30 protein-coding genes, 1 rRNA gene and 10 pseudogenes (1 of these 41 running past the window's edge) are annotated in these 57671 nt (G+C 42.1%); 32 read left to right on the top strand and 9 right to left on the bottom strand.

The window, feature by feature from the left end; genetic code table 11:
- The 3 genes and pseudogenes from DXA05_RS09185 to DXA05_RS09175 all read left to right on the top strand — a co-directional run.
- Positions 1 to 1214 carry the end of a TonB-dependent receptor gene (locus DXA05_RS09185; RefSeq protein WP_128859093.1) on the top strand. The gene continues 2032 nt to the left of window position 1, outside the view, so the window shows 1214 of its 3246 coding nt (coding positions 2033-3246); its start codon lies beyond the left edge, outside the window; the stop codon is at positions 1212 to 1214.
- Positions 1215 to 1227: 13 nt separating this feature from the next.
- Positions 1228 to 3156, top strand: a complete 1929-nt coding sequence (locus DXA05_RS09180) for a RagB/SusD family nutrient uptake outer membrane protein (RefSeq protein WP_128859092.1) — start codon at positions 1228 to 1230, stop codon at positions 3154 to 3156.
- A 36-nt stretch (positions 3157 to 3192) separates the two neighbouring features.
- Positions 3193 to 4763: pseudogene (locus DXA05_RS09175) on the top strand (LamG domain-containing protein).
- A gap of 119 nt (positions 4764 to 4882) precedes the next feature.
- On the opposite strand, the gene DXA05_RS09170 reads toward DXA05_RS09175, so the two are convergent.
- From DXA05_RS09170 to DXA05_RS09160, 3 genes are all read right to left on the bottom strand, one after another.
- Positions 4883 to 5149, bottom strand: coding sequence for a hypothetical protein (locus tag DXA05_RS09170; protein ID WP_004299920.1), 267 nt, complete (start codon positions 5147 to 5149; stop codon positions 4883 to 4885).
- A 274-nt stretch (positions 5150 to 5423) separates the two neighbouring features.
- Entirely contained in the window at positions 5424 to 6980 is a 1557-nt protein-coding gene (locus DXA05_RS09165) for a sulfatase (RefSeq protein WP_118419219.1), read from the bottom strand.
- Between the two features lie 215 nt (positions 6981 to 7195).
- Positions 7196 to 8569, bottom strand: coding sequence for a sigma-54 dependent transcriptional regulator (locus DXA05_RS09160; protein WP_004304936.1), 1374 nt, complete (start codon positions 8567 to 8569; stop codon positions 7196 to 7198).
- Positions 8570 to 8656: 87 nt separating this feature from the next.
- Here DXA05_RS09160 and DXA05_RS09155 point away from each other — a divergent pair.
- From DXA05_RS09155 to rodA, 26 genes and pseudogenes are all read left to right on the top strand, one after another.
- Positions 8657 to 9494, top strand: a pseudogene (locus tag DXA05_RS09155) (peptidylprolyl isomerase).
- A gap of 5 nt (positions 9495 to 9499) precedes the next feature.
- The gene (locus tag DXA05_RS09150; RefSeq protein ID WP_117684364.1) at positions 9500 to 10738 is read left to right on the top strand and encodes a pitrilysin family protein; all 1239 of its coding nucleotides are present in this window, start codon (positions 9500 to 9502) and stop codon (positions 10736 to 10738) included.
- 84 nt (positions 10739 to 10822) lie between these two features.
- Positions 10823 to 12181 carry an MATE family efflux transporter gene (locus DXA05_RS09145; RefSeq protein WP_022199757.1) on the top strand — a complete coding sequence of 453 codons (1359 nt, stop codon included), beginning with the start codon at positions 10823 to 10825 and terminating at the stop codon, positions 12179 to 12181.
- A gap of 40 nt (positions 12182 to 12221) precedes the next feature.
- Positions 12222 to 14551 (top strand): annotated as a pseudogene (locus tag DXA05_RS09140) (ATP-binding protein).
- A gap of 65 nt (positions 14552 to 14616) precedes the next feature.
- Entirely contained in the window at positions 14617 to 15192 is a 576-nt protein-coding gene (locus DXA05_RS09135; RefSeq protein WP_004304929.1) for an RNA polymerase sigma-70 factor, read from the top strand.
- 33 nt (positions 15193 to 15225) lie between these two features.
- Entirely contained in the window at positions 15226 to 16398 is a 1173-nt protein-coding gene (locus tag DXA05_RS09130; protein WP_049701795.1) for a FecR domain-containing protein, read from the top strand.
- Between the two features lie 16 nt (positions 16399 to 16414).
- Positions 16415 to 17005 carry a SusC/RagA family TonB-linked outer membrane protein gene (locus DXA05_RS27325; protein WP_284515488.1) on the top strand — a complete coding sequence of 197 codons (591 nt, stop codon included), beginning with the start codon at positions 16415 to 16417 and terminating at the stop codon, positions 17003 to 17005.
- 35 nt (positions 17006 to 17040) lie between these two features.
- Positions 17041 to 19704, top strand: coding sequence for a SusC/RagA family TonB-linked outer membrane protein (locus DXA05_RS09125; protein ID WP_284515487.1), 2664 nt, complete (start codon positions 17041 to 17043; stop codon positions 19702 to 19704).
- Between the two features lie 73 nt (positions 19705 to 19777).
- A complete protein-coding gene (locus DXA05_RS09120) occupies positions 19778 to 21193 on the top strand; it encodes a RagB/SusD family nutrient uptake outer membrane protein (protein ID WP_004324639.1) in 1416 nt (471 codons plus the stop codon).
- 13 nt (positions 21194 to 21206) lie between these two features.
- Positions 21207 to 21662, top strand: a complete 456-nt coding sequence (locus tag DXA05_RS09115; RefSeq protein WP_004304925.1) for a hypothetical protein — start codon at positions 21207 to 21209, stop codon at positions 21660 to 21662.
- A gap of 12 nt (positions 21663 to 21674) precedes the next feature.
- Positions 21675 to 22004, top strand: coding sequence for an insulinase family protein (locus DXA05_RS27320; protein ID WP_284515486.1), 330 nt, complete (start codon positions 21675 to 21677; stop codon positions 22002 to 22004).
- 26 nt (positions 22005 to 22030) lie between these two features.
- A pseudogene (locus DXA05_RS27315) lies at positions 22031 to 22171 on the top strand (hypothetical protein); the annotation flags it as partial.
- A gap of 78 nt (positions 22172 to 22249) precedes the next feature.
- Positions 22250 to 24475 (top strand): insulinase family protein, encoded by a 2226-nt coding sequence (locus DXA05_RS09110; RefSeq protein ID WP_284515496.1) that lies wholly within the window; start codon positions 22250 to 22252, stop codon positions 24473 to 24475.
- Positions 24476 to 24523: 48 nt separating this feature from the next.
- Positions 24524 to 26026 carry a hypothetical protein gene (locus DXA05_RS09105; protein ID WP_225450265.1) on the top strand — a complete coding sequence of 501 codons (1503 nt, stop codon included), beginning with the start codon at positions 24524 to 24526 and terminating at the stop codon, positions 26024 to 26026.
- Positions 26027 to 26126: 100 nt separating this feature from the next.
- On the top strand, positions 26127 to 27650 hold the full coding sequence (locus tag DXA05_RS09100) for a calcineurin-like phosphoesterase C-terminal domain-containing protein (protein ID WP_004304922.1): 1524 nt from the start codon (positions 26127 to 26129) through the stop codon (positions 27648 to 27650).
- Between the two features lie 269 nt (positions 27651 to 27919).
- Positions 27920 to 32430 (top strand): annotated as a pseudogene (locus DXA05_RS09095) (translocation/assembly module TamB domain-containing protein).
- Between the two features lie 2 nt (positions 32431 to 32432).
- Positions 32433 to 34773, top strand: a pseudogene (locus tag DXA05_RS09090) (BamA/TamA family outer membrane protein).
- Positions 34774 to 35296: 523 nt separating this feature from the next.
- Positions 35297 to 36207, top strand: a pseudogene (locus DXA05_RS09075) (nucleotidyltransferase).
- A 142-nt stretch (positions 36208 to 36349) separates the two neighbouring features.
- A complete protein-coding gene (gene abc-f, locus DXA05_RS09070) occupies positions 36350 to 38305 on the top strand; it encodes a ribosomal protection-like ABC-F family protein (RefSeq protein ID WP_074910620.1) in 1956 nt (651 codons plus the stop codon).
- 209 nt (positions 38306 to 38514) lie between these two features.
- A pseudogene (locus DXA05_RS09065) lies at positions 38515 to 40550 on the top strand (M13 family metallopeptidase).
- Between the two features lie 151 nt (positions 40551 to 40701).
- Positions 40702 to 42224: pseudogene (purH, locus tag DXA05_RS09060) on the top strand (bifunctional phosphoribosylaminoimidazolecarboxamide formyltransferase/IMP cyclohydrolase).
- 95 nt (positions 42225 to 42319) lie between these two features.
- The gene (locus DXA05_RS09055; protein ID WP_004299941.1) at positions 42320 to 43342 is read left to right on the top strand and encodes a rod shape-determining protein; all 1023 of its coding nucleotides are present in this window, start codon (positions 42320 to 42322) and stop codon (positions 43340 to 43342) included.
- 7 nt (positions 43343 to 43349) lie between these two features.
- The gene (gene mreC / locus DXA05_RS09050) at positions 43350 to 44195 is read left to right on the top strand and encodes a rod shape-determining protein MreC (RefSeq protein ID WP_004299942.1); all 846 of its coding nucleotides are present in this window, start codon (positions 43350 to 43352) and stop codon (positions 44193 to 44195) included.
- Positions 44192 to 44689, top strand: a complete 498-nt coding sequence (gene mreD / locus DXA05_RS09045) for a rod shape-determining protein MreD (protein ID WP_004314401.1) — start codon at positions 44192 to 44194, stop codon at positions 44687 to 44689. The genes mreC and mreD overlap by 4 nt, the downstream gene beginning before the upstream one ends.
- A 2-nt stretch (positions 44690 to 44691) precedes the next feature.
- Positions 44692 to 46554 carry a penicillin-binding protein 2 gene (mrdA, locus tag DXA05_RS09040; RefSeq protein ID WP_004324644.1) on the top strand — a complete coding sequence of 621 codons (1863 nt, stop codon included), beginning with the start codon at positions 44692 to 44694 and terminating at the stop codon, positions 46552 to 46554.
- Positions 46535 to 47992, top strand: a complete 1458-nt coding sequence (gene rodA / locus DXA05_RS09035) for a rod shape-determining protein RodA (protein WP_061448210.1) — start codon at positions 46535 to 46537, stop codon at positions 47990 to 47992. Before mrdA ends, rodA begins: the two co-directional genes overlap by 20 nt.
- A gap of 2 nt (positions 47993 to 47994) precedes the next feature.
- Here the strand turns inward: rodA and gldH are convergent, their stop codons facing one another.
- The 6 genes from gldH to DXA05_RS09005 all read right to left on the bottom strand — a co-directional run bounded on the left by gldH (position 47995) and on the right by DXA05_RS09005 (position 55099).
- Positions 47995 to 48468, bottom strand: a complete 474-nt coding sequence (gene gldH / locus DXA05_RS09030; protein ID WP_009040285.1) for a gliding motility lipoprotein GldH — start codon at positions 48466 to 48468, stop codon at positions 47995 to 47997.
- The gene (gene ricT, locus DXA05_RS09025; RefSeq protein ID WP_074708166.1) at positions 48446 to 49960 is read right to left on the bottom strand and encodes a regulatory iron-sulfur-containing complex subunit RicT; all 1515 of its coding nucleotides are present in this window, start codon (positions 49958 to 49960) and stop codon (positions 48446 to 48448) included. The genes gldH and ricT overlap by 23 nt, the downstream gene beginning before the upstream one ends.
- A gap of 15 nt (positions 49961 to 49975) precedes the next feature.
- On the bottom strand, positions 49976 to 51100 hold the full coding sequence (locus DXA05_RS09020) for a DNA polymerase III subunit (protein WP_004304908.1): 1125 nt from the start codon (positions 51098 to 51100) through the stop codon (positions 49976 to 49978).
- 1 nt (position 51101) lies between these two features.
- On the bottom strand, positions 51102 to 52055 hold the full coding sequence (gene metF / locus DXA05_RS09015) for a methylenetetrahydrofolate reductase [NAD(P)H] (protein WP_074708169.1): 954 nt from the start codon (positions 52053 to 52055) through the stop codon (positions 51102 to 51104).
- Between the two features lie 189 nt (positions 52056 to 52244).
- Complete coding sequence (locus DXA05_RS09010) at positions 52245 to 52757, bottom strand: ferritin-like domain-containing protein (RefSeq protein ID WP_004304906.1); 513 nt, start codon at positions 52755 to 52757, stop codon at positions 52245 to 52247.
- A 245-nt stretch (positions 52758 to 53002) separates the two neighbouring features.
- On the bottom strand, positions 53003 to 55099 hold the full coding sequence (locus DXA05_RS09005; RefSeq protein WP_128859090.1) for a BT4734/BF3469 family protein: 2097 nt from the start codon (positions 55097 to 55099) through the stop codon (positions 53003 to 53005).
- A gap of 137 nt (positions 55100 to 55236) precedes the next feature.
- Between DXA05_RS09005 and DXA05_RS09000 the strand changes: the two genes are divergently transcribed.
- The 3 genes and pseudogenes from DXA05_RS09000 to DXA05_RS08980 form a co-directional block, all read left to right on the top strand.
- Complete coding sequence (locus tag DXA05_RS09000; protein WP_004304904.1) at positions 55237 to 55674, top strand: DUF6078 family protein; 438 nt, start codon at positions 55237 to 55239, stop codon at positions 55672 to 55674.
- Positions 55675 to 56170: 496 nt separating this feature from the next.
- Positions 56171 to 56950, top strand: a pseudogene (locus DXA05_RS08990) (AAA family ATPase); the annotation flags it as partial.
- Positions 56951 to 57575: 625 nt separating this feature from the next.
- Positions 57576 to 57671: ribosomal RNA gene (locus tag DXA05_RS08980) — 16S ribosomal RNA — on the top strand; the annotation flags it as partial.

Raw genomic sequence — 57671 nt, 5'->3', positions numbered from 1 at the left:
CTTCCTGGATTGACTTCCTGAAAGTAAGAGCCTCCTATGGTTTGGTAGGTAGTGACAACGTCAGCAGCCGTTTCCCATATCTGGCTTTCTACGGTGGTGGTAGCGGTTATGATTTCGGTAATAACTTTGGTACGAATGTAGGCGGAACTTCCGAAGGTAATTTGGCTAATGCGAATCTGACTTGGGAAAAAGCACGTAAACTGAATGTCGGTATCGACTTTACTACCCTGAATCAACGCTTGGCATTGACGATAGATGCATTTTACGAATATCGTTTTGACATTATTACAGATATGAACAGTGACGGTATCATGGGATATCCGGACATTGTAGGTAAAGATGCAGCTTTACAGAATCTGGGTGAAGTAAGCAACCGTGGTGTGGATATCGAATTGAGCTGGAATGATAAGATTGGAAAGGATTTCCGTTACTATATTCGTCCGAACCTGACTTTCTCCCGTAACCGTCTGGAATATAAAGCGGAAGTTGCCCGCAAGAACTCCTGGCGTAAAGAAACCGGTAAACGTTTATACGAAAACTTCGTCTATGTGTTCGATCATTTTGTAGCCGATCAGGAAGAGGCTGACCGTTTGAACAAGATCGGTTATCAGCCGTGGGGACAATTAATTCCGGGAGATGTTGTTTATAAGGATTTGGATCGTAACGGAGTGATTGATGATGAAGACCGTACGGTAATGGGAAATCCGCGTAGTCCGGAACTGATGTTCGGTATTCCTTTCGGTTTCCAGTATAAGAACTTTGATTTTAGTGTATTATTGCAAGGTGCGACAAAATCATCTATTCTGTTGAATGGGGCTGCTGTATTTGACTTCCCGCAATTTGAACAGGATAAGATCGGACGTGTGAAGAAAATGCATTTGGACCGTTGGACACCGGAAACGGCTGCTACTGCCAAATATCCGGCATTGCATTATGGAACACATGATAACAACAAGAATGGAAACAGTAGTTTGTTTTTGTATGATGCTTCCTACCTGCGTCTTAAGAATGTGGAAATTGGTTACAATGTATCGCCCAAATTATTACGTAAATTCCATGTGCAACAGGCACGTATTTATGTGCAAGGTCTGAATCTGTTGACTTTTGATAAACTGGGTGATGTGGATATAGATCCGGAAACGAAATCCGGAGACGGAGCTTCTTGGTATCCTATTCAAAAGGTATTCAATTTTGGTATTGATATAACATTCTAAATAAGATAGAAATATGAAAAAGTTATATAGATTTTCAGCAATTGCTTTATTGGTCCTGCCGTTGGTCTTTACTTCATGTAGCGATTACTTGAATCGGGACGATGATGATAATATTACGGAAGCGGACGTTTTTGCCCGTTACGAAAAAGTGAACGGACTGGTTTCCGACGTATACGCGGCTGCAAAGAAAGCAGACCGTCCGCTGGTGTTTTTCGAGCACTTCAGCAACAGTGCCATTACGGACGAATGTGAAGGAACCAACGTCGAGGGAAACATTACGAATAACTTCAATAACGGTGCCTGGAACCCGAATTCTTTGCCCGGTAGTGTAGGGCAATATTGGGAAGTTCTTTATGAAGGGATCCGTAAAGCGAACCTGATTATAGAAAATGTACAGAAGTATAACACGCCCGACAACCCTCAACAGGATGGTGATCTTCGTAACCGTATCGGTGAGATGTATTTCATGCGTGGTTATTTCCACATGCTGTTACTGCGTATGTATGGCGAAGCTCCTTATATTGACCGTGTGATTAATGCCGGAGATAATATGGACTTCAAGAAAGAATCTGTTCATTCGATGGTTGAAAAGATTGTGACCGATGCGCAAACTGCTTATGGCATGGTTCCTAATAAGTATGTGAAAACTTCCGAGAACTTTGGTCGTGTGGATAAGGGAGCCTGTTTGGGATTGATTTCTTTTGTTCGCTGGGTAGCGGCTACTCCGTTGTGGAATGGTGCTTCTCAATATGGATACAACTTGCGTCGTGTGTTTGAAAATGAGTATGCTTATGATGCTACTCGTTGGAGAAAAGCCAAAGAAGCGGCTAAAGCCGTTCTGGATTTCGAAGTCGGCGGCACCAAGCGTTATTCTCTCTATACGAAACATGATGCAAATGATTTCAAGGATCCGGCTGACGGTAATCTGAATGACAGCCGTGTATATGCTCGTTTGTGGGATATGTTTTATGATATGGATGCCTTTGCCAATGAGTATGTGTTCTTTATGACGAAGAGCAAGGATCAGGCATGGCAGGGTGATATTTATCCGCCCAGCCGTGAGGGAAGTTCGCGCCAGCAACCGGTGCAGGAACAAGTGGATGAATACGAATATATTGTAGGTGATTATGGCTATCCGGTATATTCGGCAGAAGCCCGCAAAGGTGGCTATGATGATACTAATCCGTATGTGAAAGGTACTCGTGACCCGCGTTTCTATCGCGATGTAATTTATCACGGAGCTCCTTACCGTAATAATAAGAACGAGTCGAAAACGATCAATACGGCGAGTGGTTCCGATAAGATTGGTGCTACCAATGCAACTACTACCGGTTATTATTTACGTAAATTCCAACAGGAGTCATGGAACAAATCCGGTAACTTCAGTATCAATGCGCCAGCCATCTGGCGTCTTCCGGAGTTTATTTATATTTATGCAGAGGCTTGTAATGAATTGGGCGAGGATATCGATGAAGCTTATAAATTGGTGAATACGGTTCGTGAACGTTCTTTTATGAAACCGATGCCGCCGGAAGTAAAGACTAATCAACAGTTGATGCGTGAATACATTCAGCGCGAACGTCGCGTGGAACTCTTTTATGAGGGAAAACGTCCGTGGACTTGCCGCTTGTATCTGGAACCCACCAGTAAGGAAGAGCTAGCAAAGGAAAGCCTTTGGAAATCCAGCGGAAGCGATAACTCAAAACGTACGCAGAAATACTGGGCTGCCAATAACGGCGCATTGCCCCGTTGTCAGCGAATGATTAACGGAATGCGTCCGGTGCAGGATGAGAATGGGGCTATTACGGTTGACGGAGTGAAATATAGAATGGAACGTTTCTGCGTGGAAGAACGTACGTTCTCTATTCAGCATTATCTGTTCCCGATTCGCCAGAGTGAGTTGCAGAAGACACCGACCATTGAACAAAATCCCGGATGGTAAACCGGTAGGAATGTATAACTTTAAAAAGAAAATCAGATGAAACGAATCTATACATATATGTGTCTGTTGCTCTTGTCGGTATTATCGTTTGCCGTTACAGGTTGTGATGACGATGATGACGACGATGTGGCTAAAGACTTGATAGAGTTGATTGTGAATAAACCGGTAATACGTATCGGGCAGAATGAGGAAGCCAAAGTGAATGTAGTGGTTGGAAACGGAAACTATACCGTGAGAAGTTTCAACACTGCCATTGCAACGGCTACCGTTTCCGGCGAATTAATAACTGTAAAAAGTGGCTCACAGAATGGGGCCACTACCGTTGAAGTAATGGATGGAGAAGGAGTAGTTGCCAATATCTCTGTGAATGTAGGTGTATTTGAATTGGAAGTGAATGAACCGGAGGTGGTCTTGGAAGTTGCCGGTGAAAAGCAACTGATTGTCAGCATGGGAAACTTTTCCAGTAATGATGAATTGTCTTATGAGGTGGAGGATGAAACGGTTGTCAGCATGGTTAATACAGATCAATTCCGTCCTTTCTATACTTTGACAGGTTTGAAGAACGGACATACAACAGTGACTTTTACGGACCATAAAGGAAAACAGGCAGTGGTTCAGGTGACGGTAAAACCGATTTCTATTGATGTCTCCAATCTGACACCGAGAGTGGGAGTCAACAATAAGATCATGATTACGGTAGAAAAAGGGAACGGAGGTTATAGTCTGACAGCAGAGAATGAAGAGATTGTAGCTATTCAGCAGGTGGATGACACTCGTTTCAATTTAATAGGTAAAAAAGCGGGTATCACTACCGTGTTTGTCAGAGACGAAGCGGAACAGGAATTAAGTCTGACCGTTACGGTGGTACAGGCAGATAAAGTAGCGAACCTGGGCAGCGGTAATTACTTTAAAGTACCGTTTGAATATAATGGTACGGCAGATGAATCGCTAAAGATTTTGAGTACGATCACATTTGAGGCTCGTTTCAATATTGAGTCGTTGAATGGCAATGACAATGGAAATGCCCGGATTAATACGGTGATGGGTATAGAGAAGAAATTCTTGCTGCGTGTCGACGTGCATAAGGGAGGAAGCAATGATGAAGAACGTTTCCTTCAGCTTGCTGCAGATGATAAAGGTAGTATTCGCTATGAGGGCTCTACTAAGATAGAACCAATAAGTGGTATGATGTGGCTGTGGTATTGGATAATAGTAAGAGCGGAAGCGAACGGATTGCATTGTATGTAAATGGTGTCAGAGAAACGCTTCAATTATCAAACGGTACGCCGGATGATTTGAAAGAGATCAATCTTACTTCTGATTTCTACATCGGCCAGTCTGATGGTAAACGCCGGTTGAACGGAGCTATCAGTTATGCCCGTATTTGGACAAAAGCCTTGTCGGATCAACAGATCTCCGAGCAGAGCGGCAAGTTGTTGAGTGAGGATAAGGATGGAATGGTAGCTAATTGGTTATTCAATAATGGAAATGGTAATACCAAGACATTTGTGTCCTTGGCAGGAAAGAGCTTCGAAGCAGAGGCGGCAAATATTGTTTCAAGTTGGAAAACAGATCCGATATTGGAAACAAGTACTCCTACAGAATGATTGTAAGAAGATAGGATAATAAAAAAGCCATCCCCGGAATAGACGAAAGTAGGGATGGCTTTTTTTGTAGTGTGCTTACTATTCTTCGGCAGACTATGTTTTGCATGTTGTTGGCAAGGTTATTCCTTGACAGGCTCAGCCGGTTTGTCTTTTGATGTAGTGTCTGTGACAACTGTATCATTGACATTGGCGGCGAGTGCAACCAGTGATGCCTTTGCAGGCGCGTCTTCTTTAGTTACAGTATCTTTTACTACTGTATCATTGACAACTGTTGCATTGATTTCTGTCGGGGCTGTCACAGCTTCTGCAGAACTCTGAGCCTTTACAAGGAATGAACCACCACAAACAAACATAAACATTGCTACTACTAATACTAATTTTTTCATAATCGTTTGCTTTAATGATTATTAGACATATGTTTTCAATTCTCTACCTTTGTGTTAAGGAATCGGTTATTGCTTTTCGCTAACGTCTAATTAAAGATCAAAGCGCGTGCCAAAATTAGATAATGTATGATAAGTGATTGATAAATAAGGGAATGAGGAAGATGATGCCAATTAGGATAGTGGGGAAGTATGTGTGGAGTGTGTGGAAACTGTGGCGGGGAGTGTGGAATTATTCCACACTCCCCGCCACAGTTCTTTTATTTAGGTAATCTATTTACTTAATTTCATCCGGCCAGGGACAAGGTTTACCTGTCGCTTTGAAAGTCGGTCGTTGTGCATCTACTTTTCTTAGAAAGTTGCCCAGCTCTTTAGAAAGTTTCTTCACGATGTCCGGATGCTGTGCACTAAGGTCGTTGCTTTCTCCTATATCATCAGGTATGTTGAATAACTCTTTCTTTCCTGTTCCATAGTAATAAATCAATTTCCAGTCACCGTTTCGAACGGCACAATTAAAGTTGATTCCGGGACCGTCATTTCCCCAGTTGTTAGGCATATTCCAGAAAAGACTCCGACCCTTAGCTGGGTTGCCTGTCTGTTTCAGCAGAGGGATGAAACTGATACCGTCTATCGGTTGAACTGTCTGGTAGTTCTTGACACCTGCCATTTCAAGAATAGTAGGGTAGAAGTCTTCTATCAACAAGTAGTTGTTGCATTTGCTTCCCGGAGCTACTACTCCCGGCCAGCTGATAATCATCGGTTCGCGGATACCGCCTTCATAAGTAGAACCTTTACCACTGTTCAATGGATAATTCTGTGTATGCAGCTTGCCGTCACGCCATCCGGATTCGGATGCAAGTCCTCCGTTATCACTCATAAAAATGATAATAGTGTTGTTGGCTTCTCCATTCTTTTCCAGCCAGTTCATTAAATCACCTAAACTTTTATCCATTCCTTCAATCAGTGTGGCATAAGCAGCTTCATGGTCTGTCATTCCTTTTTTCTTGTACTTCTCATAGAAGCGCATATCTTTGTTCAAAGGAATGTGGATGGCATATTGCGACATATACAAATAGAAAGGCTGATTATACTTTTTCGCTTTATCCAGTGCTTTAATGGCTTCCAACGTCAATGCTTCAGTTACAAAGGTTTCCGTTCCCCAATATTTCTCTAATCCGGGAACAGACATCAGTGATACCGCTTTCCCATCTTTGGTATGTCCGTAGTTCTCTTCTCCCAGGTAACTGGCAAGTCCACCGGCCGCATGTCCGGCAATATTTACCTCGAATCCCCAATGATGCGGATCTTCCCCTGGAGTATCTATCGCTCCGAAATGGGCTTTTCCACAATGTATAGTATGATAACCGCTGTTCTTTAGCAGTTGCACGAAGGAGGTTCCTACGAAAGTATGATTAGTGCCGGACACTTGACTTACTCCATTGTAATTCCAGTCAGGGACTGCCAGAATGCTATCTTTACGGTCTGTCATTGTATTCTTTTGCAGCGTCCAGTTAGTTACTCGGTGACGTGCGGCGTTGGTTCCGGTGATGAGGCTGCACCGGGTAGGAGAACTGATACTGTTGGCATACGCTTGAGTAAACATCATTCCCTGTTTGGCTAACCGCTCCATATTTGGAGTCTCGTACAATTCGTTATAGTGTGTCTTCTGTGTCCAGAATGGGAGTGAAGTATCCTGCCATCCCATATCGTCTACCATAAAGAGAATGATATTCGGACGTTTGTCCGCGTGTTCTATTTGCATATTGCTTTGTGCTTGCAGATTGGTTGCTGCGAGTGGCACAAATGCAAGGGGTAATAATGTTTTTTTATTCATGGGGGGCATTTTATTCTATGGAATATGCATTAAAATTAATAATATCTGGTAATGCGATAGATTCGGTTAAAGATAAGTTCGAGCACTACAAAAAGGAATCATTTCTCACCGTGATGAGAATAAATACTCATAATAGTGAGAATTTTTTCTCATTGCATTGAGAAAATTTTCTCATAGGCATGAGAACACTTGAGAAAATGCAAGAATGTAACTTGTTACAAATCAATATTGTATAATTTCAATTTATTATATAAAGTCTTTCGATCAATATTCAGTAATTGCGCTGCTTTACTCTTATTGTTTCCTGTTTGGCGTAGCGCCTCCAAAATATGCTCTTTTTCAGTCTCTTCATTGCGTAATGCAATGCTCGTATTGCTGGATGCAGGAGTTTCTAAAAGCTCGGTCCCCAATTCCAATAAAGTAATGAAACTGCTTTGTGCCAATAAAGTTGCTCTTTTGACGATGTTCTTCATTTGGCGCAAATTTCCCGGCCAATGATAATTCATTAAAGCTTGCGATGCTTTTGCATCGAAACCAATCAGGTGTTTATCCAGTTCCTTGTTTGCCTGATCGAGGAAGAAATTGGCAAAGAGCAGAATATCTTCTTTCCGTTCTTTCAGATCGGGCATACGGAGGGTAAATTCATTGATACGATGATAAAGGTCTTCACGGAAAGTACCTTTTTCAATGGCTTGTTCCAGATTCTCATTGGTGGCAGATACCAGACGAATATCTACCGATATCTCCTGTGTAGAACCTACCGGACGTATTTTTCTCTCTTGCAAGGCACGAAGCAGTTGTATCTGCACTTCATAACTAAGGTTTCCGATCTCATCCAGAAAGATAGTACCACCGTTGGCTGCAACGAAAGCACCCGTTTTATCTGTCAGAGCACCTGTAAACGAACCTTTCACATGACCGAAAAATTCGGAAGCAGCCAGTTCTTTGGGGATAGAACCACAATCTACGGCAATAAACGGTTTATCGTTTCGTTTGCTAAGTTGATGAATACGGTGCGCCACATACTCTTTTCCTGTTCCGCTGGAACCGTTGATAAGTACGGACATATTGGTCGGAGCTACCAGACCTACATAATTGTAGAGTTGTTTGGCTGCATCACTTTCTCCTTCCAGATAAGCACGATGATTTTCTGTTGAATCTTTAGATGAAGTAGAAGCACCTTTTTTAGAAGAAGATTTAGCAACGTTATGAGTAGCAGGACTCTTTTCAGACTGTAGACATTCAGAAATTTTCTTCAGTAATTCTTCCGGATTTACCGGTTTGGCTATATAATCACGTGCTCCCAGTTTCATTGCCTGTACGGCGGATTGTATATCCGCATAGCCAGTCATGATGATTAAAGGAATGTCCATGCCTTGTTCATTCATCCATTTCAGCAGATCGATACCTTCGTGGTCGGGTAGTCGCAGGTCTGATAAAATCAGATCGACGTTTTGGCTTTCGATATGTTTTCGGGCGCGGGCAATATTACTCACTGATGATACTTCAAAGCCCTTTTTGCCTAGCCAGGTTTTTAGCATCATTCCAAAAGTGATATCATCTTCAACGATCAATATGGAGCTCATCATGTCAGGTTTTGATTCTTTTAAGTCACAAAGGTAAGAGGTTTTGGGTGAAAGTGGTATATTTGCAAACTTAAATTAAATAAAAGTGTTATGAAAAAGATTCTATTGATCATATTAACCATATCGTTTTGCGGACTTACCGCCTGCAAAACCGGAACAAAAAAAGGAGGAGACATGGATAAAGAAACGTTGGTAAAGATGAAACAACTTTAGGAGGCATCGAGTGAAACTGTACAATGAGACACCGAAACATCGTGATAATTTTATCAAACTGGTGAAGGACGGAGTTTATGAAGGTACACTGTTTCACCGTGTTATCAAAGATTTTATGATTCAGGCCGGTGATCCGGACTCAAAAAATGCGCCGAAAGGAAAAATGCTGGGTACAGGAGACGTAGGTTATACTGTTCCCGCTGAATTTGTATATCCTAAATATTTCCATAAGAAAGGTGCCCTGTCCGCTGCCCGCCAGGGGGATAACGTGAACCCGAAGAAAGAATCTTCCGGTTGCCAGTTCTATATCGTGACAGGTAAAGTGTTTAACGACTCTACTTTGCTGGGAATGGAAAGCCAGATGAATGAGAATAAGATAAATGTGATTTTCAATACACTGGCACAGAAACACATGAAGGAAATTTATAAGATGCGAAAAGCAAATGACGAAAACGGTCTTTATGATTTGCAGGAAAAGTTGTTTGCAGAGGCACAGGAAATGGCAGCTAAACAACCGGAATTTCATTTCACTCCGGAACAGATTGAAGCCTATACAACGGTGGGAGGAACTCCGCATCTGGATGGCGAATATACTGTGTTCGGTGAAGTAGTGAAAGGTCTGGATATTGTGGATAAAATCCAGCAGGTGAAAACCGACCGTAGCGATCGTCCCGAAGAAGATGTAAAAATAACAAAGGTGACAATACTTGACTGAAATATATGAAAATCAACAGGCATATTCTTGATAATGGGTTACGTCTGGTACATTCGCAGGACGAAAGTACGCAGATGGTTGCCCTTAATATATTATATAATGTGGGAGCTCGCGACGAAGATCCCGAACATACCGGTTTTGCCCATTTGTTCGAACACCTGATGTTCGGAGGGTCGGTGAATATTCCCGATTATGATATGCCGCTTCAATTGGCGGGTGGAGAGAATAATGCCTGGACGAATAATGATATAACCAATTACTACCTCACTGTACCTCGTCAGAATGTAGAAACCGGCTTTTGGTTGGAATCCGACCGGATGTTGAGTCTTGATTTTAGCGAACGGAGTCTGGAGGTACAGCGGGGAGTAGTAATAGAAGAATTCAAACAGCGTTGTTTGAATCAGCCTTATGGGGATATCGGACATCTTTTGCGTCCTCTGGCTTATCAGACGCATCCTTATCAATGGCCTACTATCGGAAAAGAGTTGTCGCATATTGCCAATGCTACGCTGGAAGAAGTGAAGGCATTCTTTTTCCGTTTTTATGCTCCTAATAATGCCATATTAGCTGTGACCGGTAATATCTCTTTCGAAGAGGCGGTTGCTTTGACAGAAAAATGGTTCGGCTCTATTCCTCGTCGGGAAGTTCCTCAACGGAACCTGCCACAAGAACAGGAACAGACGGAAGAACGGCGGCTGACGGTAGAGAGAAATGTTCCTCTCGATTCTTTATTTATGGCATACCACATGCCTGCCCATTGCCATCCGGATTATTATGCATTTGATATTTTGTCGGATGTGTTGAGCAACGGACGTTCCAGCCGGTTGAACCAGCGTTTGGTACAACAGAAACAATTATTTTCGAGTATAGATGCTTATATTTCCGGCAGTGTAGATGCGGGGTTATTCCATATTAGTGGTAAACCTTCGGCAGGTGTCACCCTGGAACAGGCGGAAGCGGCAGTGCGGGAAGAACTGGAACTGTTGCAGCAAGAATTGGTTGACGAACAGGAACTGGAAAAAGTGAAGAACAAATTTGAGTCCACCCAGATATTCGGCAACATCAATTATTTGAATGTGGCAACCAACCTGGCTTGGTACGAATTGCTTGGCCGGGCGGAGGACATGGAAAAAGAGGTCGATCGTTATCGGTCTGTCACGGCTGAACAATTGCGGGCGGTAGCTCAATCTGCTTTCCGTAAGGAGAACGGAGTAATACTATATTATAAGAAACAACAAAATTAAATTCTCCCTTTTTATAATCTATCAGTGAAAGGGGAAAGTCCCTTTGCCTGAAAATGGAGATACGTTTAGGTAACGGAAAAGTAAATGAGACATATTTATAGTACATATAAAGAGCATTATAAAGCACTAATTTTTCTCGGACTGCCGATTGTGATCGGTCAAATAGGAGTAATCGTTCTTGGATTTGCGGATACGTTAATGATCGGGCATCATAGTACGATTGAGCTGGGAGCAGCTTCCTTCGTCAATAATGTGTTCAATCTGGCGATTATTTTCAGTACGGGTTTTTCGTATGGGCTGACTCCCATTGTGGGAGGTTTGTATGGAACCCGCCAGTATGCCCCTGCGGGACAGGCTTTACGCAACAGTTTGCTGGCAAACCTGATGGTTGCATTGCTGCTGACTGTCTGTATGACTGTTCTTTATCTAAATATAGAACGTCTCGGACAGCCGGAAGAATTGATTCCCCTGATTAAACCGTATTACCTTGTTTTGCTCGCTTCACTAGTGTTTGTCATGCTTTTCAATGGATTCAAGCAGTTTACAGACGGAATTACGGATACAAAAACCGCTATGTGGATATTGCTTGGTGGAAATGTCTTGAATATCATAGGAAACTATATCCTGATTTATGGAAAGCTCGGATTGCCCGAGTTAGGTCTGTTGGGAGCAGGTGTCAGCACGCTGTTCTCGCGTATCGTGATGGTGATTATATTTATCATCATCTTTATGCGTAGTCCGCGTTTTGTCCGCTATAAGATTGGCTTTTTCCGTTTGGGATGGTCACGAGCTGTATTTGGGCATTTGAATGGTCTCGGATGGCCGGTTGCTTTTCAAATGGGAATGGAGACAGCCTCCTTTAGTCTAAGTGCGATCATGATCGGTTGGCTGGGTACTATCGCTCTGGCTTCTCATCAGGTTATGCTGGCTATTTCGCAGTTTACATTTATGATGTATTACGGTATGGGTGCTGCTGTGGCTGTTCGTGTCAGTAACTTCAAAGGTCAGAATGATATCATTAATGTACGTCGTTCTGCCTATGCAGGTTTTCATCTGATGATGACATTGGGCGTTGTGCTTTCTTTGATTGTCTTCCTTTGCCGGAATTACTTGGGAGGCTGGTTTACCGACAGTCAGGAAGTGGCTGCTATGGTGACCTCTCTAATCTTCCCTTTCCTCGTTTACCAGTTTGGCGACGGACTGCAGATTACTTTCGCCAATGCTTTGCGTGGAATTTCAGATGTAAAACTAATGATGATTATCGCCTTTGTCGCCTATTTCATTATTTCTCTTCCTGTAGGTTATTTCTGCGGCTTTGTCATGGGATGGGGAGTAGTAGGTGTCTGGATGGCATTTCCTTTTGGTTTGACGAGCGCAGGATTGATGCTTTGGTGGCGTTTTCATCACATGACGAAACTCCCCGAACCTCACCCCAAAACCTGATGCTAAATACTTGATAATTAAAACTTAATACTTAACCCCAATGGCTTCCTTCCGTTTTACAAAGTTGAAAATAACCGCCGGTTACACTTTGTTGCTGGCGATCCTCCTTTTCTCGCTGGTGTTTGTACATCGTGAGATGGAAGCATTGTCGGCCGCCGACGATCAACAGAATTTAAGAACAGACAGTTTATTGACCCTTCTCCATGAGAAAGATCAAAACACGATTCAGATGTTGCGGGTGCTAAGTGAGGCAAACGACAGCCTTCTCTCTGCTTCGGAAATCGAAGAAATCATATCCGAACAGGATTCTGTGATTACCCAGCAACGGGTACAACATCGGGTCATCACCAAACGTGACTCGTTAATCACTACTCCTAAAAAGAAGGGATTCTTCAAACGACTCGCCGAAGTGTTTTCCCCTTCTAAACAAGACAGTGCCGTATTAGTAAATACATCGTTGGAAGTAGCCACTGATACCATTCTCCAACCGACCACTTCTAAAGATTCTCTTCAGCAGAAAATCCGCATGGCTACCGAAGAAAAACGGTTGCAACGGAGGAAAACAATCCGGCGTACCAGTACAAAGTACCAGCGGATGAATACGCAGTTGACGGCACGGATGGATAGCTTGATTAAACAGTATGAGGAAGAAATGACCTTGCGTGCCCGTCAGGATGCCGAACTTCAGCAGGAAGTGAGGATGCGGTCGGCACGTATCATCGGCGGTATCGCGGTTGGTGCCGTACTATTATCGGCTTTTTTCCTGATATTGATTATGCGGGATATTTCCCGTAGCAACCGTTACCGCCAGCAATTGGAGGTGGCGAATAAACGGGCGGAAGATTTGCTGATCGCCCGTGAAAAATTAATGCTTGCCATTACCCATGATTTTAAAGCTCCGTTAGGCTCAATTATGGGATATACCGAACTCCTGTCCCGATTGACAGAAGATGAACGGCAACGATTCTACCTCGACAATATGAAAAGTTCTTCAGAACATTTATTGAAGTTAGTCAGTGACTTGCTTGATTTCCACCGGCTTGATCTCAATAAAGCGGAAGTGAATCGCGTAACCTTTAACCCTTCCCAGCTATTCGACGAAATTTATGTCAGTTTCGAACCTTTGACCGCTGCCAAAGGTTTAGCCTTGCAATGTCACGTCGTCCCGGAACTGAATGGAAGATATATCAGTGATCCTTTGCGACTCCGGCAAATTGTGAACAACCTTTTGTCCAATGCCGTAAAGTTTACTCAAAAAGGAGAAATTAGCCTGACAGCCAGTTATGATTCTTCTAAGTTAACCATCGCCATTGCCGATACAGGAAAAGGAATGGCATCAGAAGATCGTGAACGTATCTTCCAAGAATTTACACGTCTTTCCGGTGCGCAGGGGGAAGAAGGTTTCGGACTCGGACTCTCTATTGTGAAGAAATTGGTAACTTTGCTTGAAGGAACCATTGACGTGCAAAGCACATTAGGAAAAGGGAGCTGTTTTACTGTAACTTTACCTCTTTATCCGGTAGGTAAATTCCTTGCAGAGAGCGAATCTCCGGAAAGTGAATCTTCGGAGAATGAAAGTCCATACGCTCTCAAACAGTCGGCTGCCATTCCTCCCATGAAAGTCATTCGTGTGCTTTTGATTGATGACGATAAGATTCAGCTGAATCTGACTGCCGCCATGTTGAAACAGCATGGTATTGATGCAGTGTGCTGTGAACAGCTGGAACAGCTGATTGAACAACTTCGCTCTTCCGTCTTCGATGTATTGCTGACAGATATACAAATGCCTGCCATTAACGGGTTTGATCTGGTAAAACTATTACGGGCTTCTAATATACCACAAGCAAAAACAATCCCTGTTATTGCTGTGACTGCCCGTAGTGAAATGGATAAAGCCGCTTTACATGAACATGGTTTTGCCGGTTGTTTGCATAAACCGTTTACAGTAAAGGAATTGTTGCTAACAGTAAATGAGGTCAACTTTCGGCCGATGAAGCGCATATAACAGAAGATATGCAACTAAATGTAAATGCCCTCACTTCTTTTTCGGAGGATGATCCTGAAGCTACACATTCCATTATCCAAACATTTATAGAGGAAACACAAAAGAGTGCTGACCGGATGGTGCAGGCATTAAATGCTAAGGAGGTGGATGAAATAGCTGCAATAGCTCACAAACTTCTTCCTCTTTTTACATTGATTGGAGCTGGGAATGCTGTAATTCTACTGAGTTGGTTGGAGGCAAGGCGTGGGGAGGACTTTTCTACGGAAATAAATGAAAAGGTTGAGAGCATTCTTCAAGAAATTCAGAAAATCCTGAAAGAGGTAAACGGTGTAGAGTGTTCGAATATTCTTAATTCTGAAATATGATTTAATGTTTATTTATTGTTTTTTTCTATCGTTTATTTCTATATTTGCTGTCTAAAACTTGCTAAATGATACGTGAGCCTGGTTTTTCTATTAATCGGAAAGATATATTTGAAAGATTGTTCAGTGATTATTACGGGATATTAGTATGTTATGCTCAAAAATATACGAAACGTGAAGATATAGCTGAAGATATCGTACAAGATGTATTTGCATCTTTGTGGGAAGAAAATCGTATATTTCCTTCGCAAGCGAATTTTCGTTCATTTCTTTATATTTCGATAAGAAATGCGGCTTTTGATTATTTGCGACATCAAAATGTAGAAAGTCGTTATATTGAAGAAGCTTTGACTGCAAATCGTTTCTTGTCGGATGATTCTTTTCAGAAAGAAGAAGTTTTTCGCTTACTATTTAAACAGATTGATTTACTTCCGGAACGTTGTCGGGAAATATTCTTGTTACATCTGGAAGGTTATGATAATGATGCTATTGCTAAAAAATTATCGTTGTCAATAGAAACTGTTAAAACTCAAAAGAAACGTGCAATGAAAACTCTTCGGAACAATCTGAAAGAGAAATTGCAAAAAAAATATCCAGATACCTCATTTTTTATTCTTTTCTTGTACCTCGATTTATATCTATAATCGTTTGTGTAATACAAATGATAATTAGATAGTATGGAGATTGAAAAACTAATTGTTAAATACTTGGTCGGGTGTTTATCTAAAGAAGAAGACCAAATTCTAAAAAAATGGTTGCAAGAGGATGAATCTCATCTGCGTTTTTTTCAGAAAATCAGCTTGGATAAGACTGCTGTTGAGGATTATCGTCAATATCATCGTTTTGATGCTAAATCGGATGAGGCTTTCCGTAAAGTATGGACCTCTTTACATAAGGGAACTAGAAGGATATCAACGCAAAGAAAAATAGGCTTTTTTTCTCGTCGTTGGTTGAAGATTGCTTGTGCTCTACTGATATTGCTATTTTCTGTAGGGGGAGGACTCTATTTTTACTATGAGGCATCACGAATAACTCCTGGAGAGTCAAAAGCAATATTGACTTTAGAAGATGGTAGTGCTAAACAATTGAAAAAATCAGGGCAAGAACATTGGATTTATATAGGTGATACACCTATTGCAAGAGAGTATGATGGGATGATTGTTTATCATATCCCAGAAACATCAAAAGTGGAAATAAGTCAACAGAATACTTTGTCTGTTCCTCGTGGAGGAGAATTTCGATTAACTTTATCAGATGGAACAAGGGTACATTTGAATTCTTTATCAGAGTTGAAATATCCGGTTAGTTTTAAAGGTATGAATGAACGAACTGTAGAATTGAAAGGGGAGGCCTTTTTTGAAATAGCGAAAGATTCATTACATCCATTTAAAGTAGAAACTCAAGGAATTTTGATACAGCAGTTTGGGACGGCGTTTAATGTGAAGTCTCGTGTGAAAGGAAAAGTTGAAGTTGCTTTAGTGCAGGGTAGCATTGGAATTTATACTCAATCTCAAAAGTTGCATAAACTATCACCAGGACAGCTAGCCATATGGGATGCTTCTACGGATCTTTTATCAGTTGAAAATAAAGATTTGTTATTAAATACCGCTTGGCATTCTAATCGTTTTATTTTTTATGATGAGAGTCTGGGAAGTCTGATGGAAGAACTTGCATTGTGGTATAATGTAGATGTTGATTTCTTAGATAAATCATTGAAAGAACTTCATTTCACAGGCAGTTTATATCGATATGACGATATAGCTGTCATTTTGAATGCTATCGAAGAGACAGTAAATGTTGACTTTAAGATTTCCGGACTTCGTATTAAAATTGATCGGAAGAATAAATAATAATATATAAGTGATTATGAGAATTCTAATTATTATAATGTTGCTATGTACAACATTAGTCCCTAATTACCTGTATGCCATTTCTCATGAAAATTATAGTGAGGAATCGTTCTTGTTCGTTGGTGAAGATTATATGCAAGAGAATTATAAGGTAACGTTACATTTGAGTGGTGTTTCTGTTAGTACATTGTTTAATGAGATCCAAAAACAGACCAAACTGGATTTTGTTTATAATACAGAATTATTGGAGACTATAACACCGATTTCCGTTACGGCAGAAAAGGAATCAGTTTTTGATGTTTTGAATCGTTTGTTTAATGGAACAGGTTTTATTTTTAAAAAGTCTGGCAATATTATCACTGTTAATAAAAAAGAAGAACTACAGCAGGATGATAAATTCTTAGTAACAGGAGAAGTAAAGGATGATACCGGTGAACCATTAGTCGGTGTAACTATACAACAAAAGGATACTCGTAATATTACGATAACGGATATGGATGGACGCTATTCAATTCAAGTGTCTAGTAAGGCAGAGGCTTTTTTAACTTTTTCATTTGTGGGGATGAAAACGAAAACAGTACCGTTAAGGGAAGAGTACTTAATGTAAAACTTGTTCAGGATGCGATTTCTATTGATGATGTCGTGGTTGTAGGAGCGTATGGTACAGCACAAAAGAGGCTAGACCAAGTCGGTAGTGCTTTTCAAGTGAATGCTGACCAGTTAAAAGCATTACCAGCTTTACGAGTGGATAAAATGTTGGATGGCTTGATTCCGGGAGTGAAAATTGATCCGAATACAGATTCACCGGATAATACACGTGCACGTTACAATGTAAGGGTTCGTGGAGATGCTTCTCTATCTGCTTCGAACGAGCCATTGTGGGTTGTGGATGGGACTCCTATTTATACAGGTGAACATACTAATTTGATTCCTGGAATGAGTACGACTATCAGTCCGTTATCTTTTATCAATCCTGATGATATTGAGTCAATAACAGTATTGAAGGATGCTACGGCAACTTCCATTTACGGAGCGAATGGTGCAAACGGAGTCATATTGATAACAACTAAAAAAGGAAAAGAAGGTGACTTGCGTATTCATTTAACGGCTCAATATGGAGTTGCAAAGATTGATAAGAGTACTAGTCCGAAAGTTCTGAATGCCAATCAATATCTAATGTTAGCTAAGGAAGCTTATCAAAATGCAGGGAACGATTTAAAATACTTTCCCTATACTGATAATGAAATGAACAAATACAGCCTTACAAATACAGATTGGACAGATGTGTTTTATGATACCGCTAATACTTTTCAAACAAATTTATCTTTAATGGGAGGGGCTCGGAATACAGCGTATTATTTATCAGCTTCTTATTTAGAGAATACAGCAACGGTGAAAGGGAATAAACAACAGCGTTTTTCTATTCGTTCTAATTTGGATTTTACTTTTCTTCGAAAGTTTAAGGTCTCGGTTGATCTTGCTACTTCTTATAATGTGAATGATTTGTTTAATCCAGGAAGGGATTATTATGAGTACTTACCGATATTCGAACCATATAATGAAGATGGAACTTTTCGTCTTTACAATAAGGTTATATCCGGAAAAGAAACGGATGGAAGTCCTAAATGGTCGGAGAACCGTTTCTTGAACAGTGTAGCGGAAAGGGAAGAGAATATTTATAATCAAAAGACTTTATATACGAATGCCAATTTAATGTTGAGATATGATATTCTTTCAGGGTTATCTTACACAGGACAATTTGGTGTTGATTATCAGTCAGGTAAGGAAGAAATTTATTATGCTCGTACTAATTGGTCCGGAATGACGAGCGCTGATGGTCCGATAGGTTATTCCACTAGAAACTCATTAAATATGATGAACTGGACTACTGTACATCGCATTAATTATAAGCAGTCTTTTGATAAACATGATATAAGTGGATTATTGGGGATTGAGGCTGGTTCACAGGACTATGTGACACTTGGAGTTACAGGGTCAGGCTTCATTAATGATCATATTCAAGATGTGTCTTATGCAAAAGAGCGTAAAGGGACTAATACTAGTAAGACGAAACGCAAAGCTTCTATGTTAGGGCAGCTTAGTTATTCTTACGATCATCGATATTATGTGACATTAAATGGACGTAGAGACGGAAATTCACAATTTGGGTCAGATGTACGCTGGGCTAATTTTGGTTCTATAGGAGTTTCTTGGAATGTTCAGAATGAGAGTTTTTACAATATTCCATGGATGAATATTTTGAAAATAAAAGCTAGTTATGGGGCAAATGGAAATTCCCGCTTAGGTTCTCAGGAAGCTCTTGGCTTATATTCTTATGGGGAAAGTTATTCTTATGCAGGAGAAATAGGTGGTGTTATGTCGGGGTGTCCAAACAGCCGTTTGAGTTGGGAAACTACTTATATGACAAATATAGGTGTTCGTGTACGCTTGTTCGATCGTTTGGATATAGAAGTTGAAGGGTATCATAATAAGACAACTAATTTGTTGAGTAATTTAGATGTTTCTCGAACGACAGGTGATACTCGTGTGTATAGAAATGTAGGAACAATATTAAATAAAGGGATTGAAGTGACTATAACTAGTCACAATTTCCGGCCGAAGAAAGATGGTGATTTCAGTTGGTTAACTGATCTGAATCTAGCACATAATAGTAATAAACTCTTAGAGCTATATAATGGCATTCAGAAAAATATGGGTGAGATGGTTTGGAGGGAAGGATATGACATACATACATATAACTTAGTGCGCTGGGCTGGAGTTGATCCTCGTGACGGAGCACCTTTGTGGTATGATGCAAAAGGGAATATAACACGGATTTACAGTACGGATAACCGTGTCCCGTATAAGAGTTCAACTCCTGTCCTAGCTGGTGGCTTGACAAATACTTTAACGTACAAAGATTTTAGTTTGCGCTTTATGTTCAATTATTCAATAGGAGGCTACGGATTTACATCTTTCGGTAGGGCAAGTAATTCGGATGGGTTGAATATAATGACGGAAAATCAGTCTATTGACCAGTTGAATCGTTGGCAAAAATCCGGCGATTTAGTGCTGAACCCTAAACCAATATGGGGTGTCTCTACTCAGTCGGTGATGAACTCTACCCGTTATTTGTATAACAAAACTCAGGTTCGTTTGCAGAATCTAGTATTTTCCTATCGAATTCCCCGGACAATTCTACATTCGACTGGCTTAAAAGATTGTTCTATTTCTTTAATTGGAGATAATTTATGGGTCTGGACCCTTATTCGGGAAAGGATCATAATTCTTATAAAACATGTATGAGTGGTTATCCGATGGAAAGATATTTCTCGATAGCACTAAATGTAGGATTATAATTAAATAGGTTTAAGATAACATGAAAAAAAGAATATATCTACTAGTCGGTGCTTTATGCATCATTATGCAATTGGTTAGCAGTTGTACCAATTTTTTAGAAGTTGAAGAAAAAGGAAAAACAACAATCCCTTCATTCCTTTCAGATCCTGACGGACTTAATGCAGGGCTGGTTGGCGCATATAATAAGATGTATGCTTATTATGACAATGAGTTTACAAAATATCCGGATGTTGCCGGAAATATGTTGTCAATGAAGTATGTCTCTGCAGGAGCAGATATGCTTGATCAGTATAATTTTACTTCTGATGCTTTACAAGAGACAGGAGCTGTAGGGTATATTTGGCGTAAAATATATGAAGCCTTGGCAAATGTGAATAATGTAATTCAATATCAGCCTCAGGTGATTTCAGCTTATCCGAATGCAAAGGATATGTGTCAACGTATTCTCGGAGAAGCTTTATTCTTGAGGGCATTGTGCCATTTCGATTTATGTAGGGTATATGCACAACCTTATAATTACACGTCAGATGCTTCACATTTAGGAGTTCCTATTCTATTAAAAACTCCAGGTCCCGATGATAATGTTTCCAGGGAGAGTGTTAAGAAAGTATATTTACAAATTTTAGCAGATTTGGAACGAGCTGCCGATTGTTTCAGGGGCATTGAATCAAGTGGAATATATTATGCTTCTTTACAAGCGGTCAACGCATTATATTCGAGAGTCTATTTGTATATGGAAGATTGGAATAACGCCCTGAAGTATGCAAAACTGGCAATTGGGACAGGGAAACTGTCTCAAGGAGATACCTATTTAAATATGTACCAGGATCTTTCTACTACGGGAGAAGCTATCTTTCGATTGAATGGAATAGATCAATCAGGAAAATTAAAGGCTTTTTATGATGCTTCCTGTGTTCCTGCAGATACATTATTTACGTTGTTCGATGAAGGGGATATCCGTCTTGGCTTACTTAGAAATAAAGATGGAATAGCTTATTGTTCCAAATATTATTCTCTAAAACAGCCAGATAATCAAGTGAATAGGGATGATCCATTTGTTTTCCGTCTTTCCGAAATGTATATGAATGCTGCTGAAGCAGCTTGGCATCTGAAAGATTATACAGCTGCTTCCGGATATCTTAAATCTATTTTGGAGCGTGCTGTAGATACAGACTATGCAGTCAATACACTTAGTCAATATTCAGACGCAAAACTGATACAACTGATAGAGAAGGAACGTGTAAAGGAACTCTGTTTTGAGGGACATAACTTCTTTGACATTATACGCTGGAAGCAGGATCTTAAACGTGAGGAAAATACGAATTCTTCAGTGGAAAAGATCGTTTATCCTAGTGATTATTTTGTATTGCCTATTCCGCAAGTAGAATTGAATGCGAATACAAATATGCAACCCAATCCGACAGTAAACAATTAAAAATAAATCATTTATGAGATCACTATACTTTATATTACTAATAAGCTGCCTTTGGGCATGTACTACTGATGAGAAAGAGCCTTATGATACGCCTTTTATTCATATTATGACAGATAAAGGTGTATCTAAAGTTATTGTCAAGTCGGATGTGAATAACATTAATACTTATAGTGTGTATCTGAGTTCGAAACCTCTGACTGAGAATCTGGAAGTGAACTATCAAGTCATAGTAGGAGATGGTCTGAAATCCGGTGTTGATTTTGAACTGGTAACAAAGGGTAGTACATTAACTTTTCTACCGGGTATTTATGATATGCCCATACGCATCCGATGGATGCCAAATCATTTAGATGAGAACAAAGACAATACAATAACCATTCGTTTGACTGGCAATAATCAAGGACTGACTATGGGGCTTCCAGGTCCCGACGGTTTACAGCGCGAACTGGTGATAGAGAAACAGAATTAATGAAGGAGTAGAATGAAAAAGTTTTTATGGCTGATTTTTATAGGCTTATTGCTAAGCCCTGTTGTATACGGGCAATCATCGGAGTTCTTACAGTATGATAAGAATCTGATTGTAAGAAAACTGGATAATGGATTAACCTATTATATTTACCCGAATACGAATCCCAAAGGGGAAGCCGTTTATCGTTTGTTTGTGAAGGCTGGTTCCGTCATGGAGAAGGAGAATCAACGAGGATTGGCTCATTTCCTAGAACACATGGCATTTAATGGTAGTTATCATTTCCCCTCTGATGGTATGGTTCGTTTCTTAGAGTCGAAAGGAGCCAAATCGGGAAAGATTTAAACGCGCACACCTCGTTTAATGAGACTGTGTATAAATTGCAGTTGCCTTCATCCAATCCTCAAATGGTAGATTCAACATTAACTATCTTAGCTGATTGGGCAGGCGGGCTTTCTATCGATTCAATGCAGGTAGAAAAAGAACGTGGAGTTATACTTTCGGAATGGTTGTCGAAGAGAGATGCCAAACGCGATAGTGATACAGCTTTTCTATTGGAGCTTCTGAATAGTTCGCACTATTCCGAACGAATGACTATTGGTGATACGGCTGTCATTAGAAACTGTAAACGAGAGGATATTCTGGATTATTATCAAACATGGTATCATCCTTCACTAATGGCTGTGGCCGTTGTAGGTGATATAAATCCTGAACAGGTTGAGACGCTTATAAAGGAGAAATTCGGGAAACTATCGTCTCTTGCCTCTCCTATTTGGAAGCAATGCCACATTCCTGTTTATAAAAAGGAAGCGGTAAAGATACTTACCAATGAATCGCTGAAAACAATAGAATTGGATATGATTCAGTTGCTGCCACTTTCAAAACCGGTTCAGACAGCAAAGGATTATAAGGCTTATTTGACCCGAACATTATTGAATCGCCTTTTTAAGATGCGAATGAATGCTTGGGCTTTTGAAAATCCTTCTTATAGGAAAGCCAGTATTCAGTACTCAAGTTTTCTGAATGCAACTGGAGTATTGCTATGTTCGGTAGAACTACTACCTGGGAAAATGGAAAAAGGTATTTCGGAGTTTATTGCACAGCAACAGCAAATCTTTCGTTATGGGTTTACTGAGACAGAAATAGAACGTGCCAAAAAGGTTATTTATAATAACTTGGAGAATAAACTTCAAAATCAGCAAAATCCTGCTTCCGTTGAATTAATGAACGATATTTATGCCGATTTTTATGTAGGAAACAGATTTACCTCATTACAAGAAGAGTATCGATTAGTTCAACGATATTTTCCAGAACTAGACTCTGTTGCTTTGGTTAGGAATTTGGCAAAAGTATATTCACCCCAAAAGATGCATTATCTATTGCGAGCAAATGAAAAAGCTAATAAGGAAGTGAATGGAGATGCGACTTTGATGTCAATTATAAAAGAAGCCAGAAAACAATCTTCGAAACGGTATAATAAATATTTTTCTGTACCGGATGAATTATGCCAATTACCGTCGGGGGGACATATTGTCAGAGAAGAAAATATACCAGAGATAGGAGTTGTGTCTCTTTGGCTAAATAATGGCACGCGCATTATATTTAAGTCTTCAGAACTCGATAAGGGGAAGGTGTTGTTGACTGGTTTTCGGAAAGGAGGGCTTTATTCTTTAGATTCTTTACATTATTATACAGGTCTATTCGCTCCTAGTATTATTTCACTTTCTGGAGCCGGAAATTTTTCAAGGGATGCATTGAACTATTTTCTGGCAGGAAACTCTGCTTCTATGCGTCTACTTGTTGATAAGACACGTACTGGGCTAGCTGGAGTATCGCAGGTAAAGGATATGGAAACAATGTTTCAACTACTCTATACCAAATGGATGTACCCCCAGTTGGATACAGCAATTTGTAAACAAACAATAGAGAAGACAAAAGAAAATTATCGTGTCAAGCAAAAAAGTCCGACGGAGTTTTTTCAGGAAGAACTAATGTGGCTTTTGAACGGACGAAATTACACAAATACAATACTTTCTGATTCTTTAATAACACGATATGTAAAGCAAGAGGATATGCTTCCTCTATTCAATCGTTTTTATGGTGCAGCGAAAGATTACACATTTGTTATTTTGGGAGACTGTACTATACAGGATATAAAGCCGTTAATCACTACATATATCGGTGGATTACCTAAAGGATCGAATGATACGGATTGGTGTTATACAGAACGTAATATACCTTATAAATCCTGTTCATTGATACGTCACACGGGGGATTCTCCTAAAGCATCAGTTTCATTGATTTTCCAGCAAGACAGTTTGTTAGAGGAGTTTAGCTCATTCACATTGAAATCGAATGTGATGAAAGCGATGTTGCGCACTTGTTTACTTAACCGTTTGCGTGAGGAAATGGGAAAAGTCTATAGTGTAAGCGTAGCTTCGAGTGCGGGTTTATATCCTTCTTTCTTATCACGAACGATGATTGGATTTGTCTGCTTGCCAGAGGATGTTGATAGTTTGGTTAATGCTACACAAGAAGAATTACAAAGACTTTATGAATATCCGGAATCATTTGACGGTATATTAACGGATGTTAAACGTAATCTTTTGAAAGATTTTGAATTGGATAAACAAAAAAACTCTTTTTGGACTTCTTGGATTCGCAATTCCATATTCAATCAACAGGAGGATTGGAAATATCTGAATAATTATGCACAAACAGTAAATAGTATAACAGCAAAAGATATTTCTTCTTTTGCAAAATCTTTATTGAGCACTACTCCCATGATAAAAGCTGTGCTTTACCCTAAAAATTAGTAATAATATGATTGTATAACAGGACTCCGGTCCACAAATATTTATGGTATGAATAGAATGAAAGATTTATTTTGGATGGCAGTAATTGTTTTGTTTGCTGCGTTTTCATCTTGTTCGGATGACAAGAATGATGGGACAGATGAAGGAGTTGAAGCTAAGCTGTTAACCTTTGGGTTTTATGCTGAAGATAATTCAAGTATATTATCAGATGATTATATAGCTACCCTATCTTCCACAACAGCTAAGGTTACTATGCCTGCATTTATAGATAAAAGTGCACTTGTCGCTCGCTTTACGACGAACGATGGTAATATCGTCTTGGTAGATGGAGTTACACAAGTTAGTGGTGCTACTGCCAATGATTTTACAGCTCCTGTAGATTACATTGTTAGTAATGGAAAACAGAATGTAAAGTATACGATAACAGTTGCTAAGTCTTCTAATATGGCTTGGGTAAGAATGCCGGACTTTACAGCGACATCAGTTTTCAGTGGATCTGTTTTAAAAATAAACCCGGTGGATCAAGTTCCATATCTTGGTTTTAAACTAAAAGAAGAAGAGAAAATGGCTGTCATAAAACTTGTTGATGGTACAACTTGGACAGCAGTTGGTTCTTTAGAAGGCTTTGGAGGAGAAGTTAGTTTGTCAAATTATGATTTTGATATTGACAAGGATGGAATTCCTTATGTCGTTTATTCTGATAACAGTGCTACCACAGTTGCAGGTGCTGCGTCTTTAATGAAATGGAATGGGACTACCTGGAATTATGTAGGTAATCAAGGATTTGTAAATGCTCAATCTCAGCAATTACATTTAAGAGTATTAGATAATGGAGAGACTATTGTTTCACAAGTGAACAATAGCAACAAAGTTTCTTTTCCGAGGCGAGTGTTAGTTATGTCTATTTATCAGAACAGTTGGGCGAGTAGTGAATTACCACTTTTGGCTTCCGGGACTCCAATCTATAATTGTAATCTTGCTAAGACAGAGCATGCTGCCTATCTGTTGGTGGTTAACCGTGGGGCAGTAGCAGGCGTAAATTATGGTCATTCAGTATATGAATATAAAAATGGAACATGGAGTATTCTATTAAATAACTATGTAGAACCAAATGCTACTCAGACTGGTATTGTTGGATTGGATATTGAAGCAGAAGAAAATGGTACACTTTATATCTTAACAAGTGATGATGCAGTGACATCAGGTGTGTATAACTTGAGACTAAAGAAATATGATCCGGTAACAAAACAATGGTCCACAGTAGGAGGAAATCCATTGCCTTTGGATTTTAAAACCTCAACTTCAACTTCAGTGGCCATATCAATAGCTCCTGATGGTACTCCTTTTGTTGCCTACAGAGATGAACAAGATCAAGATTATCCAAAGGTTATTTATTTGGATAATGAAACTAAGCAATGGTCAGATCCTCATAAATTAGCAGATATTGCTTCTAGTAATTTGAATATAGCTTTCTCCTCCACAGGAGTTGGATATATTTCATTTACAGATGACAATAACCATGCTATAGTTTTTAAATATACAGATAAGTAAACGTTATGCTTTTAATAAAATAATGTAAATGCGAGGAAGGGTATAGATGGTTTTTATCTTAATATATCCTTCCTTGTTTTTATATTAATAAGATGAAAAAATGAAAAAGTTCATGATTATATATATATTCTTCTTATTAGGCAGTTTTGTTTCCACAAAATGTTTGGCTCAAGATGTTGCTTGGATAGAAGGTTGTGTCTATGAAGATGGTAATCAAAATGGGATTCAGGACAAAGGAGAAAAAGGTATTTCGGGAATAGCCATATCTAATGGAGATACTGTTCTACTTGCAGATAAACAGGGACATTTCAGAATCAGACTTTCTAAGGGAAACAGTATCTTCCCGATTCTTCCGAATAATTGGACACTATTGTCTAATCAAATAGTAAATTCAGGATTTTATTATTGGAATAGTCATGGGGATACCGAGACGCAACAAATCAATTTTGGATTGAATAAGAAAAAGGTAAATAAGCATTTCTCAATAAACGCAATAGGAGATGTACAAGTCGGTAATTCTCAGGAGTTGGATTATGCTTCCCGTTCTTTATGGCCAGAACTTTTGCAAGCAGATTCGTCTTCGTTCAATATATTTTTAGGTGATTTAGTGAATAACAATTTAAATTTATTTCCCGCTATCAAACAGATGATGGAACTATTGCCTGTACAATCATGGACAGTTATAGGTAATCACGATCGGGATGCTGATTCTATAAGGATTAATCAAACCTTTTCATATAATACAGCTTTTGGATCAGCGACTTATGCTTTTAACGAAGGAAACGTACATTTTATTGTTCTAAATAATGTCTATGGTAAAGGAACACGTTCTTATGTAGGGAAGATTTCTGATAGTCAATTGCGCTTTGTCTCAAATGATCTGAAACTTGTACCTAAAAATGCTCAGATCGTACTTTGTATGCATATTCCATTAGTACATACTACTAATTCATCCGCATTGATTGAAATATTAGAAGGACGAGGGAATGTTTTAGCTTTGACTGGGCACATGCATCAGGTGGAGAGGAATTTTTTACATGGTCAGGATGTTTGTGTACATGAATTAGTAACAGGGGCTTCTTGTGGTTTCTGGTGGGTGGGAGAAAAGGATTGGGAAGGTATTCCGTCTGCTTTGATGCAATGTGGTACTCCTCGTAATTATTTTGTTTTTGATTTTACAGAGAAAGACTATTCTTTCCGGTATAAGGGCATAGGGATGGATGCTTCCCGACAGATGAATATTTGGATTGCAGGTATTGACTCGACAGATGTTTATATCGATGAATTGAGAAACAAACACCAGGGAGAAATGCTTGTAACTGTTTATGGAGCTTCAGATAGTACAATAGTACGTTGTCGTTTGGATAATGGTGAATGGTTATTATGTGAGAAGAAAGAAGAACTTGATGTGAATGTAGCAAGGGTGAGAAGTTGGAATCAGCTAAAAATATATCCAACTCGTTTCAATCGTAGAAATCCGTTCAGAAGGCAATTTTCTCCTCAAATCTGGGGACTACAATTACCTAAAGAGTGCTGCGAAGGTGTTCATTTGATCGCTGTTGAAGCTTCTGATCAATGGGGATTTAAAGCTAGTGGCGAACGCTGCTTTTATTATCAAAGATAGTATTTTTTAAGGAATTCTGTATATCTGTAAATAGAGCCAATATCTGTCTTATTAGACAATCGGATACATTGGGTAATATGACTAACAAGTAACTTCATCTTTTTTATTATGATATAAATGAAGCAATATAAGTCGCTGCTTTTGGTGAAGTCAGAAAAAACAGAATACTTATATTTCTTTTGTTGCAGAACATTTTGCTCCTGTCGTCAACCTTTTTTCGGAATAATTTGTTTACTTTGTGTCACCTTATTTACACTGACACATTTTACATGAAACGAAAATGGATACGTTGGGTAAGCTGGATACTGCTTACTCCTATAATACTCTTTGTAATACTAATGGTATTGCTTTATGTTCCTCCCGTTCAGAATCTTTTGCGTCGGGAGGTTACTGCATACGCCTCTAAAGTAACCGGCATGCAGATTCAGGTGGAGCGGATAGACCTTCGTTTCCCACTTAATCTGTTGGTACGTGGCGTGGAGGTCATTCAACAGCCGGACACCCTTTTGTCTTTAGAAAGCCTCAATGTCCGTGTACAGGCATGGCCGTTGATAAAAGGAAAAGTTGAAGTGGATGAAGTGACTTTGAGCCGGGTAGCCGTTAATTCAGCCGATTTGATGGAGGGAATGAAGATTAAAGGCGTTTTGGGACGTTTCTTCCTGCAAAGTCATGGCGTCGATCTGTCTAATGAACTAGCGGTAATCAATCAGGTCGAACTATCCGACACTCACATGCAGCTACTGATGAATGATACCACAACTACACCCAAAGATACCACAGCTTCTGCTCCGATCAACTGGAAAGTAGCTCTTCATCAGTTGAAATTGAAAAATGTATCGTTCGGCATGCAACTTCCTGCTGATTCCATGCGTATGACGGCCCATATTGGAGAAGCGGCCATCAATAATGCTCAAGCAGATTTGAAGAATCAATACTACGACTTGAAGAAGTTCTTATTATCGGGAACCTCCGCCAGCTATGATACCGGAACTGCTCAACCGACAGAGGGCTTCGACGCTTCTCATATTGCCGTTCGGGATATTCGCATCGCTCTGGATTCCTTGCTGTATAAAGGGAGGGATATGAACGCAGTCATTCGTGAATTTACCATGAACGAACGCTCCGGATTGAGCGTCACTGCCCTGACGGGTAGAGCCTACTCCAATGATTCTGTTATCTGTGTTCCCAGTTTGAAACTGAACACTCCACATTCTGAAATCGATTTATCTGCACATACCTATTGGGAACTGGTCAACATCCCGACTACGGGCCGCTTATCTGCCCGTCTCAATGCCTATATTGGCAAAGAAGACGTCATGCTATTTGCCGGTGCTCTACCTGAAAGCTTCAAAGAAGCCTATCCATTCCGCCCGCTCGTCATCCGTGCCGGTACGATGGCAATCTGAAAGAAATGCAGATTTCCCGCTTTACAGTAGACCTGCCAGGGGCTTTTGCATTGGAGGGCGGTGGTCTTTTGGAAAACCTCGCCGACAGCCTCACACGCACCGGAACCATCGGTCTGAAAATGACCACTCAAAACCTAAACTTCCTGACCGCTCTGTCGGGAGAAGCCCCTAATGGCACGCTTGTTATTCCTGACAGTATGAATCTGGTGGCGAAAGTGGATATCAAAGGTCCTGAATATAAAGCAAATCTCCGTTTGAAAGAAGGACAAGGAGCTATGGATGTGAATGCGGCCTTAAATACCGCTACCGAAGTCTATAAGGCTGATCTGAAAATAGACAATCTGCAACTTCATAGTTTCCTCCCGAAAGACTCTATCTATGAACTTTCTCTCTCGGCTGCAGCTAATGGTCGTGGATTAGATGTCATGTCCTACCATTCATTTGCCAAATTGAATCTTGCATTAGATCAACTTCATTATGCTAAATACCATCTTTCCGATCTTGATCTGACGGGAGAACTTAAAGGCGCATTGGTCACTGCACATCTGACAAGCGATAATGCTTTATTGAAAATGATAACAGATGCTGAATATAATCTGGCACACAGTTACCCCGACGGTAAAATAACGATTGATGTTACTCAACTGGATTTGCATGAACTGGGAATTATGCCGCAGTCAATGAAGCGTCCGTTGACTTTTAACTTAGTTGCCGAAGCCCGTCGGGATTTAGTTTCGGCACATTTAATCTCCGGTGATATGAAACTCGACTTGAGCGCACGCTCCGGTGTTAATCCTTTAATTCGCCAATCTACTCATTTTGTGGATGTATTGATGAAGCAGATTGATGAGAAAGCATTGAATCACGCTGAATTGCGTAAGGCGTTACCGACGGCAGTTTTCTCTTTCTCTGCAGGGCAAGAAAACCCCTTGGCGTATTTTCTGGCTACTAAAAAGATTGCTTACCATGATGCTTCAGTGAAATTTGGAACGGCTCCTGATTGGGGAATCAATGGAAAAGCCGCTATTCACGCTTTGAAAGTAGACACCTTACAACTAGACACGATTTTCTTTACAGTCAAACAAGATACCACACTCATGAAATTGCGTGCCGGTGTTATTAACGGACCGAAGAATCCGCAATTCTCCTTCTCTACTACACTGACAGGAGAGATTCGTGACCGGGATGCGGAACTGCTGGTAGATTTTAAGAATGGAAAAGGAGAAACGGGCGTACTGCTCGGTGTCAATGCGCGTCCTTTGTTTGAAGGGCAAGGAAAAGGCGATGGATTAGCTTTCACATTAATCCCGGAAGAACCGATTATCGCCTTCCAGAAATTCCATTTTAATGAGAATCACAACTGGATTTATGTGCATAAGAATATGCGTGTATACGCTAATGTAGATATGTGGGACGATGAAGGAATGGGATTCCGTGTACATTCGGTGCGGGGGGACACTGTTTCTTTACAGAATATTGATGTCGAAATCCGAAGAATCAGTTTAGCCGAATTGAGCAAAGTACTGCCTTACTTCCCGGAAATAACCGGTTTATTCTCTGCGGAAGCACACTACGTGCAGACTGAAAAAGATCTTCAACTCTCGGTTGAATCATCTATTGACGAGCTGACTTATGAACGTCAACGAATTGGTGATGTAACATTAGGAGCTACCTGGTTGCCGGGTGAACAAGGGAAACAATATCTTAACGCTTATCTGAATCATGACAAAGTGGAAGTGATGGTGGCGGATGGCAAGCTGGTTCCAACCCGGACAGGAAAAGATAGTCTGGAAGTAAATGCCACTCTGGAGCACTTCCCGCTCCGTGTAGCAAACGTATTCATTCCCGATCAGATGGTTACATTAGCCGGTGATATGGATGGTAATCTGAACATTACCGGTAGCACCGAACAACCTTTGATTAATGGCGAACTGATATTGGATAGTGTTACTGTCCTTTCCCGGCAGTATGGTGCTAACTTCCGGTTCGATAACCGCCCGGTGCAGATAAAGAATAATCGTTTGGAATTTGATAAATTCGCTATTTATACAACAGGAAAAACTCCGTTTACGATTGACGGATCTGTTGATTTCAGAGATATGTCCCGGCCGATGGCAAATCTGAATCTGCTGGCGCAGAACTATACGCTTCTGGATGCCAAACGTACCCGTGAAAGTCTGGTTTACGGAAAAGTATATGCTGATTTCCGGGCAACGGTGAAAGGTCCGTTAGACGGATTGAATATGCGTGGAAACATGAGCTTGTTGGGCAATACAGATGTTTCTTATATATTGACCGATTCACCGTTGACTGTGCAGGACCGTTTGGGAAGTTTGGTAACCTTTACTTCATTTAGTGACACCACGACGGTTGTTCAGCAAGAAGTGCCGACCGTTTCTTTAGGCGGGCTGGATATGGTGATGATGGTACACATCGACCCGTCCGTTCGTTTGAAAGTCGATTTGGACGCAAGCAATGACAATCGTGTTGAACTGGAGGGAGGAGGTGACCTCTCAATGAAATATACTCCGCAAGGTGATCTGACATTGACCGGACGCTATACGTTGAGCGGTGGTTTGATGAAATATGCTTTGCCTGTCATCGCTGCCAAAGAATTTGCTATCGACAACGGCAGCTATGTGGAATGGACGGGAAATCCTATGGACCCGATGCTGAACTTCAAAGCAACCGACCGTATCCGCGCTTCTGTCTCCGAAGGAGAGAATGGCGGAACACGTATGGTTAATTTCGATGTGTCTATCGTCGTCAAGAACCGACTGGATAATCTTTCTTTCGCCTTTGACGTATCTGCCCCCGAAGACGCAACCATACAAAATGAATTGACGGCTATGGGCGCGGAAGAGAGAGGTAAACAGGCTCTATATATCATGGTTATGAAAACCTACCTTGGCACCGGACCGATTGGTGGCGGAGGTGGTGGACTGGGTAAACTGAATATGGGTTCTGCATTGAACTCCGTATTAAGTAGCCAAATCAACTCATTGATGGGAAACCTGAAAAATGCCAGTGTTTCTGTCGGTATCGAAGACCACGATCTGTCGGATACGGGTGGTAAGCGTACGGATTACAGTTTCCGTTATTCACAACGTCTCTTCAATAACCGTTTCCAGATTGTAATCGGAGGTAAAGTTTCTACGGGTGAGAATGCGACGAATGACGCGGAATCTTTCATCGATAACATCTCTCTGGAATATCGCTTGGATAGAACCGGAACCCGTTATGTCCGTCTGTTCTACGATAAAAACTACGAGAGTGTACTCGAAGGCGAGATTACGGAAACCGGAGTCGGTCTGGTACTTCGCAAGAAGCTGGATAAACTTAGCGAACTGTTCATCTTTAAGAAAAAGAAGTAAACATGAAAGGTATATATAGTAACATATTAATAAGTTGCCTGATGGGTATCATCTTATTCTCGGGTTGTTCGGTGACAAAGCATCTGCGAAGGGGAGGTACTTTATACAGGAGGAAAAACTGTCATACAGAATAAATCGACAACATCGGTAGGAGGGACAGCTCTGACAGAGATTGAGGCGGCCCTTGATAAAACTCCCAGTACGAAGATGTTGGGAGGGCTTCTGCCTATTCCTTTTAAGATGTGGATGTACAATGACTTTGTGAAATATAAAAAAGGATTTGGAAAGTGGATGTTCAACCGTCTGGCTGCTAACCCTCCGGTATTTATTTCCACTGTCAATCCGGAGGTCCGCATCAAGGTGGCTACAAACTTGCTCCGTGATTATGGTTACTTCAATGGGAAAGTGACTTATGAAACATTGGTCGATAAGAAAGACAGCCTGAAAGCAAGTATCCTGTATACGGTAGACATGAAGAATCCTTATTTTATAGATACGGTTTATTATCAGCGCTTCACTCCTCAAACGTTGCGCATTATGGAACGGGGACGTCGAATGTCTTATATAAGTCCCGGCGAGCAGTTTAACGTGGTCGATCTGGATGAAGAGCGTACCCGTATCAGTACGCTGTTGCGTAACCGGGGATATTTTTACTTCCGTCCCGATTATATGACTTATCAGGCAGATACGACATTGGTTCCCGGTGGACATATCAGCCTTCGTCTGATTCCCGTTCCGGGATTACCCGCTGCGGCACAACGTCCTTACTATGTAGGAGATGCTTCTGTTTACCTGTTTGGCAAGAATGGTGAGGCGCCCAATGACAGCATGATGTATAAGAATCTGAATATACATTATTATAAGAAATTGCAGGTACGTCCGAATATGCTTTATCGTTGGTTGAACTATCAACAGTTTGTGCGGAATGCACAGATGCGGGCTTCCAATCGCACTCGTCTTTACAGTCAGTATCGACAGGAGCAGGTGCAGGAGAAACTTAGCCAGTTGGGAATCTTCAGTTATCTGGATTTACAATATGCTCCGAAAGATACGACAGCCGTTTGTGATACGCTGAACGTAACCATGCAGGCCACGTTTGCCAAGCCGCTGGACGCCGAACTGGAATTGAATGTCGTAACCAAAAGTAACGACCAAACCGGTCCCGGGGCATCATTCGGCGTCACCCGGAACAATGTATTCGGAGGTGGCGAAAGCTGGAACGTGAAGCTGAAAGGCTCTTATGAATGGCAAACCGGCGGAGGAGAAAAAAGCTCTTTAATGAACAGCTGGGAGATGGGAGTTTCTACCTCTCTGACTTTCCCGCGCGTGGTTTTCCCGCATTGGGGGAAAAGGGAGTTTGACTTCCCGGCTACCACTACATTCCGTTTATACATCGACCAGTTGAACCGTGCCAGGTATTATAAACTGTTGTCATTCGGCGGAAATGCTACCTACGATTTCCAACCGACACGTACAAGCCGTCATAGTATTACCCCTTTCAAACTGACATTCAACGTCCTTCAACACCAATCGGAAGAATTCAGGGAAATTGCCGATGCTAATCCTGCATTATATATCAGTTTGAAAGACCAGTTTATTCCTGCTATGGAATATACCTATACCTATGATAATGCTTCCGCACGCGGTATTAAAAATCCGATTTGGTGGCAATCGACTGTAACCTCTGCCGGTAACCTGACCTCGGTGATTTACCGTGCTTTCGGTCAGTCTTTCAGCAAAGAGGACAAACGTTTGCTGAACGTCCCTTTCGCGCAGTTTGTGAAACTGAATACGGAATTTCGCCATTTGTGGAATATGGACAAGAATAATAAGATTGCTTCCCGTGTAGCTTTGGGTGCTCTCTTCGCCTACGGTAATGCAACGATAGCCCCTTACAGCGAACAATTCTATGTGGGTGGTGCCAACAGCATCCGCGCTTTTACGGTACGTAGCATCGGCCCGGGCGGATACCATCCGGCGGAAAGCCGCTATTCTTACCTCGACCAGACGGGTACTTTCCGTTTTGAGGCAAATGTAGAATACCGTTTCCGTATCTTTAAGAGCATTTGGGGAGCCACTTTCCTGGATGCGGGAAACGTTTGGCTGATGCGCAAGGATGAGGCACGTCCCAATTCACAACTCGAACTGAAAACGTTCCCGAAACAGATCGCTTTGGGCACCGGTGTCGGTATTCGTTATGATATGGATATTCTTGTGTTCCGTCTTGATTTCGGTATTCCTTTGCATCTGCCTTACGATACAGAACGAAGCGGATATTACAATGTCACAGGATCCTTTATGAAGAATCTGGGAATACATTTTGCTATCGGTTATCCCTTCTAACGTTCTTTCTTTGTCTTGAAACAAAGAAAGAACCAAAGAAAATTCAAGGCTGCGTTTTTCCGGCTACTCCGGTGTTCTCTCCGGCTAAAGGGCAGAAACTCGCTTCGCTCAAACAGTCTGCCCTTTTTAACGCTGGAGAAAACGCCTGCGCTTAACGCCGGAAAAACGAGGCCGATCCCCTTTCGGCGTGTTTGCTGCATAGGTTAATGAATTACCGGATTTCTTGATTTGTCATTGATGTACTTTTGATTCTGCATAGGTTTACATGCCGAAAGGTTTTCCGACCTACTTTTTCTCCGTTAAGCGAACACCCGTAACGAAGCGTTAAAAAGGGCAGATTGTTTGAGCGAAGCGAGTTTCTGCCCTTTAGCGTAGTGAAGGGTGTGAGTAGGAGAAAAAAGTCAGTCTTGAATTTTTCTTTGTTTCTTTCTTTTGTTTCAAGACAAAAGAAAGAAAGTTTTTGTAAATTTGCAACGAAATCTGATGCCGTTGACATCACTAACCTTTTAATATTACACAATTTATGAAACCAACTTTATTCTTATTGGCAGCCGGTATGGGTAGCCGTTATGGAGGCTTGAAGCAATTAGACGGACTGGGTCCTAATGGCGAAACTATTATGGATTACTCAATCTATGATGCTATCAATGCCGGATTTGGCAAACTTGTATTTGTAATCCGCAAAGATTTTGAACAAGATTTCCGTGATAAAATTATTTCCAAATACGAGGTCACATTCCTTGCGAACTGGTATTTCAATCAATTGACGATCTTCCGGAAGGCTTTACTTGCCCGGCAGACCGTACCAAACCTTGGGGTACTAACCATGCAGTAATGATGGGTGCTGATGTGATTAAAGAACCGTTTGCAGTGATCAACTGCGATGACTTCTATGGTCGTGATTCTTTCCAGGTAATGGGCAAATTCCTTTCTGCTCTTCCTGAAAATTCAAAGAACGTTTATTCAATGGTAGGTTTCCGTGTAGGAAATACATTGAGCGAAAGCGGTACGGTATCTCGTGGTATCTGTAGTACAGATGCTAAAGGATTGTTGACGTCTGTAGTAGAACGTACGAAGATTCAACGTCTGGACGGTGAAGTGAAATATATCGGTGATGATGGCGAATGGACGGCTACTCCCGACACGACTCCGGTAAGTATGAACTTCTGGGGATTCACTCCTGATTATTTCGCTTACAGCCAGGAATTCTTCAAGACTTTCCTTAGCGATCCGAAGAATATGGAAAATCTGAAGAGCGAGTTCTTCATCCCATTGATGGTAGATAAATTAATTAATGACGGAACTGCTACTGTTGAAGTACTGGATACTACCAGCAAATGGTTTGGCGTCACTTATCCGGAAGACCGTCAGAGCGTAGTAGACAAGATTCAGGCATTGGTAGATGCCGGTGAATATCCTGCTAAGTTGTTCTAAAGAAGAGCCATTGATTAAGATAGAGAGCAGTCATTCATAAGAATGACTGCTTTTTTTGTTTTTCATAACGTATCATACTAAGTAGTATCTAATAAATATTCAGTATCTTTGCAGTCCAAAATGTTATAAATCAGAAGCAGAAGTGATTTCAGTAGAAGGATTATCAGTAGAATTTAATGCGACGCCGCTTTTTGAGGACGTCAGCTATGTAATTAATAAGAAAGACCGCATTGCGTTGGTTGGCAAGAACGGTGCCGGCAAATCGACCATGCTGAAAATATTAGCCGGCTTGCAGTCGCCGACACATGGCATTGTAGCCACTCCGAAAGATGTAACCATCGGATATTTGCCACAGGTCATGATTCTCTCCGACAACCGGACGGTGATGGGAGAGGCAGAACTGGCATTCGAACATATATTTGAGCTTCAGGCGAAGTTGGAACGGATGAATCAGGAACTGGCGGAACGGACAGACTATGATTCGGAAGAATATCATCAGTTGATAGACCGTTTCACGCATGAAAACGACCGCTTCCTGATGATGGGCGGTACGAACTTTCAGGCGGAAATCGAACGGACACTTCTTGGATTGGGATTCAGCCGGGAAGATTTTGAGCGCCCTACTTCGGAGTTTTCCGGTGGATGGCGTATGCGTATCGAATTGGCAAAACTGCTTTTACGACGCCCGGACGTGCTTTTGCTCGATGAGCCGACCAATCACCTTGATATTGAAAGTATCCAATGGTTGGAAAACTTTTTGTCTACACGTGCCAATGCAGTCGTATTAGTCAGCCATGACCGTGCTTTCCTGAATAACGTAACTACCCGCACCATCGAAATTACTTGCGGTCAGATTTACGACTACAAAGTGAAGTACGATGAATTTGTAGTCTTGCGTAAAGAACGCCGTGAGCAACAGCTCCGTGCTTACGAAAATCAGCAGAAACAAATACAAGATACGGAAGATTTTATTGAACGCTTCCGTTATAAAGCAACGAAGGCCGTACAGGTGCAAAGCCGTATCAAGCAACTGGAAAAGATAGATCGCATCGAAGTGGACGAGGAAGATAATTCCGCCTTGCGTTTAAAATTCCCTCCAGCCAGTCGTAGCGGAAACTATCCCGTGATTTGCGAGGATGTGCGCAAAGCGTATGGCACCCATGTCGTTTTCCATGATGTCAACCTGACTATCAACAGGGGAGAGAAAGTGGCTTTCGTCGGAAAGAACGGAGAGGGTAAGTCTACCTTGGTGAAATGTATCATGGACGAAATTGATTTCGAAGGCAAACTAACGATCGGACATAATGTACAAATCGGTTATTTTGCGCAGAATCAGGCACAAATGTTGGATGAGAACCTGACTGTATTCGATACGATTGACCGGGTAGCGACAGGAGATATCCGTCTGAAGATACGTGATATACTGGGAGCTTTCATGTTTGGAGGCGAAGCTTCGGATAAAAAGGTGAAAGTCCTTTCCGGAGGAGAACGTACGCGATTGGCGATGATTAAACTTCTGCTGGAACCCGTAAATCTACTGATTCTGGACGAACCGACCAATCATTTGGATATGCGTTCGAAAGATGTTTTGAAGGAAGCTATCCGCGAATTTGACGGAACAGTGATTCTTGTCAGCCACGACCGTGATTTTCTGGATGGACTTGCGACTAAAGTATATGAGTTTGGTGGTGGACTTGTAAAAGAACACCTTGGAGGTATCTATGAATTCTTGCAAAAGAAAAAGATAGATAGCTTGAACGAGCTTCAGAAAGGAGCGGGACTGTCGGCTTCTCCTACGGCTTCAGCTAAAGGTAATGAACCTGAAACCGGTCAGCCTTCGGAGAATAAGCTCTCTTACGAAGCCCAGAAAGAACTTAATAAGAAGATTAAGAAACTCGAACGCCAGGTGGCGGACTGCGAAGCCTCAATAGAGGAAACCGAATCCGCGATTGCTATCGTAGAAGCGAAGATGGCAACTCCCGAAGGAGCTTCGGATATGCAGCTCTATGAACGGCATCAAAAACTGAAGCAACAGTTGGATGGCATTGTTGAAGAGTGGGAACGGGTTTCGATGGAACTGGAAGAAACGAAAAATTAGAACAAAATGCATATTTCCGGGCACTATGTGAGAGAAACGTTATACCTCGGTAGAAGGTATTCCTGGCGGGTATCTGTTTCTCGGTGTCGAAACAGGTGTTTCTCGTTGAGGAACGAGGCGTTCCTCGGTGTCGGTCACCTTCTTCCTCGGTGCCGGACTGCGGGTAGGATGATTGTTGATTAGAGAGACTATTTAATTATTTATACAATATGAAAGTAACCAAGTATTTACCAATTCTTGCCGTATGCCTTATGACAACAGGATGTAACAGTAAGAAAGAGGCCGTGCTGACGTCCGGTATCGACCTTGCTAATCTGGATACCACGGCTATGCCGGGTACAAGTTTTTATCAATATGCCTGTGGAGGTTGGGTGAAAGATCATCCGCTGACAGACGAGTATTCACGTTTCGGTACATTCGACATGTTGCGCGAAAACAGTCGTGAACAACTGAAAGCATTGATTGCCGAATTGGCAGCGAAGAAAGATAACGCACCGGGCAGTGCTGCGCAGAAAGTAGGCGATCTTTATAATATCGCAATGGATAGCGTGAAGCTGAACCAGGAAGGTGTAGCTCCGATCAAAGCAGAACTGGCAGCCATTGACGCTCTCAAGGATAAAGGAGAAATCTATGCATATATCGCCGAGAGCCAGAAGAAAGGCATCCGTCCTTACTTCACCATGTTCGTAAGTGCAGATGATATGAACAGTTCCATGAATATCGTACAGACCTATCAAGGTGGTATCGGAATGGGACAGCGTGACTATTATCTGGAGAATGACGAGCAGACTAAAAATATCCGTAATAAATATCAGGAACATATCGCCAAAATGTTCCAGTTGGCAGGTTATGATGAGGCTACTGCACAGAAAGCTGTGAAAGCAGTGATGAACATCGAAACTCGCCTGGCGAAAGCGGCTCGTTCACAAGTGGAATTGCGTGATCCTCATGCTAATTATAACAAGATGGATAGGGCGACGCTGAAAAAGAACTTCCCGACTTTTGACTGGGATACTTATTTCACCGTTTCCGGTTTGAAAGATTTGGAAGAAGTGAACGTAGGTCAGCCTGCTGCCATGAAGGAAGTAGCCGATGTGATAAACACCGTATCACTGGACGATCAGAAACTGTACCTCCAATGGGGATTGATAGATGCTGCCGCTTCTTATCTAAGCGATGATTTTGAAGCACAGAACTTCGATTTCTACAGCAGAACAATGTCTGGAAAGAAAGAAATGCAGCCTCGCTGGAAACGTTCCGTGAGCACCGTAGATGGTGTACTTGGCGAAGTGGTAGGACAGATGTATGTAGAGAAGTACTTCCCGGCTGCTGCCAAAGAACGTATGGTTACACTGGTGAAGAACCTGCAAACTTCTTTAGGAGAACGTATCAAAGGTTTGGAATGGATGAGTGAACCGACCAAGGAAAAAGCGTTGGAGAAACTGGCAACCTTCCATGTAAAAATAGGTTATCCTGATAAATGGAAAGATTACTCCGCACTGGAGATCAAAGATGATTCTTACTGGGCAAATATCGAGCGTGCCAACGAATGGGATTACAACGAAATGATTGCCAAAGCCGGCAAACCGGTAGACAAGGATGAATGTTGATGACTCCTCAAACAGTGAACGCTTATTATAACCCGACTACCAATGAAATCTGCTTCCCGGCAGCTATCCTGCAACCTCCGTTCTTCGATATGAATGCGGACGATGCTATGAACTACGGTGCAATCGGCGTGGTAATCGGCCATGAAATGACTCATGGATTTGACGATCAGGGACGTCAATATGACAAAGACGGAAACCTGAAAGACTGGTGGACAGAAGAAGATGCTAAAAAGTTCGAAGAACGGGCACAGGTGATGGTTAACTTCTTTGACAGCATCGAAGTTGCTCCGGGCGTACACGCAAACGGTAGTCTGACACTTGGAGAGAACATTGCCGACCACGGAGGTTTGCAAGTTTCTTTCCAGGCATTCAAGAATGCAACAGAAGCCGCACCGTTGGAAATTGTTGACGGATTTACTCCGGAACAACGTTTCTTCCTGGCTTACGCTAATGTGTGGGCAGGAAATATCCGTCCGGAAGAAATTCTCCGATTAACCAAACTTGATCCTCACTCATTAGGCAAATGGCGTGTGGACGGTGCTCTTCCTCATATCCAGAATTGGTATGAAGCATTCAAAATCACTGAACAGGATTCGATGTTCGTACCTAAAGAAAAACGAGTGTCTATTTGGTAATAGTTTTTGAATAGAGAATATATATGCGAAGAGGCGTTGATTTTCCGTTGAGGAGAGTCAACGCTTTTTTTTATTAATTCACACCTTATTTATTACGTACGATAAACAATATTTCGTAACTTTGCACACCAAATACTTAATAAGCAATTCAATGTCAGAGTCTAAAAGAATAAAAACTGCATTGGTATCTGTATACCATAAAGAAGGTTTGGATGAAATTATTACCAAACTTCATGAAGAGGGAGTAGAGTTTTTGTCGACAGGCGGAACTCGTCAGTTTATTGAATCATTGGGATATCCTTGCAAGGCAGTGGAAGATTTGACCACTTATCCTTCTATTCTCGGTGGTAGAGTAAAGACATTACATCCGAAAATTTTCGGAGGTATTCTTTGTCGTCGCGGCCTGGAACAGGATATGCAACAGATTGAGAAATATGAAATTCCCGAGATAGATCTGGTTATTGTTGATTTGTATCCGTTCGAAGCTACCGTAGCTTCCGGTGCATCTGAAGCAGACATTATTGAAAAAATCGATATAGGCGGAATCTCACTGATTCGTGCCGCAGCCAAGAACTACAACGATGTAATCATCGTAGCTTCTCAAGCTCAATACAAACCATTATTGGATATGTTGATGGAGCACGGCGCTACTTCTTCACTTGAAGAACGTCGCTGGATGGCTAAAGAAGCATTTGCCGTTTCTTCTCACTACGATTCGGCTATTTTCAACTATTTCGATGCCGGCGAAGGTTCTGCTTTCCGTTGCTCTGTTAATAGCCAGAAGCAACTTCGTTACGGTGAAAACCCACATCAGAAAGGTTATTTCTACGGAAATCTGGAAGCAATGTTCGACCAGATTCACGGAAAAGAAATCTCTTATAACAATCTTCTCGACATCAACGCAGCCGTTGATCTGATCGACGAATTCGATGACCTCACTTTCGCTATCCTGAAACACAACAACGCTTGCGGATTAGCTTCCCGTGCTACAGTTTTGGAAGCTTGGAAAGACGCATTGGCCGGTGATCCGGTTTCTGCTTTCGGCGGTGTATTGATTACGAATGGTGTCATCGACAAAGAAGCTGCGGAAGAAATCAACAAGATTTTCTTCGAAGTGATTATCGCGCCGGATTATGATGTGGATGCACTCGAAATCCTGGGACAGAAAAAGAACCGCATCATCCTCGTTCGTAAGGAAGCTAAATTGCCTAAGAACAATTCCGCGCTTTGCTGAATGGCGTATTGGTGCAGGATAAAGATACTAATATTGAAACGGTAGCCGACCTGAAAACCGTGACAGACAAAACTCCTACTCCGGAAGAAGTGGAAGATATGTTGTTTGCCAACAAAATTGTAAAGAACAGCAAATCCAACGCCATCGTATTGGCAAAGGATAAACAACTTCTTGCAAGCGGTGTAGGACAGACTTCACGTGTAGACGCATTGAAACAAGCAATTGAAAAAGCCAAATCATTCGGCTTCGACCTGAATGGTGCAGTAATGGCTTCCGATGCCTTCTTCCCGTTCCCCGACTGTGTGGAAATTGCAGATAAAGAAGGTATTACGGCTGTTATCCAACCGGGAGGTTCGGTAAAAGACGATTTATCCTTTGCTTATTGCAATGAGCACGGTATGGCGATGGTGACTACCGGTATCCGTCATTTTAAACACTAATATTAATGAAGAATGAAGAACTAATAATGAAGAATGACTGCACGTGACAGCATCCTCATTCTTAATTCTTCATTCTTAATTCTTCATTTAAAAATATGGGATTATTTTCTTTTACACAAGAGATAGCAATGGACTTGGGCACAGCCAATACTATCATCATCACGAACGGAAAAATCGTGGTGGATGAGCCTTCGGTTGTAGCTCTGGATCGCCGTACAGAAAAGATGATTGCCGTGGGGGAAAAGGCGAAGTTGATGCATGAAAAAACCCACGAAAACATACGTACCATCCGTCCGTTGAGAGACGGAGTGATTGCCGACTTCTATGCTTGCGAGCAGATGATGCGCGGTTTGATAAAGCAGGTGAATACTCGCAACCATTTGTTTTCACCTTCTCTTCGCATGGTGATTGGCGTTCCTTCTGGGAGTACGGAAGTTGAACTCCGTGCTGTCCGTGACTCTGCGGAACATGCCGGCGGTCGTGATGTTTATTTGATTTTCGAGCCGATGGCTGCGGCAATCGGTATCGGCATCGACGTAGAAGCTCCGGAAGGAAACATGATTGTCGATATAGGTGGTGGATCTACGGAAATTGCCGTTATCTCTTTGGGAGGTATCGTTTCCAACAACTCCATCCGCACAGCCGGTGATGACCTGACAGAGGATATTCGCGAATATATGAGCCGTCAGCACAATGTGAAAGTCAGCGAGCGTATGGCAGAACGTATCAAAATTAATGTAGGTGCTGCTTTAACCGAACTGGGTGATGATGCTCCGGAAGATTATATCGTTCACGGGCCGAACCGTATCACGGCTCTTCCGATGGAAGTGCCTGTATGCTACCAGGAAGTAGCCCACTGTCTGGAGAAATCAATTTCAAAGATCGAAACTGCTATCTTGAGTGCATTGGAAAATACACCTCCTGAACTGTATGCTGATATTGTGCACAATGGTATCTATCTCTCCGGAGGTGGTGCATTGCTTCGTGGACTGGATAAGAGATTGACCGATAAGATCAACATTCCTTTCCATATTGCGGAAGATCCTTTGCATGCAGTTGCCAAAGGTACAGGAGTGGCATTGAAGAACGTAGACCGTTTCTCTTTCTTAATGAGATAAACCGGGGATGAGGAATTTATTAAACTTCCTTCTGAAATACAATTACTGGTTTCTCTTCATCTTATTGGAGGTAGCCAGTTTTGTTTTGTTATTTCGGTTCAACCGTTATCAGCAGAGTGCATTCTTCACTTCTGCCAATACGGTTGTGGGGGCGGTTTATGAAGTTTCGGGAGGGATTTCCTCTTATTTTCATCTGAAATCGGTCAATGAAGATCTATTGGATCGCAACATGGTGCTCGAACAACAGATCACTAATCTGGAAAAAGCATTGAGAGAGCAGCAACTCGATTCTATGGCAATCAACAGCATCCGGCAGGTGCCGCAAGCGGATTATCAGTTGTTTAAAGCGCATGTGATAAAGAACAGTTTGAATCTGGTTGATAATTATATCACGCTCGATAAAGGTTCCTCTTCCGGTATTCGCTCCGAAATGGGAGTGGTGGATGGTAATGGGATTGTAGGGATTGTTTATGAAACCTCTCCTTCCTACTCGGTGGTGATTTCGGTACTGAACAGCAAGTCGAATATCAGTTGCAAGATTATCGGCAGTGATTATTTCGGTTATCTGAAATGGGAACATGGAGATTCGCGCTATGCTTATCTGAAAGACTTGCCTCGTCATGCAGAGTTTAATTTGGGAGATACAGTCGTTACCAGTGGTTTCTCCACCGTCTTTCCCGAAGGTATAATGGTGGGGACGGTAGATGATATGTCCGACTCTAATGACGGACTTTCCTATCTGTTGAAAATCAAGCTGGCTACTGATTTCGGTAAGTTGAGTGACGTTCGGGTGGTAGCCCGGACAGGTCAGGAAGAACAGAAGAAACTTGAAAACAAGGTGATGAAAGAATGATTATTACTTATATACATAGAATCGGATGGTTTATCGGCTTGGTACTTCTTCAGGTGCTAATCCTTAATAGTGTACATATTGCCGGCTATGCTACTCCTTTTCTCTATATCTATTTTATTCTGAAATTCAGCTCCGGCACTTCCCGGAATGAACTGATGTTGTGGGCTTTTTTCTTCGGGCTGACCATTGATATATTCTCCGATACTCCGGGAATGAATGCGGCAGCTACTGTGCTGCTAGCCTTTCTTCGTCCCTCTTTACTTCGTCTGTTCACGCCCCGTGATAATCCGGATAGCTTTATTCCCTCTTTTAAGACGATGGGAATCAGTCCTTTCTTAAAATATACCACTGCAAGTGTTTTTGTGCACAGTCTGGCATTACTCTCCATTGAGTTCTTCTCATTTACCAGCATTTGGCTGTTACTGTTGCGAGTGCTTCTTTGCACTATTCTGACTGTAACCTGTATCATAGCTATAGAAGGGATTAAGAAGTAACGATGGCAAAAGATTATATCTTAGAGAAGCGTAAATTTGTAATCGGAGGCATTGCTATCTCCATTGTTTTGATTTATCTGATACGTCTTTTTGTATTGCAGATCACGACTGATGACTACAAGAAGAATGCTGACAGTAACGCTTTTCTGAATAAGATCCAATACCCCTCGCGTGGCGCTATTTATGACCGGACCGGTAAACTATTGGTATTCAACCAGCCGGCATACGACATAACGATCGTGCCAAAGGAAATAGAGAATCTGGACACACTCGATTTATGCCAATCGCTGAATATCACCCGTGCACAGTTTCTCAAAATAATGAGCGATATGAAAGACCGTCGCCGCAATCCGGGGTATTCCCGCTATACCAACCAGTTGTTTATGTCGCAACTTTCGGCGGAAGAATGTGGTGTCTTTCAAGAAAAGCTGTTTAAGTTTCGTGGTTTTTATATCCAACGGCGTACCATCCGCCAATATTCGTACAATGCTGCCGCCCATGCTTTGGGAGATATCGGAGAAGTCTCCGCAAAAGAAATGGAAGCGGATGAAGAAGGATATTACATCCGTGGGGATTATGTCGGCAAGTTAGGAGTCGAGAAATCGTATGAAAAGTATCTGCGTGGCGAGAAAGGAATTGAGATTCTGCTTCGCGATGCGCACGGTCGTATCCAGGGACATTATATGGATGGTGAATATGACCGTCCTTCCGTTCCCGGCAAGAACCTGACATTGAGTTTGGATATTGACTTACAGATGCTGGGCGAACGTTTATTAAAGAATAAGATTGGAAGCATTGTGGCTATTGAACCGGAGACCGGAGAAATCCTTTGTCTGGTATCCTCTCCCAATTATGACCCGCATTTGATGATTGGCCGCCAGCGTGGCAAGAACCATCTGGCCTTGCAACGTGATATGACCAAACCGCTTTTGAATCGTGCCCTGATGGGAGTGTATCCTCCGGGATCTACGTTCAAAACAGCGCAAGGACTGACGTTTCTGCAAGAAGGAATCATCACCGAACAAAGTCCGGCATTCCCTTGCTCACATGGATTCCATTACGGAAGATTGACAGTAGGCTGTCATGCTCACGGATCTCCCTTGCCATTGATTCCGGCTATTGCTACATCGTGCAACTCCTATTTCTGTTGGGGATTGTTCCGTATGTTTGGCGACCGTAAATACGGTTCGCCACAAAACGCCATTACGGTCTGGAAAGACCACATGGTTTCGCAAGGATTTGGCTACAAACTGGGAGTTGATTTGCCGGGAGAGAAACGGGGGCTGATTCCGAATGCGCAGTTCTACGATAAAGCTTATCGCGGACATTGGAACGGACTGACAGTAATCAGTATCTCTATCGGACAGGGGGAAATTCTATCCACTCCCCTTCAGATTGCTAACTTGGGAGCAACGATTGCTAACAGAGGATACTTTGTGACACCGCATATTGTAAAGGAAATCCAAGATAATCAGTTGGACAGCATCTATCGCGTACCACGTTATACCACTATTGAGAAAAGACATTATGAATCAGTCGTAGAAGGGATGCGTGGCGCAGCCACCGGAGGAACTTGCCGTATGCTGTCAGTGATGGTTCCGGATTTGGAAGCCTGTGGAAAAACGGGTACTGCGCAGAACCGCGGACACGACCACTCGGTATTTATGGGCTTTGCGCCGATGAACAAACCGAAGATAGCTATTGCCGTCTATGTAGAGAACGGCGGATGGGGTGCTACTTACGGAGTTCCTTTCGGCGCACTGATGATGGAACAGTATTTGAAAGGCAAGCTCTCGCCGGAGAACGAGTTGAGGGCGGAAGAATTTAGTAACAGAGTGATATTATATGGTAACGAGGAGCGATAGTTTGTGGAAAACGCTGGACTGGGTAACGATTTTTATTTACCTGCTCCTGATTGTTGGCGGATGGTTTAGCGTCTGCGGAGCCAGCTATGACTATGGCGAACGCGACTTCCTCGACTTCTCGACCCGTGCCGGCAAGCAGTTTGTATGGATTATCTGTTCCTTCGGACTCGGATTCGTGCTGTTGATGCTGGAAGACCGTATGTATGATATGTTCGCGTACATTATATATGTGGGGATGATTCTCCTGCTCATTGTTACCATCTTCATAGCACCGGACACCAAAGGATCACGCTCCTGGCTTGTCATGGGGCCTGTGAGCCTGCAACCCGCCGAGTTTGCCAAGTTCGCTACGGCCTTGGCGTTGGCCAAATACATGAATTCTTATTCATTCAGTATCAAGAAAGAAAAGTGTGCCTTTATCCTGGGATTCATCATTCTTCTCCCGATGTTATTGATTATCGGTCAGCGGGAGACAGGGTCCGCATTGGTTTATCTTGCTTTTTTTCTGGTTCTTTATCGTGAAGGAATGCCGGGAGTAGTGCTTTTTGCGGGCGTATGTGCGGTAATCTACTTTGTGGTCGGCATTCGTTTTGATGAAGTCTTTATCGCCGATACTCCTACACCACTGGGAGAATTTATCGTATTACTATTGATCTTATTATTTGCCGGTGGTATGGTGTGGGTATATCGTAAGAAATGGTCTGCTACCCGCAATATCATTGGTGGAAGTTTGGCTATATTACTGATTGCTTATTTAATATCCGAATATTGGGTGCATTTTAGCCTCGTTTGGGTGCAATGGACGCTTTGTATTGTGGTGATAGGCTATCTGATTTATTTGGCATTAAGTGAGCGGCAGCGTACTTATTTCCTGATTGCCCTGTTTACAATCGGTTCTGTCGGCTTCCTGTATTCCAGCAATTATGTATTTGATAATGTGCTCGAACCTCACCAGCAAGTCCGTATCAAAGTAGTGCTCGGTTTGGAAGAAGATTTGACCGGTGCCGGATACAACGTGAATCAGTCCAAGATTGCCATCGGTTCCGGTGGGTTGACAGGAAAAGGGTTCCTGAATGGTACGCAAACAAAATTAAAGTACGTGCCCGAACAGGATACCGACTTTATATTCTGTACAGTGGGTGAGGAACAAGGATTTGTCGGTTCGGCTGCTGTCTTGTTGGCTTTCCTGATTTTGATCTTACGATTAATCTTCCTGTCCGAGCGGCAGACTTCCAACTTTGGGCGGGTTTATGGATATTCGGTCGTCAGTATTTTCCTTTTCCACTTATTTATTAATATCGGTATGGTACTGGGGTTAACTCCGGTTATCGGTATTCCATTGCCTTTCTTCAGCTATGGAGGTTCTTCTTTATGGGGATTTACGATATTGCTGTTTATCTTCCTGCGCATTGATGCAGGACGTGGCAGAAGACTTTAATCTTACTGCTTCTCAATACGGATACCTACATCGCTCAATCCTTGTAACTTTTCATCTTTCATTCCGCTCATAATTTTAATAGTATAATTTGCAGGATGTAAAGGGCGGACAGATGTAATAAAAGTTTCCGATTGGTAAATGCTTCCCCATCCGTGTCCCGTCCATCTTCCGGTAGAGTCAGCCAGGCAGAAAGCAATAGTATCAGTGCGCCATACCGTAGAATCCTGTAGATTCTGACTGATAAATAAATGGAGGTCATGATAAGGATATTCGATACTGTTGCGGACTTCCGCAAAAAGCCGGAGAGTAGTGGGAACGCTGTCAGTTATGGGAACCTGAAAAGAGAGTGTATCACTCTTTCCCCATCCCTTGTTGGGAAGGGATTGATAAGAGTGATACACTGTATGTTCATTGCAGGCTGTCAGTAAGCAAGCGCTGAATAGACTCAATATACTATTCTTGAGTAGGCTTTTCATTAGTTGACTGTTTCTCCTGATTCTGATTTCTTTCCGGTCTGGAAGGACGCTCGTGGTTGGGACGGCGTTCTTGACGTTCCTGCCCTTGCTGTTCCCGTTGACGGTCTTGTTGTTGCGGACGTTCCTGATTCGACCGTTCCTGTCCTTGTGGACGTTCTTGATTTGATCCTCTTTCCGGACGTCTGTTTTCGTTGTTCCGTCCCTGGTTTTGTCCTCTGTTCCGGTTGTTGTTATTGTTATTTCTCGGGCGGTTGTCTCTTTCCCCTCTGTTGCCGTTTTCTGGCTGTTGCGGGCAGTTTTCATTCTCCCGTTGAGGTTGTTGCGGACGATTGCCGCCTTCTGCTTGCTGTTGCGGGCGATTTCCGTTATTATTGTTTCCTTTTTTCTTCTTTTTATTATTCCGGTTAGCGTTATTGCCGCCCTCTTTATTATTCCGGCTGCGGTCGAAACGGGTAACACTTTCCTGTTCCAGCAAATCAACTGGTTTTCTTGGTTCCGGTTTCTTTTCTTCTTCGAGCAAGCTGTCCGGTTTCATCCCTTTCTTATTCATGGAGATTACTTCGAACGCACGTTTGCCGCTGATGGTGACCAGGTTGGCTGGGAAGTTTTTATCCGTAGAATAAGAAACCTGATTGCTTAGAATATCTGCTTTGAAGAAATAGAAAGTACCATCCTTCGTTTCCAGTTCTATCTCTCTCGAAGGGAGACGTTTTTGAGCTTCCACGTAACAGTCCACCTCATAATTCAGGCAGCATTTTAGCTTGGCACATTGTCCGGCAAGTTTCTGCGGATTTAATGAGATGTCCTGAAAACGGGCTGCACTGGTAGAAACAGAGACGAAGCTCGTCATCCACGTAGCGCAGCAAAGTTCGCGTCCGCAAGGGCCGATACCGCCGATGCGTCCTGCTTCCTGACGGGCACCGATTTGTTTCATTTCGATACGTACGCGGAATGCTTCGGCCAATACTTTAATCAGTTGCCGGAAGTCTACCCGCTCATCGGCAATATAGTAGAAAATAGCTTTGTTGCCATCCCCTTGATACTCCACGTCTCCGATTTTCATATCCAGATTGAGATTCAACGCAATCTGACGCGCACGAATCATCGTAGCGTGTTCTTTGGCTTTGGCTTCGTTGAATTTTTCCATATCTACCGGCTTAGCTTTCCGATAGACACGCTTGATTTCCGCATCTGCTTTGAAGTTTGCTTTCTTCATTTGCAGGGGAACGAGCCGGCCGGTCAATGTAACCACGCCGATGTCATGGCCGGGAGCCGCTTCAACGGCAACTACATCTCCTTTTTCCAGTTTAATCTTGTTGCTGTTCCGAAAATATCCCTTCCGGGTATTTTTGAATTGCACTTCCACCATGTCACTCTCTTCCGCATTGCCCGGAATGTCCGCCAGCCAATCGTAGGTGTTCAGCTTTTTATCTTGTCGGGAGCATCCTTTGCAGCAAAGGCCACCGCTTCCATTATGAAGTTTATATTCCATAAGTTTATATATTTATTATTGCTTCAACAGTACAATCATCTTCAGCGAGAAGTCGAAGAATACCATTTTAGCATTTACATTCTGTTCTATATGTAGTTGCGCTTCGCTTAATTCGTCCATGATGCCCATCACGTTGCGTTCGTTGACAAAAGGCGCAAAGCGGGTTGCAAAATTCTGTTCATTAATCGTCATATACGTCAAATTGCGCTGGTGCAGGTTGAAGATAAAATTCTCCCGAATCATGCGCTGGCAATATTCCAGGAAGTTCTTCTGACGTTCACGTCCCATACCCGCCACTTGCTCGCTCCACATTTTCATCTCCCTGATTTTCCGTTGGTAAGACAACCGCATCAGGCTGACAAACAAGTCAAAAAACAACTGGTTCTCTTCATTCAGATGAATTGTTTCGAGTGCCTTGATAAAATTCCCGTTTGCCAGATGGGCAATGGAAATGCTGTCGGCAGGCAAAATGTTATATTTCGTCTGTAATACCCGGTCGATGCTGGCTTCATCAATCTTCCGTACATTCATGCGCTGGGTACGGCTTAGGATAGTAGGCAGAATCATGTCCGGTGCTTCCGATACCAATAAGAAAACCGTTTTTTCGGGCGGTTCCTCAAGCAACTTCAGCAGTTTGTTGGCACATACCGGATGCATTTTTTCCGGCAGCCATACAATCGTAATCTTAAATCCTCCTTCACTGGATTTCAAACTAAGCTTTTTCAGAATCTCGTCACTCTCTTTGGCATAGATCAATGCCTGTGAGTTCTCGGCATCCATCTCTCCTAACCAGTGATTGAGATTAAAGTAAGGATGATTGATAACAAACGGTCGCCAGTCGGCTATATAATCATCGCATACTTCCTTTTTCCCCTTTGCGCTTTTCACGATAGGGAATACGAAATGTACGTCGGGATGCACCAATTTATTGAATTTCACGCAGGACGGACACGTTCCGCAGGCATCAGTCTCCCCCCGATTAGTGCAACTGATGTAACGTGCGTATGCAATAGCCAACGGCATTTTCCCGACCCCTTCCGGTCCGCAAATAAGCTGGGCATGTGGAATACGCCCCTCATTCACTTCCTGAATGAGCCGTTGCTTGATTTCTTCCTGTCCGATTACGTCTCTGAAAAACATATCAATAAATGATTTTGGCTACTTCTTTGATACTGTCTACCGCCCCGATGGAATAGAAATGAATACTCGGAACCCCATGATCCATCAATTCCTTGCACTGGGCTACACACCATTCGATACCTACTTGCTCGGCTTCCGCGTCATTCTTGCACTTCAAAGCCTCTTTCACCAAGTCTTCCGGCAAGTCCACTTTGAAAGTCTTTGGAATCATACTTAGTTGGGACAGCTTCTTGAACGGTTTGATTCCCGGAATGATAGGTATATTGATACCTGCCGCCTTCGCCTGCTCCACAAATTCAAAATATTTCCTGTTATCGTAGAACAACTGTGTCACGGCATATTCCGCCCCGTTCTCCACTTTTTTCTTCAGCCAGTAAAGGTCAGTCTCGATATTAGGCGCTTCTTCGTGCTTCTCCGGATAACAAGCCACCCCGTAAGAAAACGGTGTACTGCTGACTTTCATCTCCGAACCGTCCACAAAAATACCTTTATTGAAATTATTGATTTGCTCCTGCAACTCGAGAGCATGATGATAACCGTCACCTTCCGGTGTAAATACCGACTCATGTTTCGCTTTGTCACCACGCAACACCAGTAATTCCGTGATATTCAGAAATTGCAGGTCGAGCAATACATACTCGGTTTCTTCACGTGTGAATCCGCTGCACAAAATATGCGGGACTACCGTAATATTGTATTTGTTCTGAATGGCGGCAGCCACGGCAACCGTTCCCGGACGTCTTCTCAAGCGATTTCTCTGAAACAATCCGTTACCGAGGTCTTTATACACGTATTCGCTGCGGTGGGTAGTGATATTGATATATTTCGGGTCAAATTCCCGAAGCGTATCGATCGTTTGATATAACTTATCTATTCCCGTTCCTTTCAGCGGTGGAAGTATCTCGAAAGAAAAAGCAGTTTTCTTGTTGCTATGTATTAAATCAATTACTTTCATTCTTTTTTTGCTAATGTTCGTTATCTACTTGGATTAAACGTGCATATTGGGACAAAAATACGAAAAAAGAAAGATTTCTTCTTGATTTACTCTAAAATAGTTTTGTTTTTATCGTACTATAATAGATAAAAGAGGGAATATCCCCTGCAGGATACACCCTCTTTTACCTAATCACTATTATATTAGAATTTACTTGTCGAGGAATGATTTCTTCATTCTGGCAATGTCCGTCAGATAATCCTGCAAATCCTGTTCATGTTCTTCCTCTTCGGCAAGAATATGTTTGGCGATGTCGCAGGTAGTGAAATCTTTCCCATTGGTAAAATCTGCAATTTCCTGATAACGAAGGATTGCGCAGCGTTCGGAGGCTACATTATCTTTCAGCAAACTGACAGAGTCGAACCCCTGCGGAGCATCATATTTGCATCTTGCCAACTCGAACCATTGCTTCGGGTCAAGCACCGGAACTCCTTCCAACTCGATGATACGGTCAGCGAGCAGTTGCGCATGTCTGCGCTCTTCTTCGGCATGTTCCTCAAATTCACCCTGTACATCGGCGCGCATGGCACCTTCCACTACTAATGCACCTACCCAATATTGATAGTATGCCAACCATTCTTCAGCTAATGCTGCGTTCAACTGTGCGATCAAACTTTCTACATCTAGTTTCCCTTGTAGAATTTTTACACTTTCTCTAGCCATAATTTTTATGTTTAGGTTACTATGTTTAAGTTGCCTATGTAACAGGCAGGGGAGATTTTTGTTTATGGCTCATTGAGAATTTAACAGAAAGATAGCTTTACCTACACATAAGTTTGTAAAGTGCTTTTTTATCTGCCACCTGCAACGAAATTGAATTATCTTATTGAAAATAAACGTATTACAGCGTTGCAGATACCTGTTGCAGATACGTTGCAGATGTAGTATCTGCAACGCATCTGTTGGTCTTATAAAACTCGTACAACATGGTAGACAGTACCTCTGTGTACACGTTTCGACGGGATTTCATGTTTACGGAGAACTCGCCCGAACACACTTACCCGCTTGTTTGACAACGGTATGGCACTGTTTTTCTTTATATCTTCCAAAATCTCCGCCGATGAAAGCCATTCGCCATCCTCTTTCTCTTTGGCCGGGCGGAAATAACGGTAAAACAACTGTTCTTCGAGTGAAACTTGTTCAAATTCACGGTTGCTTCTGGTCATAATCTGCTCTTCGGACTGGTCGAACCAGTAACGTTCGCCGTGGTCGAGCTCATACATGGCCTGCGCGTAAAGTTGTTCATAATCTATCGCCTTGTTTGTATCTATCGTTCCGGTTACTTCGATGCAGATAAAGCGGCGGCTGCCCGTAGGGTCGGTCAGCAAATCCTTTTGGTTGCTCGTCGCGATGAATGAAGCATAACGGCGCATTTCAAGTACGGCGTTTCCATAAGGTTTGCGCATATTTACAATCGGTTTTTGCAGGATATGTTTCAGGTATCCTTGTTGGGTGGCGCTGATCTGGTCGAACTCGTCAATGTTGATGAGCGCAAAACGATTGAGATACAATTCGGCATCCGTCTTTCGTGAGAAATCGATGCTGTCCGTATAGTATGCACGCATGGCGGGCGGGATGAGGCTGCGGCAGAATGTCGATTTACGGCAACCTTGCGGGCCTACCAGCAGGGGCGAAACATTATTCGCATATTTCTTATCTGTCCCACGCCAGTGCATGACCATGTTGAGAAACCAGCGGTGAAACAAGTCTACCCAATGCTTGTTTTCGCAGGGAACGGTTTGTGCCAGTCCGCGGATACGGTCTTTGCCGTCCCAGACGGGGAGATGGTAGAGGAAATCTTCCAACGGATTGAATACGGGGATGCGGTTGGAGTAGATATACCGACTTATGTCCCTGTCCCATAGCGGAATACCTTCGGCTTGCGCATCTAGTGCGATACTGTTCAGCACCCGTTTGTTGATAGGATTGAAGTAAAAATGGAATGAGTTCCGCTCGCGGTATTCCACTTCTCCCACTTGGGTGTTGTAACGGAATTCGTAGCGCCTGTTCATAAACTCCTCTGTCTGGAGTGACAGGTACTGTTCTTTCCCTAAGCTGCTCTTCTTTCCGAACCCTTTTTGTTCTTCATATACATTCTTGACCAACTGACGAATGAGCACCTCTTGCCGGCGCAGGTAATAGTGGAAAATAGTACGTTTCACCGTTTCCTCTTCGGGAATGCCCGAATGGAAGCAGTTGACAGCCAGTTGTGTCGCCATAGCCTGAAAGTCTTCCCCTCTTTCGGGGGCACCTTCATTTTCCGCTTCGTAGATTTCTTCATGGGTCTTTCTCAAAGCCGCTTCGAAAAGCATAAATACAGCGCGCTCCGTGTCATATCCCGGTACGGCCCGTGTCAACGGTGACTTTTCCGAGCGTACCGCTTCCCGATAAGTCAGTTCTTCGGGCATCCCTGATGGTTGTGACAGATAAAACGGAACGGAATCCGGCCTGTACATAAGTTCCGGGTCGTATGACAGTCGTGAATACTGTTCCAGACTAGGCTCTTTGGGTAAAATGCTGAACGGAATTTGCGGCTGATAGCATTTCACGGCCAAACGATAGGCATGCGCGTGAAATATCTCCGCTTCTTCTCTTTTCTGTGGAAGCGAATTGTCTGGGCGGGTAAATTTTGCCCATATTTTCACTGACCGTCCGCTCGAACCGGTAAAGACGCAGTGAGTTTGCGGCTGTTCCCATGCCAATTGTTTTACCAATGTAATCTCCGGGCCGCCTGACAACGGCCCGATGGTCAGTTCTACTATTCCGTTATAAATTTTCATTTGTTTTCCACCTTCCGTCCTGCGGAATTCCGCAGCCGGAAGAATCTTCGGAAGCTTGTCTGCTTCGTAGCAGCGTGAGTCGGGCAGGGAATATCGCAACACTTCTCTGAAGGCGGACACAGGCTGTGTCTTTGTTTCTGTCCGTGTTTTTCCTATCCACGTTTCCATATCCATTGTAGTCAGCGCAGTAGTTTTGTCCTTGTCTCTTAATTGAGTAATTTTCATCTTTTGTTTTGTTAATAATATTCTGCTAAGTTAGTCATATTTGCCCGTTCTTGCAAATAAACATGGATATTTTATCTGTTTATCCTTTTTATCCGTACATTTGTAGAATTTAATAACAATAAAACCGATAAACAGCAATGAAAGAACCATTCGATTATTCAATCGTTCCTTATACTTTCGGCTTGTGTGCAGCCGAAGAATGTCCGCGTGCCACGACTTGTCTGCGGCATATCGCCTTAGAGTATGCTCCGGCGGAGCGGGTTTTCCTGTCAATAATGAATCCCAACCGGCTGAAAGCGATGAAAAGTGCTTGTGATTATTACCGTTCCAATGAGAAAGTGCGTTATGCACGCGGCTTTATGCGTACGATTAGTGCTCTTACGGTTCGTGTGGCAGATACCTTTCGCTATCGTATGATTGAATATATGGGTAGAAAGAACTATTATTTGAAACGTAGGGGAGACATGAACCTTAGTCCGGTCGAACAACGGCGGATTATTGCCGTAGCCAAGGAGCTTGGCGTTAGTCTGGATGAGTATTTCGACGGTTACGTGGAGGATTATAACTGGGGTTAGTCTTGTATATCTCCTTCTCTGAAAATCTTTAGCTACGGTTTCGCTGTCGTTTCTCTATATGGAAACTCCAGTGTCTCTAGCGGGAAACGCTAGTATCTCTGGCTGGAAACTCTCGTTTCCATGCGCGGAAACTGTAGTTTCCCGCCTGGGAACCGGAGTTCTGACGCAGGAAACGAGCGCTTCAATGATAGGAAAATAAACTTTGATGCTTGGTGTGCAATATTTCTTCTTACCGCTGTGTTGCAGATATTTTTATCTGCAACGTATCTGCAACGGTATCTGCAACGCTATAATTGTTTATCAGTCAGTTTGTTATTTCGATTTTGTTGCAGGTGGCAGATGTTTTTTTTATTTTTCAAACTTTATTGTAGGGAAAATTAGAGGTAATAGTGGCTTGAGGAAAAGAATCTTTTAACCTTGCGTGAGAAGGAGTTCTATTAAAAATATATATATATGTAAGACAGGTGACTGGTATTAATTTATAAAAGCAGAGATTATGAGCAATAAAATTTATCCTATCGGCATTCAGAATTTCGAAAAGATTCGTAATGACGGTTATTTCTATATTGATAAAACTGCATTAATGTATCAAATGGTCAAGACCGGAAGTTATTACTTCTTGAGTCGTCCGCGCCGTTTTGGAAAGAGTCTGCTCATTTCTACCTTGGAGGCTTATTTCCAAGGGAAAAAGGAACTGTTTGAAGGATTGGCTGTGGAAAAGTTGGAAAAGGATTGGATAAAGCATCCTATATTGCATCTCGACCTTAATATTGAGAAGTATGACACGCTGGAAAGTCTGGATAAAATATTGAATGATAATCTTGAATATTGGGAAAGCCAATACGGCACCCGTCCGTCTGAAACATTCTTTTCCCTGCGCTTTGCCGGTATCATTCGAAAAGACGGGGCAACGTGTAGTTATTCTGGTAGATGAGTATGACAAACCTATGTTACAAGCCATCGGCAATGAAGAACTTCAAAAGCAATTCCAAAATACCCTGAGGCCATTTTATGGCGCTTTGAAAACGAGGACGGGTATATAAAGTTTGCTCTGCTTACCGGCGTGACAAAGTTTGGCAAAGTCAGTGTATTCAGTGACTTGAACAATTTGGATGATATTTCAATGTGGAATGAGTATGTCGAAATTTGTGGTGTCAGCGAGCGTGAAATCCATGAAAATCTGGAAGCGGAACTACATGAATTTGCAGCAGCACGTGGAATAACGTATGATAAACTCTGTGAAGATTTGAGAGAGTGTTATGACGGCTATCATTTTAAAATAGGAATAAATTTCAGCGCAGAAACTCGTAATATCGAAAAGTGGATCGTGGAATCTTGAATGTATATAGAATTTCTGTTAGGTATAGGAAAATAGAACTTACATTTGAGTGCACTATATAATAATGTATAGGTGTTCCATATAAGGATGTGTCTATCTGAAAAAATATACTCTATGACATCGTTATCAATCAATGAGTTACAAAAAAGTTTCAAGAAAGAATAGAAAAATAGTCCGATATATTTGGATGTTATTGATAAGTTGTCTACTTTTGCACCCGCTTTGCTAGAGAGACAGAGCCTAATGATTGACATTCTGCTACAAGATTAAGGCATCAGAAAATAAAAACAAAAAAACTTTGAAAAAAGTTTGGAAGTTATCTGAAAAAGTCCTTATCTTTGCATCCGCTTTCGCAAAGAAAGCAGGCGCGGCGGAAGCCACGTTAGTTCTTTGAAATATTGATAAACAATACAAGTAGTACAAGTAAAAAAATAGAACCGTCAATACTTGTTTCCAGAGCAGCAATGTTCGAAGAAACGATAGGTATTTGAATAAGGTCAATAAATTTACGGCATCCTGAACAGAGCAAAAAAATCATCTTAACAGATGAAAAGATACTTTTACAATGAAGAGTTTGATCCTGGCTCAGGATGAACGCTAGCTACAGGCTTAACACATGCAAGTCGAGGGGCAGCATTTTAGTTTGCTTGCAAACTAA

The organism is Bacteroides sp. AM54-2NS, from assembly GCF_003602935.1.
Lineage (GTDB): Bacteria > Bacteroidota > Bacteroidia > Bacteroidales > Bacteroidaceae > Bacteroides > Bacteroides xylanisolvens.
This window is presented reverse-complemented; position numbering and strand designations above follow the sequence as displayed.

Bases quoted from the DNA above. Each gene is read 5' to 3' on its own strand.
- DXA05_RS09160 (WP_004304936.1), bottom strand. From the start codon at position 8,569: ATGATGAGCTCCATATTGATCGTTGAAGATGATATCACTTTTGGAATG.
- DXA05_RS09105 (WP_225450265.1), top strand. From the start codon at position 24,524: ATGAATAGAATGAAAGATTTATTTTGGATGGCAGTAATTGTTTTGTTT.
- DXA05_RS09170 (WP_004299920.1), bottom strand. From the start codon at position 5,149: ATGAAAAAATTAGTATTAGTAGTAGCAATGTTTATGTTTGTTTGTGGT.
- DXA05_RS09145 (WP_022199757.1), top strand. From the start codon at position 10,823: ATGAGACATATTTATAGTACATATAAAGAGCATTATAAAGCACTAATT.
- DXA05_RS09000 (WP_004304904.1), top strand. From the start codon at position 55,237: ATGAAAGAACCATTCGATTATTCAATCGTTCCTTATACTTTCGGCTTG.
- DXA05_RS09165 (WP_118419219.1), bottom strand. From the start codon at position 6,980: ATGAATAAAAAAACATTATTACCCCTTGCATTTGTGCCACTCGCAGCA.
- DXA05_RS09120 (WP_004324639.1), top strand. From the start codon at position 19,778: ATGAAAAAAAGAATATATCTACTAGTCGGTGCTTTATGCATCATTATG.
- DXA05_RS27325 (WP_284515488.1), top strand. From the start codon at position 16,415: ATGAGAATTCTAATTATTATAATGTTGCTATGTACAACATTAGTCCCT.
- mreD (WP_004314401.1), top strand. From the start codon at position 44,192: ATGATTATTACTTATATACATAGAATCGGATGGTTTATCGGCTTGGTA.
- rodA (WP_061448210.1), top strand. From the start codon at position 46,535: ATGGTAACGAGGAGCGATAGTTTGTGGAAAACGCTGGACTGGGTAACG.
- DXA05_RS09055 (WP_004299941.1), top strand. From the start codon at position 42,320: ATGGGATTATTTTCTTTTACACAAGAGATAGCAATGGACTTGGGCACA.
- DXA05_RS09135 (WP_004304929.1), top strand. From the start codon at position 14,617: ATGATACGTGAGCCTGGTTTTTCTATTAATCGGAAAGATATATTTGAA.
- DXA05_RS09110 (WP_284515496.1), top strand. From the start codon at position 22,250: ATGACTATTGGTGATACGGCTGTCATTAGAAACTGTAAACGAGAGGAT.
- mrdA (WP_004324644.1), top strand. From the start codon at position 44,692: ATGGCAAAAGATTATATCTTAGAGAAGCGTAAATTTGTAATCGGAGGC.
- metF (WP_074708169.1), bottom strand. From the start codon at position 52,055: ATGAAAGTAATTGATTTAATACATAGCAACAAGAAAACTGCTTTTTCT.
- DXA05_RS09115 (WP_004304925.1), top strand. From the start codon at position 21,207: ATGAGATCACTATACTTTATATTACTAATAAGCTGCCTTTGGGCATGT.
- mreC (WP_004299942.1), top strand. From the start codon at position 43,350: ATGAGGAATTTATTAAACTTCCTTCTGAAATACAATTACTGGTTTCTC.
- gldH (WP_009040285.1), bottom strand. From the start codon at position 48,468: ATGAAAAGCCTACTCAAGAATAGTATATTGAGTCTATTCAGCGCTTGC.
- DXA05_RS09100 (WP_004304922.1), top strand. From the start codon at position 26,127: ATGAAAAAGTTCATGATTATATATATATTCTTCTTATTAGGCAGTTTT.
- ricT (WP_074708166.1), bottom strand. From the start codon at position 49,960: ATGGAATATAAACTTCATAATGGAAGCGGTGGCCTTTGCTGCAAAGGA.
- DXA05_RS09020 (WP_004304908.1), bottom strand. From the start codon at position 51,100: ATGTTTTTCAGAGACGTAATCGGACAGGAAGAAATCAAGCAACGGCTC.
- DXA05_RS09010 (WP_004304906.1), bottom strand. From the start codon at position 52,757: ATGGCTAGAGAAAGTGTAAAAATTCTACAAGGGAAACTAGATGTAGAA.
- DXA05_RS09130 (WP_049701795.1), top strand. From the start codon at position 15,226: ATGGAGATTGAAAAACTAATTGTTAAATACTTGGTCGGGTGTTTATCT.
- DXA05_RS09005 (WP_128859090.1), bottom strand. From the start codon at position 55,099: ATGAAAATTACTCAATTAAGAGACAAGGACAAAACTACTGCGCTGACT.
- DXA05_RS09180 (WP_128859092.1), top strand. From the start codon at position 1,228: ATGAAAAAGTTATATAGATTTTCAGCAATTGCTTTATTGGTCCTGCCG.
- DXA05_RS09150 (WP_117684364.1), top strand. From the start codon at position 9,500: ATGAAAATCAACAGGCATATTCTTGATAATGGGTTACGTCTGGTACAT.
- DXA05_RS27320 (WP_284515486.1), top strand. From the start codon at position 21,675: ATGAAAAAGTTTTTATGGCTGATTTTTATAGGCTTATTGCTAAGCCCT.